The organism is Candidatus Caccoplasma merdavium (assembly GCA_018715595.1).
GTDB lineage: Bacteria > Bacteroidota > Bacteroidia > Bacteroidales > UBA11471 > Caccoplasma > Caccoplasma merdavium.
Genome location: DVLI01000020.1, coordinates 115,343 through 166,514, shown reverse-complemented (window position 1 = coordinate 166,514; position 51,172 = coordinate 115,343). Strand labels below are relative to the sequence as shown.

The 51,172-nt window shown below is 52.0% G+C and carries 46 protein-coding genes and 1 riboswitch (1 of these 47 only partly in view); of the genes, 15 read left to right on the top strand and 31 right to left on the bottom strand.

Going from position 1 to position 51,172, the window contains the following annotated elements:
* The coding region (locus IAD09_07440) for a sugar kinase (GenBank protein HIT82053.1) at positions 1-146 on the bottom strand (146 nt) is incomplete at its 3' end.
* A 21-nt stretch (positions 147-167) separates the two neighbouring features.
* Entirely contained in the window at positions 168-1,574 is a 1,407-nt protein-coding gene (uxaC, locus tag IAD09_07435) for a glucuronate isomerase (GenBank protein HIT82052.1), read from the bottom strand.
* Positions 1,575-1,851: 277 nt separating this feature from the next.
* On the opposite strand from uxaC, the gene IAD09_07430 reads away from it, so the two are divergent.
* Genes IAD09_07430 through IAD09_07415 form a run of 4 tightly spaced genes read left to right on the top strand, consistent with a single transcriptional unit; the run spans position 1,852 to position 6,431 of the window.
* Positions 1,852-2,925 carry a LacI family DNA-binding transcriptional regulator gene (locus IAD09_07430; GenBank protein ID HIT82051.1) on the top strand — a complete coding sequence of 358 codons (1,074 nt, stop codon included), beginning with the start codon at positions 1,852-1,854 and terminating at the stop codon, positions 2,923-2,925.
* Between the two features lie 29 nt (positions 2,926-2,954).
* Entirely contained in the window at positions 2,955-4,394 is a 1,440-nt protein-coding gene (locus IAD09_07425) for a tagaturonate reductase (GenBank protein HIT82050.1), read from the top strand.
* Between the two features lie 9 nt (positions 4,395-4,403).
* Positions 4,404-5,894 (top strand): altronate dehydratase, encoded by a 1,491-nt coding sequence (locus tag IAD09_07420; GenBank protein HIT82049.1) that lies wholly within the window; start codon positions 4,404-4,406, stop codon positions 5,892-5,894.
* Positions 5,895-5,942: 48 nt separating this feature from the next.
* Positions 5,943-6,431, top strand: coding sequence for an HD domain-containing protein (locus IAD09_07415; protein HIT82048.1), 489 nt, complete (start codon positions 5,943-5,945; stop codon positions 6,429-6,431).
* A gap of 92 nt (positions 6,432-6,523) precedes the next feature.
* Here the strand turns inward: IAD09_07415 and pelA are convergent, their stop codons facing one another.
* The 7 genes from pelA to IAD09_07380 all read right to left on the bottom strand — a co-directional run bounded on the left by pelA (position 6,524) and on the right by IAD09_07380 (position 15,326).
* Positions 6,524-7,657: a pectate lyase gene (gene pelA / locus IAD09_07410; GenBank protein HIT82047.1), complete on the bottom strand. Its 1,134-nt coding sequence runs from the start codon at positions 7,655-7,657 to the stop codon at positions 6,524-6,526.
* Between the two features lie 435 nt (positions 7,658-8,092).
* A complete protein-coding gene (locus IAD09_07405; protein HIT82046.1) occupies positions 8,093-8,869 on the bottom strand; it encodes a hypothetical protein in 777 nt (258 codons plus the stop codon).
* 22 nt (positions 8,870-8,891) lie between these two features.
* On the bottom strand, positions 8,892-10,457 hold the full coding sequence (locus IAD09_07400) for a hypothetical protein (GenBank protein HIT82045.1): 1,566 nt from the start codon (positions 10,455-10,457) through the stop codon (positions 8,892-8,894).
* A gap of 591 nt (positions 10,458-11,048) precedes the next feature.
* The gene (locus IAD09_07395) at positions 11,049-11,453 is read right to left on the bottom strand and encodes a hypothetical protein (GenBank protein ID HIT82044.1); all 405 of its coding nucleotides are present in this window, start codon (positions 11,451-11,453) and stop codon (positions 11,049-11,051) included.
* 125 nt (positions 11,454-11,578) lie between these two features.
* Positions 11,579-11,788, bottom strand: a complete 210-nt coding sequence (locus IAD09_07390) for a heavy metal transport/detoxification protein (GenBank protein HIT82043.1) — start codon at positions 11,786-11,788, stop codon at positions 11,579-11,581.
* Positions 11,789-11,826: 38 nt separating this feature from the next.
* A complete protein-coding gene (cadA, locus tag IAD09_07385; protein ID HIT82042.1) occupies positions 11,827-14,028 on the bottom strand; it encodes a cadmium-translocating P-type ATPase in 2,202 nt (733 codons plus the stop codon).
* A gap of 629 nt (positions 14,029-14,657) precedes the next feature.
* The gene (locus IAD09_07380; protein ID HIT82041.1) at positions 14,658-15,326 is read right to left on the bottom strand and encodes an MgtC/SapB family protein; all 669 of its coding nucleotides are present in this window, start codon (positions 15,324-15,326) and stop codon (positions 14,658-14,660) included.
* 435 nt (positions 15,327-15,761) lie between these two features.
* On the opposite strand from IAD09_07380, the gene IAD09_07375 reads away from it, so the two are divergent.
* The 4 genes from IAD09_07375 to hisB are packed head-to-tail and all read left to right on the top strand — an operon-like array spanning position 15,762 to position 20,102.
* Positions 15,762-16,613, top strand: coding sequence for an ATP phosphoribosyltransferase (locus IAD09_07375; GenBank protein HIT82040.1), 852 nt, complete (start codon positions 15,762-15,764; stop codon positions 16,611-16,613).
* Between the two features lie 13 nt (positions 16,614-16,626).
* The gene (hisD, locus tag IAD09_07370) at positions 16,627-17,916 is read left to right on the top strand and encodes a histidinol dehydrogenase (GenBank protein HIT82039.1); all 1,290 of its coding nucleotides are present in this window, start codon (positions 16,627-16,629) and stop codon (positions 17,914-17,916) included.
* Between the two features lie 15 nt (positions 17,917-17,931).
* Positions 17,932-18,969, top strand: a complete 1,038-nt coding sequence (gene hisC / locus IAD09_07365; GenBank protein ID HIT82038.1) for a histidinol-phosphate transaminase — start codon at positions 17,932-17,934, stop codon at positions 18,967-18,969.
* Positions 18,966-20,102, top strand: coding sequence for a bifunctional histidinol-phosphatase/imidazoleglycerol-phosphate dehydratase HisB (gene hisB, locus IAD09_07360; GenBank protein HIT82037.1), 1,137 nt, complete (start codon positions 18,966-18,968; stop codon positions 20,100-20,102). The genes hisC and hisB overlap by 4 nt, the downstream gene beginning before the upstream one ends.
* 290 nt (positions 20,103-20,392) lie before the next feature.
* On the opposite strand, the gene IAD09_07355 is transcribed toward hisB, so the two are convergent.
* Genes IAD09_07355 through IAD09_07325 form a run of 7 tightly spaced genes read right to left on the bottom strand, consistent with a single transcriptional unit; the run spans position 20,393 to position 25,945 of the window.
* A complete protein-coding gene (locus IAD09_07355) occupies positions 20,393-20,968 on the bottom strand; it encodes an RnfABCDGE type electron transport complex subunit A (protein HIT82036.1) in 576 nt (191 codons plus the stop codon).
* An 8-nt stretch (positions 20,969-20,976) separates the two neighbouring features.
* Complete coding sequence (locus IAD09_07350) at positions 20,977-21,561, bottom strand: electron transport complex subunit E (protein ID HIT82035.1); 585 nt, start codon at positions 21,559-21,561, stop codon at positions 20,977-20,979.
* A complete protein-coding gene (locus IAD09_07345) occupies positions 21,554-22,177 on the bottom strand; it encodes an RnfABCDGE type electron transport complex subunit G (GenBank protein HIT82034.1) in 624 nt (207 codons plus the stop codon). Before IAD09_07345 ends, IAD09_07350 begins: the two co-directional genes overlap by 8 nt.
* Positions 22,177-23,133: an RnfABCDGE type electron transport complex subunit D gene (locus IAD09_07340; GenBank protein HIT82033.1), complete on the bottom strand. Its 957-nt coding sequence runs from the start codon at positions 23,131-23,133 to the stop codon at positions 22,177-22,179. The genes IAD09_07345 and IAD09_07340 overlap by 1 nt, the downstream gene beginning before the upstream one ends.
* A 23-nt stretch (positions 23,134-23,156) precedes the next feature.
* Complete coding sequence (gene rsxC / locus IAD09_07335; GenBank protein HIT82032.1) at positions 23,157-24,491, bottom strand: electron transport complex subunit RsxC; 1,335 nt, start codon at positions 24,489-24,491, stop codon at positions 23,157-23,159.
* Between the two features lie 40 nt (positions 24,492-24,531).
* Positions 24,532-25,482 carry a Fe-S cluster domain-containing protein gene (locus tag IAD09_07330; GenBank protein HIT82031.1) on the bottom strand — a complete coding sequence of 317 codons (951 nt, stop codon included), beginning with the start codon at positions 25,480-25,482 and terminating at the stop codon, positions 24,532-24,534.
* 22 nt (positions 25,483-25,504) lie between these two features.
* On the bottom strand, positions 25,505-25,945 hold the full coding sequence (locus IAD09_07325) for a SoxR reducing system RseC family protein (protein ID HIT82030.1): 441 nt from the start codon (positions 25,943-25,945) through the stop codon (positions 25,505-25,507).
* A gap of 404 nt (positions 25,946-26,349) precedes the next feature.
* Here IAD09_07325 and IAD09_07320 point away from each other — a divergent pair, with 404 nt between their 5' ends.
* Genes IAD09_07320 through IAD09_07300 form a run of 5 tightly spaced genes read left to right on the top strand, consistent with a single transcriptional unit; the run spans position 26,350 to position 30,427 of the window.
* Positions 26,350-27,549 (top strand): dTDP-glucose 4,6-dehydratase, encoded by a 1,200-nt coding sequence (locus IAD09_07320; protein ID HIT82029.1) that lies wholly within the window; start codon positions 26,350-26,352, stop codon positions 27,547-27,549.
* A 12-nt stretch (positions 27,550-27,561) separates the two neighbouring features.
* Positions 27,562-28,446, top strand: a complete 885-nt coding sequence (rfbA, locus tag IAD09_07315; protein ID HIT82028.1) for a glucose-1-phosphate thymidylyltransferase RfbA — start codon at positions 27,562-27,564, stop codon at positions 28,444-28,446.
* A gap of 30 nt (positions 28,447-28,476) precedes the next feature.
* The gene (locus IAD09_07310; protein HIT82027.1) at positions 28,477-28,881 is read left to right on the top strand and encodes a WxcM-like domain-containing protein; all 405 of its coding nucleotides are present in this window, start codon (positions 28,477-28,479) and stop codon (positions 28,879-28,881) included.
* On the top strand, positions 28,878-29,297 hold the full coding sequence (locus IAD09_07305) for a WxcM-like domain-containing protein (GenBank protein HIT82026.1): 420 nt from the start codon (positions 28,878-28,880) through the stop codon (positions 29,295-29,297). The genes IAD09_07310 and IAD09_07305 overlap by 4 nt, the downstream gene beginning before the upstream one ends.
* The gene (locus tag IAD09_07300; GenBank protein ID HIT82025.1) at positions 29,294-30,427 is read left to right on the top strand and encodes a DegT/DnrJ/EryC1/StrS family aminotransferase; all 1,134 of its coding nucleotides are present in this window, start codon (positions 29,294-29,296) and stop codon (positions 30,425-30,427) included. The genes IAD09_07305 and IAD09_07300 overlap by 4 nt, the downstream gene beginning before the upstream one ends.
* Here the strand turns inward: IAD09_07300 and IAD09_07295 are convergent.
* From IAD09_07295 to IAD09_07285, 3 genes are all read right to left on the bottom strand, one after another.
* Entirely contained in the window at positions 30,424-31,629 is a 1,206-nt protein-coding gene (locus IAD09_07295; GenBank protein ID HIT82024.1) for a BamA/TamA family outer membrane protein, read from the bottom strand. The two genes, IAD09_07300 and IAD09_07295, sit on opposite strands and share 4 nt — an antisense overlap.
* Before the next feature lie 68 nt (positions 31,630-31,697).
* A complete protein-coding gene (locus tag IAD09_07290) occupies positions 31,698-33,434 on the bottom strand; it encodes a serine protease (GenBank protein HIT82023.1) in 1,737 nt (578 codons plus the stop codon).
* 18 nt (positions 33,435-33,452) lie between these two features.
* Positions 33,453-35,036 carry a DUF3078 domain-containing protein gene (locus IAD09_07285; GenBank protein HIT82022.1) on the bottom strand — a complete coding sequence of 528 codons (1,584 nt, stop codon included), beginning with the start codon at positions 35,034-35,036 and terminating at the stop codon, positions 33,453-33,455.
* 271 nt (positions 35,037-35,307) lie between these two features.
* Here IAD09_07285 and IAD09_07280 point away from each other — a divergent pair, with 271 nt between their 5' ends.
* Both IAD09_07280 and yidC read left to right on the top strand, forming a co-directional pair.
* Positions 35,308-36,912 (top strand): CTP synthase, encoded by a 1,605-nt coding sequence (locus IAD09_07280; protein ID HIT82021.1) that lies wholly within the window; start codon positions 35,308-35,310, stop codon positions 36,910-36,912.
* A 28-nt stretch (positions 36,913-36,940) separates the two neighbouring features.
* On the top strand, positions 36,941-38,839 hold the full coding sequence (yidC, locus tag IAD09_07275) for a membrane protein insertase YidC (GenBank protein ID HIT82020.1): 1,899 nt from the start codon (positions 36,941-36,943) through the stop codon (positions 38,837-38,839).
* A 413-nt stretch (positions 38,840-39,252) separates the two neighbouring features.
* Here yidC and IAD09_07270 read toward each other — a convergent pair whose 3' ends face one another.
* The 12 genes from IAD09_07270 to IAD09_07215 form a co-directional block, all read right to left on the bottom strand.
* The gene (locus tag IAD09_07270; GenBank protein ID HIT82019.1) at positions 39,253-41,421 is read right to left on the bottom strand and encodes a S46 family peptidase; all 2,169 of its coding nucleotides are present in this window, start codon (positions 41,419-41,421) and stop codon (positions 39,253-39,255) included.
* A gap of 83 nt (positions 41,422-41,504) precedes the next feature.
* The gene (locus IAD09_07265; protein ID HIT82018.1) at positions 41,505-42,206 is read right to left on the bottom strand and encodes a HesA/MoeB/ThiF family protein; all 702 of its coding nucleotides are present in this window, start codon (positions 42,204-42,206) and stop codon (positions 41,505-41,507) included.
* A gap of 12 nt (positions 42,207-42,218) precedes the next feature.
* Positions 42,219-43,328, bottom strand: coding sequence for a 2-iminoacetate synthase ThiH (gene thiH, locus IAD09_07260; protein ID HIT82017.1), 1,110 nt, complete (start codon positions 43,326-43,328; stop codon positions 42,219-42,221).
* A 320-nt stretch (positions 43,329-43,648) separates the two neighbouring features.
* Complete coding sequence (gene thiC, locus IAD09_07255) at positions 43,649-45,343, bottom strand: phosphomethylpyrimidine synthase ThiC (GenBank protein HIT82016.1); 1,695 nt, start codon at positions 45,341-45,343, stop codon at positions 43,649-43,651.
* Positions 45,344-45,355: 12 nt separating this feature from the next.
* Positions 45,356-46,126, bottom strand: coding sequence for a thiazole synthase (locus IAD09_07250; GenBank protein HIT82015.1), 771 nt, complete (start codon positions 46,124-46,126; stop codon positions 45,356-45,358).
* Positions 46,123-46,749, bottom strand: coding sequence for a thiamine phosphate synthase (locus tag IAD09_07245; protein ID HIT82014.1), 627 nt, complete (start codon positions 46,747-46,749; stop codon positions 46,123-46,125). The genes IAD09_07250 and IAD09_07245 overlap by 4 nt, the downstream gene beginning before the upstream one ends.
* Before the next feature lie 10 nt (positions 46,750-46,759).
* A complete protein-coding gene (locus IAD09_07240) occupies positions 46,760-47,350 on the bottom strand; it encodes a thiamine phosphate synthase (protein HIT82013.1) in 591 nt (196 codons plus the stop codon).
* Positions 47,351-47,431: 81 nt separating this feature from the next.
* A complete protein-coding gene (thiS, locus tag IAD09_07235; GenBank protein HIT82012.1) occupies positions 47,432-47,632 on the bottom strand; it encodes a sulfur carrier protein ThiS in 201 nt (66 codons plus the stop codon).
* 22 nt (positions 47,633-47,654) lie between these two features.
* Positions 47,655-48,491 (bottom strand): bifunctional hydroxymethylpyrimidine kinase/phosphomethylpyrimidine kinase, encoded by an 837-nt coding sequence (thiD, locus tag IAD09_07230; protein ID HIT82011.1) that lies wholly within the window; start codon positions 48,489-48,491, stop codon positions 47,655-47,657.
* A 66-nt stretch (positions 48,492-48,557) separates the two neighbouring features.
* A riboswitch (TPP riboswitch) is annotated at positions 48,558-48,650 on the bottom strand.
* A 162-nt stretch (positions 48,651-48,812) separates the two neighbouring features.
* On the bottom strand, positions 48,813-49,541 hold the full coding sequence (locus tag IAD09_07225) for a hypothetical protein (GenBank protein ID HIT82010.1): 729 nt from the start codon (positions 49,539-49,541) through the stop codon (positions 48,813-48,815).
* An 18-nt stretch (positions 49,542-49,559) separates the two neighbouring features.
* Complete coding sequence (locus IAD09_07220) at positions 49,560-50,846, bottom strand: PorT family protein (protein ID HIT82009.1); 1,287 nt, start codon at positions 50,844-50,846, stop codon at positions 49,560-49,562.
* 26 nt (positions 50,847-50,872) lie between these two features.
* Positions 50,873-51,172, bottom strand: the 3' portion of a protein-coding gene (locus IAD09_07215; protein HIT82008.1) for a sigma-70 family RNA polymerase sigma factor. 225 nt of this gene lie beyond the right edge of the window; only the last 300 of its 525 coding nucleotides appear in the window; its start codon lies off the right edge, out of view; it ends in the stop codon at positions 50,873-50,875.

Genomic DNA, 51,172 nt, shown 5'->3' with positions numbered 1-51,172 from the left:
AGGCCGTAGTTGGCGAGCGAAACGGCGACGTTGGCTTCACCACCGCCGAAAGTAGCGGTAAATTCTTTGGCTTGTGAAAAACGGAGATAGCCGGGAGTTGCCAGACGCAACATGATTTCCCCGAAGGTAACAACTTTTTTGCTCATAGCAGTTTGTCTTTATGTGTGTTAAAATTGAAAGAAATTTTTGGCATTGTAGTAGCTGATGTCTTCGATCATCTGACGCACGCGGTCGATTTCGGAGTAGGGAATTTCGCCGTTTTCGACGTCGCGACCTACCAGGTTGCAAAGGGTGCGGCGGAAGTATTCGTGACGCGGGTAGGAGAGGAAGCTGCGCGAGTCGGTGAGCATACCTACGAAGCGGCTCAGGAGTCCGAGTACCGAGAGGGCATTCATCTGTTTCTCCATACCGTCTTTTTGGTCGAGGAACCACCAGCCCGAACCGAATTGTATTTTGCCGGGAATCGTGCCGTCCTGGAAGTTGCCGAGCATGGTGGCAATCACTTCATTGGCGCAGGGGTTGAGGTTGTAGAGAATCGTTTTGGTGAGTTTCCCGTTGCTGTTGAGACGGTCGAGATATTTGGCCATGGCTTTGGCGGTGGTAAATTCGCCGATGGAGTCGAAGCCGGTGTCGGGACCCAGCAATTTGAACATCTTCGAGTTGTTGTTGCGGATTGCGCCGTAGTGGAATTGTTGTGTCCAGCCGGTTTCCCAATCCATTTCACCGAAGACAACCAGCATGGCCGATTTGAATTTCAGAATCTCTTCCTGGGTGAGTTGGGTGCCGCCATATACTTTGTTGAAGATGGCTTTGATTTCGGCATCGGTATAGTCTTCGGCGTAGAATTCCTCGATGCCGTGGTCGGAGAGTTTGCAGCCTTGCTCGGCGAAGAACTCGTGACGTTTTCTCAGGGCGGCAATCATGTCGTCGAAGGTCGAGATGGAGATACCGCTCACTTCGCCCAGTTTCTCAACATAAGCGCGGAAGTCGGCCGGAACCTCTACGGCCATGGCCTTGTCGGGACGCCAAGTGGGGAGCATCTTGATTTCGAAACCGCTTTCGCGAGTCTTGATGTGGTATTCGAGCGAATCGACGGGGTCGTCGGTGGTGCACACCACCTCTACATGATAACGGCGCATCATGCCCCGTGCCGAATATTCGGGAAGAGCCAATTTGGCATTACATTCTTCATAGATTTCGCGTGCGGTTTTCGGGCTGAGAATCTTGTCGATGCCGAAAGCCGTTTTCAATTCGAGGTGTGTCCAGTGATAGAGCGGGTTGCGCATGGTGTAGGGGACGGTCTCGGCCCATTTCTCAAATTTTTCCCAGTCGGTGGTGTCTTTGCCCGTGCAGTAGCGTTCATCGACACCGTTGGTGCGCATGGCGCGCCATTTGTAGTGGTCTCCGCCGAGCCATATCTCGGTCAGCGATTTGAACTTGTGGTCATCGGCCACCATTTGGGGAATCAAGTGGCAGTGATAGTCGATGATGGGCATTTTAGCCGCGTGGTTGTGATATAATTCCTGTGCCGTTTCGGTTTGCAGCAGGAAATTCTCATCCATAAAGTTTTTCATAATGATGGAAGTTTTAAATGGTATATTTATTGACATTATCCTCTTGTAAAAATCGGTTTTTCCCCTGCCGAGTCCTTTCGGCGATGCCATTATCGGGCAAGGGTACTGACCTCTTTTTTCGCAGTTGTTTCACACAGAGCCACGAAGCCGAAAAAGCCCATGGATTTGTACCGTGTTCGGGCACGAAATTACGATTTTTTTTTGAAGTACAAAATAAAAATCATATATTTGCGAGAACAAAAAGACCGTTTCTATCATAGAAAACCAAAACAGCGTCGTGGAAAAAAGTTCGGATAAAATCCGTATCAAGGATATTGCGCGCATGGCCGGTGTCTCGGCAGGCACTGTCGACCGGGTATTGCATGCCCGCGGCGAAGTGTCGGCACGGACGCGCGAAAAGGTAGAGGCCGTCTTGAAGGAACTCGACTATCGTCCCAATCCTTATGCTTCGGCATTGGCCTCGAAACGCCATTACAAAGTGGCAGCCCTCTTGCCCAAGGCCGGAGGATATGATTACTGGATAGAGGTCGTGCGCGGAGTCGATTTGGCTGCCAGGGAATATGCCAATCTCAACATCAACGTCGAGCAAATCCTCTTTGACCAGTACGATTGCCGTGACTTTGAAGCTTCGGCCGACAGGCTTTTGGCATCGACCCCCGATGCCGTGCTGCTGGCCCCGATATTCAAGGACTCGTCGGTCTATTTGGCTTCACGCCTCGACAGCAGGCAGATACCCTATGTCTTTATCGATTCCGACATCGCCGAAGCCGATGCGCTTTCTTATTTCGGCATGGATTCATTGCAGAGCGGCTATTTGGCCGCCAAACTTTTGTTGGCCGACATCGAGCCGCAGAACGACATCGCTGTTTTCAAAATCAACCGTTACGGAAATGTGGGCTCCAATCAGTCCGACCTCCGGTATCAAGGCTTTTTGAAATATGTGGAGGAGAATTTGCCCGACCATCATTTGCGGGTGGTGATGCTTCACCCCTCCGACGACCGTCTCAACCTGCAAACCATTCGCGATTTTTTCATACAATACCCTTGGATAAAAGAGGGGATTACCTTTAATTCGCGAGTGTTCCGCATAGCCTGTTACCTCGACGACTTGCAGCTTTCGCACATTCGCTTGCTGGGATATGAATTGTTGTTGCCCAATGTCAAAGCCTTGAAAGAAGGGAAGATACGATACTTGATTTCACAACGGCCCGAGTTACAGGGCTACCGGGGCATGAAAGCCCTTTGCGAGTACAAGGTATTCAAGAAGGCCGTGCCGCGTCGCAATTTCATGCCCATCGACATTCTCACGGCCGAAAATATTGACTATTATACCGATTTTCAACTTTTCTAAAATAACTCACATTAAAAAAGTAAAAACCTATGAAACCGCTTAACAGAACCACTGCTCGGGCCAACAAATATCCCGAACGCATCATTCAATTTGGAGAAGGTAACTTCCTGCGTGCATTTGTAGACTGGATTATCTACAACATGGACGAGAAAGCCGATTTCAATAGCAGTGTCGTTGTTGTGCAACCCATCGACAAAGGTATGGTCGATATGTTGAACGGACAAGACTGCCTCTATCATGTCAATCTGCAAGGTCTCGACAAAGGCCAGGTGGTAAACAGCCTCACGATGATCGATGTCATCAGCCGCGCTTTGAACCCCTACACGCAGAACGAAGAATTCATGAAACTGGCCGACCAACCCGAAATGCGTTTCGTGATTTCCAACACGACCGAGGCCGGTATCGCCTTTGATCCCACCTGCAAGCTCGAAGACGCTCCCGCTTCGTCCTATCCCGGAAAACTCACCCAGCTCCTCTATCGTCGTTACAAAACCTTCAACGGCGACAAGACCAAGGGTCTCATTATCTTCCCCTGCGAGCTTATCTTCCTCAACGGTCACAAGCTCAAAGAGACCATCTACCAATACATCGAATTGTGGAACCTCGGTGAAGATTTCAAAAAATGGTTCGAAGAGGCTTGCGGCGTGTATGCTACCCTCGTAGACCGCATCGTGCCGGGCTTCCCCCGCAAAGACATTGCCGCCATCAAGGAAAAACTGCAATACGACGACAATCTCGTGGTACAAGCCGAAATCTTCCACCTTTGGGTTATCGAGGCTCCCGAGAGCGTAGCCAAGGAATTCCCCGCCGACAAGGCCGGCCTCAATGTACTCTTCGTGCCCTCCGAAGCTCCTTACCACGAACGCAAAGTGACCCTGCTCAACGGCCCGCACACCGTATTGTCGCCCGTGGCCTACCTGTCGGGCATCAACATCGTTCGTGATGCTTGCCAACACGAAGTCGTAGGCAAGTATATCCACAAAGTGATGTTCGAAGAGTTGATGGAGACGCTGAACCTCCCGAAAGACGAATTGAAGAAATTTGCCGAAGATGTGCTCGAACGTTTCAACAACCCGTTTGTTGACCACCAAGTAACCTCCATCATGCTCAACTCGTTCCCGAAATATCAAACCCGCGACCTGCCCGGCTTGAAAGTATATCTCGAACGCAAAGGCGAGCTTCCCAAAGGTCTCGTGCTGGGTCTTGCCGCCATCATCACCTACTACAAGGGCGGTGTGCGTGCCGACGGTGCCGAAATCGTTCCCAACGATGCTCCCGAAATCATGCAGATGCTCAAAGACCTGTGGGCTACTGGTTGCACCAAGAAAGTGGCCGAAGGCGTATTGGCTGCCGAGTCGATTTGGGGCGAGAACCTCAACAACATTCCCGGCTTGACCGACGCCGTGAAAGGATACCTCGATTCGATTCAAGAAAAAGGCATGCTCGAAACCGTGAAAACCATTCTCTAATCCCGATTTATGAGTACACGTTATATAAAAATCAATCCTGCCGATAATGTGGTCGTAGCGATTGACCCCTTGAAGAAGGGCGACCGGCTTACGGTCGACGGCGTCGAAATCGTCCTCGTCGAAGACGTTCCCGCCGGACACAAGGTGGCTCTCCAAGACTTTGCTGCCGACGAGCACATCATCAAGTATGGCTATCCCATCGGACATGCCCGCGCGGCCATTGCCCGCGGTGCATGGGTGAATGAGAAAAACATCAAGACCAATCTCGAGGGGTTGCTCGAATATACCTACACCCCCAAGTTGGTCGATGTGTCACAACCCGATAGAGGGCTTACCTTCAAAGGCTATCGCCGTAAAAACGGCGAAGTGGGCGTGCGCAATGAGATTTGGATTATCCCCACGGTAGGTTGTGTCAACGGGGTAGTAAACCAGTTGGCCGAAGCGCTGCGCAAGGAGACGCAGGGAGCCGGTGTCGATGCCATTGTTTCGTTCCCGCACAACTACGGTTGTTCGCAGTTGGGCAACGACCATGAGAACACTCGCAAGGTGTTGCGCGACATGGTGAAGCACCCCAATGCCGGAGCCGTGTTGGTTGTCGGTCTCGGTTGCGAAAACAACCAGATGGACGCCTTCAAGGAACTGGTAGGTCCGGTCGATGAGGAGCGTGTGAAATTCATGGTATGCCAAAAGGTCGACGACGAGTTCGAGACCGGCATGGCCCTCCTGCGCGACCTCTATGCCAAAGCCTCGAAAGATGTGCGCGTCGATGTCCCCCTGAGCGAGTTGCGCGTGGGTCTCAAATGCGGTGGCTCCGACGGGTTCTCGGGCATCACGGCCAATCCCCTGCTGGGTGTCTTCTCCGATTTCCTCGTGTCGCAGGGCGGAACAACGGTGCTTACCGAAGTTCCCGAAATGTTCGGCGCCGAGACGATTCTCATGAACCGTTGCGCTACTCCCGAGCTCTTCGACAAGACGGTGCATCTCATCAACGACTTCAAGGCTTATTTCATGGCCAATAACCAACCGGTATATGAAAATCCCTCTCCCGGGAACAAGGCCGGCGGTATCTCCACCCTCGAAGACAAGTCGCTCGGTTGCACGCAGAAATGCGGCAAATCGATTGTGCGCGACGTGTTGATGTATGGTGAGCGCCTCAAAACCAAGGGGCTCAACCTGCTCAGCGCTCCCGGCAACGACTTGGTGGCTGCCACGGCACTCGCCTCGGCCGGTTGCCAGATGGTTCTCTTCACGACGGGACGTGGAACGCCGTTCGGAACCTATGTCCCCACGATGAAGATTTCGACCAACAGCAATTTGGCCGCCCACAAACCCGGCTGGATCGACTTCAACGCCGGAACGCTCGTCGATGGTGAGACGATGGATACCGTTGTTGAACGCTTTATCCAGTATGTGATAGCCGTTGCCAGCGGTGAACATGTCAACAACGAGAAGAAAGGTTACCGCGAGATAGCCATCTTCAAGACCGGTGTTACTTTGTAAAAAAACTTTTTCGATTTTGTTGCAGCCATGCAATGGAATTTAAAAGATATGATTGCTCGGAGGGTTGTCGATTATTACATCGACAACCCTCCTGTGTATGAACAAATCGTGCATACCCAGGCCGTTGCCTCCTATACCCGTCTTATTGCCGTGGGGGAAGAACCCGACGCTCATCGCGTCGACTTGCTCGAAGTGGCCGCTTGGTTGCACGACATCGGATGTCCCGAAGCCCGGAGGCTTTATGGCGACAGTCGCCCCATGCACCAGCAGGAGACCGGTTGCCGCATGGCGGCCGAGTGGCTCGAAACGGTCGACGGCCTCACCACCGAGGAGAAATCGTGGCTGGCCGCGGTTGTCGGTTCACATCATCAGTTGCCGGCCGCCCGCAAGTTGCATTTCGAGCCTCTCTTTGAAGCCGACCTCATCGTGAATCTCATCGAGGGGTATTACGACAAGGCCAAGGCGGGAGAATACCTCGACAAGATGGTGACCACCGCTACGGGCAAAGCTCTCTACCGCCGGCTTTTCGGCCTTTGACCCTTTCCGGCAGAAACTCTCCTATATGATAAAACAGGGCGGCTCCCCGCAATGGGAGCCGCCCTGTTTGTTGTAAAGAAGGTTGGTCGCTATTACCAGCGGGTGCGGTTGCGGGGAATCTCGCGACCCGCTTGTCCTTGATGTTCCCGTTTCCACATCTTGTAGCGAGCGAGTACACGGCTTCCGTCGCGGTTGTACCAGCTGTACCCCGTGCGGCGTTCGTGTCCGATTTGCGACACGTCATATTTCTTGATGCCGTCGCGGTCGCAGAAGAAGGGGCGGTTGGTCTCTAAGTCATAGAAGCGGGCCCACATGGGCGGACATTTCTCGCAAGCCACGACGCGGTAGTCGCGTTGCCCTTTGTCATTGCGGTAATATTCGAGGCGTATTCCTTCGATTTTTGATTTCTCAAACCACGCGACGGCATTTTCCACGGCGGCAATCACTTCGGGCGAAGGGTTGGGTATGTCCATGAGCAGCAGCACGATGTTGTCCGATTCCTGGCCGCTGAGCGAAGGCAGTTCATACGCGCGGGCCTTGGCCGGAGCCAGGGTCTCGAAGTCGTGTTGGGCACACCACACCGTGGGTTTGCCATCTTGCACCACTTGGGTGGCGAGGATACATTGCACACCTTTGTCAAAGGCGGTTTTGGCTCTTCCGCGCAGTTCCGCGGGCACATACCAGTAGAGCGGATCATACTCGAAGATGGCTTGCAGCACGCGCATCGCGTTTACCATGGCGTTGTCGTTGTAGGTGATATGGCGGGCATACCCTTTGGCGTTGGGGTAGAATTGGGGCCACCCGCCGTTTTCATATTGGGCGGCGAGCAGGTATTCGATGCCTTTCAAGGCGGCCTCTTTGTATTTTTCGTCGCGCACCACGTTATACATTTTCGAGAGGTAGGCGATTTCGGTCGTTGTCGAGCCGTTGTCGATGGTACCTCTTTCGACGTGTTTCTTGTCGGCTATGATTTTCTCCTTCTGTTCGGGGGTTATTTCGGCCGGGAAGTAAACATTTTTGGGCCAGGCGCCCGATTCCAGTTGGTAGATGACCAAGTTGTCGGCGATGCGTTTGGCTTCGTCGGTATAGAGGTAGAAGAAGCGGTCGTCGATGCGTGAAGCCGTGCGGGTCCAGCTCAACTCTTTTTGGCGGTAATCCGAGCGAATCTGTGCCGATGCGTGGGCGGCCAGCAGAAAGACAACGACGAAAAATGCGATTTTTCTCATGATAGGATAGGGGCGTTTAGTTTGTTTTTGTTGTTAGACTCGCAAAGGCGGAAAAGGTTTACGTCCGTTTTCAAATACCTGACAATTTTTACAGGGACCAGGGAACGGGACGATAAATATTTTCATATTAAATCCGATATATAAACAGGAATATATTAGAAATAAGTGATTTACGGGCTTCTGTCAAAGAACGGGTAATGACTTGGCAACGGTCACAAATTCTGCAACTTGCGGTGTATTTTCTGTCAAACAACTCTTTGTTGCGAAGGTACGTATTTGGTATATAAAAAATGCAGTAACATACCTTTATAAAAAGTAATGTTACTGCATTGTAAAATACCATTGCCTATTATTCGTTCGGTTTATATATTGTTCAAACTTCTATTTTCCTTAGTTCACCAACAATCTTATCATTCATTCAACATGTCGATACCTTTAAAGCCCTTGTATATGAGTTGCTATGACTTTATAAAGGTCTTCATGTTTCACATGAATTTTCGATTCGCGTGCACAAGGATGGTAAGTCCTGAAAGCATATAGGACTGGCGGTAGAGTCTCTTTATTTAAAGTCAACAAAGCCAATTGGTGCATGCTGCCATTCCAATCAGGCACTGGTTGATAACAAAAAGCATCAATACCTAAACATTGTTGCAACTTGCTTTCCCAAAAAGGATTCGGTCCAGTGAAAAACACCAACACTTGCGGATTTACAGCACTTATTTCGTCTTTCACTACATTGAAATACTCCCGTTCTGTCTCTGCCAAAAGGGAACTGTACTGATTCCCTTTTTTCACATTCCGTCCCAATTTGACTACATCATTCCATATATATCGGATTTTCTTGTCCGGGAAGCGGGCGTTGAGCGTATCGATAAACTTGTTCAGGCCACCGCCCATGCCTTTTCTCTGTCTGCCTCCATTCAATCCAATTGAGCCTGTCGCATTGTCGAATGTTCTGATTGCTCTCATGCACTCTTCCAGCGATTGGGTGTGGCGGTCGTACCGATACCAGTTTCCAGCAGACATGTCCTGGCCAAAGAGCATGACCTTGATGTCGGCTGTATCGAAGTCTTCGGGATTATCCACGCTTAACAGGAGCGGGCTATACTCGTAGCCACGCAGGTTATGCTCATCCAACTTTTGGCACAAAGTATTCCATTTGGATGCATATACATGATATAATCTGTCGTTTGTATTGATTTTGGATTCCACAATAATTCAAATATTAAGATTTTTAATAATTTCCTTTCATGAAAATATTTTCCACCATTGTAATCTTTCCATTAGTAACTGCGCATTTGTACATTTCAAATACCATAACACCTCCAATGGCGGAACCAACAATTATAGTTGAAGAGTTTAGCATTTGGTATGAAAGTCCCATTTCTTCAGTAATCATATCCACTGTCATTCCGGGTATTACTCTGCCATCGACAATCGCTTTTGCCATCTTTTCGCCATACTTTTGTGTGTACTTCTGCAAATTTTCCGCACGTTGTTTGGCGCGTATCGCTTCTTCTTTTTCCCACTTTGCCGCACGCTGTTTGGCGCGTATCGCTTCTTCTTTTTCCCACTTTGCCGCCTTTGCCGCACGCTGTTTGGCAGGAATCAGAACGGTTTCATTATAAATCTTATAGTCATACCAATCATCCCCATAGGTGGTGCCAGGCACTTCCAAATTCAAATCTTGAATTTCTTTGATTGACAAAGCATTTATGGTCACTTTGTCATCGTTCTCCATTTCTACGGCTAAATAAAATTTAATCGCATAGCTTTTCTGCTTTTCTGGTATTTTATCGGTCACTATGAATCTTTTGATTTTTGTAATAGTTTGCGGAGTTGGCTTTATAACCTCTCTGCCAACAAACTGATTGTTTAGGAAATCAATTTCTGCAGAAGGAATCCATTCTCTATTTATCCGATAAGCAGAACCGTTAGTCCGTGTGCTCGGAAAAACAACCGCACGGAATGCTGCATTTTTTGCGATTACATTTTCTCCTCCAATATTTTTACTTATATCCTCAAATTCTACTTGCAGCCCATCGACTGTTTCACCTGTCATTAAAGATATGAATTGCATCTCTTTAAGCTTGGGTCTTAGCGATTCATTATTATAAATGCTCATATACCACTCACCAAAATCCGATTTGCAATCCCATAATGTGTATTCTTCTGCCGGTTTGACTCCTTTTTTAAACTCTTCTTTCTGTTTTTCAGTCAGAGTAATATAGTCGATAGGAGTAAAGTCTGTTATATATCCCAAATCGAACTCATATTTTTTGCCGTATTCATCTGTAACAGTGAACGTTGATTCTTTTTTATTCAAATCAGATATTTTGAATGTACTATTTCTAAATGGGTTTGGATCTATGTAACGGCTTTCTACAGAATCAGGGTCAGCAACTTTACGTCCACCTATAACCACTGCTATTTTGTAGACAGAATCAATATATTCAGGTGTCTGGTCGAAGAATGTTCTCATTAAGAATTTAGCAACCTTTTTTTGAGGGTATCGGGGGTTTCTAATTTTTACCCTCATAGTCACACTGTCGTATTCTCCTGTCCATTTCAGTTCTAATTGCTTCAAGGCTGCATAGAGATTTTCACGAGACCAAAAGGCACTACTTTGGTCTATTTCATTATCCATATTGATAATATCTCTCATGCTAAGAGTCTTCATCGTGTCAACCAATTGCTGCACAGTATAAGATTCCTGTACATAGGCTTCTTCATCTACATACTGCGCACTTGCTGTTACCGCACTCAATAACAGAACAAACAAAAAAGAGAATCTTCTCATAATTATAAGATTTAATTGCCCTTTCAATCCCACAAGGAAATTATAAACACACGAAGCGTGGGACTGTATGCCACGTCCTTGTGTACAGGTGCTAGGAAAACCTTTATGAACAGATGTGGAAATAACAGCCCCACGCAGATGCGTGAAGACCATCATACCTTCTCCTGTTCATGTGATTGAAGTTTCCTAGGCTTTGTACACGCAGGAAGAAGACATAACGCTTCTTTAAAATCAATATGTATCGGACGGAGTTGCCTCCACCCGATTGCCAAAAATAGGGAATTTTTGCAAAAATCTCCTATCTTATAATGTTTTTATTTGCTTTGGAGTGTTTTTGAGTATATCCTGTATTTTCAGCCATTCATCCTGTTTTGTAGGTATAATCCCCAAACTGTTTTTCCATTTATTCGCTTTCTGTCTGAACCATTGCACAAGCGGAATGTCATTCACACATAATATGGTAATGTCCTTTCCTGTTCTTGTCCTCCTCAAACGAAAAAGTTGCATTCTCGTCACGGAACTTCCGGTTGAACTCGGAAGAATAAAAATCACCTTTCAACCTTACCTTCTTCAACATGCACAACTATTGGATTACCCTTTCTGAGAAATACAAGGTGTTCCGGCAGAAGTCAGGCAACGGCAACAGCTTTTCCACAAAAGAGAAGTACCGCTGTATCTTATCCATAACTCGTTGAACTTGGTGCGCTCTTCCCCATGTTCCCGTTCCATTGTTTCAATATGCCGTACCAATTCTTCGTTCTGACTTTCAAGTGCGGATATGCGTTGCTGCAATTCCTCCCTTTCCGCTTTCAACTTATTGCTGCCCGAAAGAGCGCTGACCTTTGCCGCGAGTGCCGTTTTCGCCTCGGTCTTGGCGGCTTCCGGTTTCTCCTGCTTGACCTCCTTCCGCACTTCTTCAAGCCGCCGTTCCGGGTGCTCTCTGTCATTCCCTCCGAAGAGCGGGAATCCAGCAAAAAGACGGCAAAAGGAAACCATCCCGTGCATTTCCCGTTAAGCGGGGAATGACAGTACTCGGGCGGACGCGGTGCAACCCGTCGGCATGTAAAAAACGCTTCACCCTTGCAGGTGAAGCGTTTTCGTGGGAGAAGCGTCGGGCGGCATTACCCTATTTTCTCGGCTTTGAATCCGGCCGCCACGACGAGGCGCACGATGTCGTCGTCGCTCAGGTCGCTGGTGATGGTGAGTACGCGGTCGGGTGTCGAAAGGTCGATGTCCCATTGGTTGCGGGCTACGGCCGTATTGAGGGAGGCTTCGATTTTGGCAACGCAGCCTCCGCATTTGGCATTGGTCTTGAATTTGCGAGTTTCCATACGGTTATATGATTGGAGGGTTATGTGATGGGAAATGTTCATTTCCATTTCAGTCTCAGGCTGTTGAGTACCACCGATACCGAGCTGAACGCCATGGCGGCACTGGCCCACATGGGATTGAGCAGCCAGCCGTTTATCGGGAACAGCACGCCGGCCGCCACCGGTATGCACACGACATTGTAGACGAATGCCCAGAAAAGATTCTCCCGTACGATGCGCATGGTGCGGCGCGAGAGAAGGACGGCGCGCGAGAGAAGGCGGAGGTCGGAGCTGATGAGCGTCACCATGGCCACCTGCATGGCGATGTCGGTGCCTTGCCCCATGGCGATGCTCACATCGGCTTGGGCCAGCGCCTGTGAGTCGTTGATGCCGTCGCCCACCATGGCAACGGTTTTCCCCCCGCTCTGCAACGACCTGACGAAGTCTTCCTTCTCCTGCGGCAGGGCGTTGGCTCTGAAACGGGTTATGCCCACGGCCTGTGCCACGGAGGTTGCCGTTGCGGTGTCGTCGCCCGTGAGCATATACACCTCGATGCCGAGTTTTCGTAACCGGGCGATGGCCTCGTGCGACGACTCTTTTATCTTGTCGGCAATGGCGATGATGGCGATGACGCCCTCCCGGTTGCCGTAAAAGACGATGCTTTTCCCCTCGGCCTGCCACGAGGCGATTTTTGTTTCGAGGTCGGGGCTGAGGGAAGAGGCCGTCATGAATGCCCGGTTGCCGATGCGCAATGTCTCGCCCTGCACTTCAAACTCGATGCCCTTGCCCGACAGCTGTTCATACCGCTCGATGGCAAAAGTCTTTTCCCTGGCATGGCTGCTCCAATGAGCGGCGATGGCTTGGGCCAACGGGTGCTGCGATTGTTCTTCGGCACGCGCGAGCGGGGCGGCATATCGCTCCTCGGGGCGGAGCCACACGGCATCGACGACTTCGGGGCGGCCCTGTGTGAGCGTGCCGGTCTTGTCGAGGACCATGCCGTCGATTTGCCCCATCTTTTCGAGTGCGACGGCGTCTTTGATGAGAATGTGTTCGCCGGCCGCTTTGCCGATGCCCACCATGAGGGCGGTCGGAGTGGCCAGTCCCAGCGCACAGGGGCAGGCGATGACCAGCACCGATATGGCGGTCAGCAGGCTGTGGGCGAGCCTGTTGTCGCCCGGGTAGAAACATTGCCACCCGACGAAGGTGAGGCAGGCGAGTATGATGATGGCCGGTACGAAACGCCGGCTCACACGGTCGGCCAGCCGTTGTGCCGGCGCCTTGCTCCCTTGTGCCTCCTGCACCCGCCGCACGATGTGGGCGAGAACGGTTTGCGCTCCCACCGCCTGCGCCTCTACGGTGAGGACTCCGTCGCGGTTGATGGTCCCGGCCATGACGGTGTCGCCCGTGGTCTTGTCGGCCGGTATGGGTTCGCCGTTGATCATGCTTTCGTCGACATACGATTCCCCCTCGACGACACGCCCGTCGACCGCCACCTTTTCACCGGGACGCACGAGTATGCGGTCGCCGGTTTTCAGCGTGGCGATGTTTACCTCGCACATTCCGTCGGCCGTAATTTTCATGGCGGTCTGCGGCTGCAAACCCATCAGGCTTTTCAAGGCTGCCGAGGTGTTGTGTTTGGCACGCTCTTCCATGAGCTTGCCGGTGAGCACGAAGGCGATGATCATGCCCGCGGCATCGTAGTAGACCTGGGGGGCGATGCCTTGGCTTTTCCAGTATTGGGGAAAGAGGGTCATGGCCAGGCTGAACAGGAAGGCCACGCCGGTGCTCAGGGCCACGAGCGTGTCCATGTTTGCCGTGCGTTGGCATAGCTGCTTCCAGGCATGGACGTAGAAATCACGCCCCGAGTAGAGAATGACGGGCAGGGTCAGCGCCAACAAGAGCCATTCGATGTGCGGGGTGTGCATGCAACCCATCGAGACCGCCATGAGCGGCAGGGCAAAAAGCCAGGCCACGACAACCCGGTTGCGCAGCGACTTGAAGTGCCGGGTGGCGGCGGCTTCGCGTTGTTTCTCTTTCTCTTCTTCACCGACGACAAGGCCGTAGCCGGCGGCTTCTACGGCGGCGGCAATCTCTTCGAGGGTGATGATGGCCGGGTCGTAGGTGAGCAGCAGGTCTTCGGTCGCAAAATTCACAACGGCCGATTGCACGCCCCGAAGATTCTTTACGGTTGTCTCGACGTTGTTGGCACACACGGCACAACTCATTTCGAGCACGGGAAGTACGCATTTTATCATACTCATGGTACCTGTTTATCATAAATAAGCGGGGTGGGGTTGTCCATTTCGGCAAATCCCGGTGGCGGGTATCACCCCTCTCTTCGCACGATGCAAAGATAGTGAAAGGCGAGGGCTGTGACAAGTGAAAAACGGAAGTTTTCAACGTGGCAGAGCCGAGCCGCCTCCTATCTTCTACAAAGATAGGAAGAAATCGCGGAAAAATCTCTTGCCTCACCCCCTATGTCATGCCATGAAAACGATTTTTCTCCCCCAAAAATAAAGTGTCATAATCTATCTCAGACAATGACACTTGACTTTTTTACAGGGGATAATCCTGCAAAAGATGCTCTAATAGAATGAAAAAGTCTATCCTCACGGACCGCACTCTCTTTGAACATCTGTTCTCGGAGAGTCTTTTGTTTGTTTTTAGGGTATAAACAATTTCTTGTTTAAGAATGGAATTCTGTGGCACAAAGATAAGAAATAAAAAATAAAAAGCAATATGATTTTTATTTTTTGTTCAAGTCGGGAACCCCGTTTTATGTTAATTATCTCTTTTTTCCCTATATCCGAGTAGTTTTGTTTCCCTATTTTGCGTGACTCTCTTACGGCCACTCCGCATACCGTGAGTTGCTTGCAGATATTTATGGTCTTTATTCGATTTTCTCCACAAAAAGGTCGGGTAGTGTTTGCAGGTATTGGTAGATGTCAAACTCCTCTTTGGGCGACGGATAGCGCAAGATGATGGAGACGTAATAGCGCTTTTGGCTGCCTAAGGTGCGTTCTTCGGCCTCATAGGAGGTGACGCGGCCGCCTTGCTGGCGTATCATGTCTATGATTTTGGTGATGTTGTCGTGAGTGCCTGTCGAGAATTTGATGAGGCAGCTGTGTATGCCGGTTTTCTTGAACAGGACGGTCAGCAGTTCCAACCCCAGGAGCGTGAATACCGTCGTGGCGATGCCCAGCCAGTAGAGGCCGCCTCCGATGGCCAGTCCGATGCCGGCCGTTGCCCAAAGCCCGGCCGCCGTGGTCAGTCCCCGCACGAACTGCCTGTGAATGATGATGGTACCGGCTCCGATGAAACCTATGCCGCTCACTACCTGTGCAGCCACGCGTGCCGGGTCGAAGCGGGTTATGCCCTCTTGCAGCACGTCGGAAAAACCATACTGCGAGACAAGCATGAACAAAGCGCTGCCCAACGATACCAGGAAGTGGGTGCGGAAGCCCGCTTCTTTGGCGCGATAGGCTCGGTCGAGGCCAATGATGGCTCCCAGCAGCCCGGCTACCAACGGACGGAATATCAATTCGAGGGTTGTGTCCATAATGTTCAGCTTTTGGAAACTTTCCAAAGATAAAAATTTTTTTGAATATTCGCGGGCACATGCCCCGATTTTTATGCCTTCATGCCTGTCTGTCCGTTTGCGGTTGCCGTGTTGCAAGTGGCTGTACGTCTCATTTTTCCCGGCTATTCTCTCTGTCGGCGAATGGCGATGGAAAGAATCAATAAATCTCCTCGAAGGGAGCAGCTTGGAAATTTTATCACAAAATCTTTTGGATTTGCAGAAATTTGTTTATCTTTGCCTCATAAAACAAGAGAAACGTCATGTATAATATGATTCACCACCATCATGCTCATCATAGCTCTTAGCTTTAAGAGGTGGGTCGTTGTGTGTGAATTTTAATAGAGTATCGCTGAAAACGCTTGCCTCGCAAAGGCAAGCGTTTTTGTTTCGTCATCATTAGAAAAACAAAATAACATGTTACGCATTGCAATTCAATCAAAAGGCCGTCTCAATGAAGACTCCATGGCCTTACTCTCAGAATCGGGCATAAAATTGTCACCGGGAAAGCGCACGCTGTTGGTGCAATCGCCCAATTTCCCCATCGAAGTGCTTTTCCTGCGCGATGATGATATACCCGACTCGGTAGCTTCGGGCGTTGCCGACGTGGGTATCGTGGGCATGAACGAGTTTCTCGAAAAAGAACGCAAAGCCGAGGTCGTAAAGGAGTTGGGTTTCAGTAAATGCCGCCTTTCGCTGGCCATACCCAAAGAGGTCGACTACCCGGGCCTCTCCTGGTTCAACGGCCGCAAGATAGCTACCTCATACCCGGTTATCCTGCGCCGCTTCTTGGAAGAAAACAATATCTCGGCCGATATACACATCATCACCGGTTCGGTCGAGATTGCCCCCGGCATCGGATTGGCCGACGCCATATTCGACATTGTAAGCTCGGGAAGTACCTTGGTGAGCAACAATCTGCGCGAAGTCGAGGTCGTCGTGAAATCCGAGGCGGTGCTCATTGCCACGCCCGGTCTCTCCGACGAGAAAAGGGAGATACTCGACGAGTTCCTCTTCCGTGTGGAAGCCGTCCAAAAAGCCGAAGACAAAAAATATGTGCTCATGAATGCACCAACTTCTGCCGTCGATGACATTCTTGCCGTGCTGCCCGGCATAAAGAGTCCCACGGTCATGCCGTTGGCACAAGAGGGGTGGTGCTCGATTCACACGGTTCTCGACGAAAAATGTTTTTGGCAGATTATCAACAAGCTCAAATCGGTAGGCGCCGAAGGAATCCTGGCGTTGAACATCGAAAAAATGGTCCTTTAATTCATAAAAGACAATGGAAATCATCAAATATCCCTCTCGCGATACCTGGTCGCATATCGTGGAACGGCCACACCTCGACGCCCGCACGCTGGGCGACACGGTTTCGGCCATGCTTGCTGACATACGACGCCGTGGCGATGAAGCCGTGAAAGAGTATGTGTCCCGCTTCCAAGGCGCCGCACTCGATACCCTCGAAGTCTCTCCCCAAGAGATGGCCGAGGCCGAAGCGGCTGTGTCGGACGACTTGAAAAAAGCCATAGCCGTAGCCCGGGACAACATCGCGCGGTTCCATGCCTCACAGGCGATGACGCCCCGCCGGGTCGAGACCGCCCCGGGGGTCGTATGCTGGCAGAAAGCCGTTCCCATCGAACGAGTGGGGCTCTATATCCCCGGCGGGACGGCCCCTCTCTTCTCGACCGTGTTGATGCTGGCCGTCCCGGCTCAGGTGGCCGGTTGTCGCGAAATAGTCCTGTGCTCCCCTTGTGCGGCCGATGGCAAGGTGCACCCGGCCGTGCTCTATGCGGCCCGGGTGGCAGGTGTGCACCGCATCTATAAACTCGGTGGCGTGCAGGCCATCGGTGCCATGGCCTATGGAACCCAATCGGTGCCTCGTGTATATAAGATTTTCGGTCCCGGCAACCAGTATGTGACCGAAGCCAAGCAACAGGTCACCCGTCATGGTGTTGCCATCGACATGCCGGCCGGCCCTTCCGAGGTGGCTGTCGTTGCCGACGCCTCGTCCGATATGGCTTTTGTCGCTTCCGACTTTCTCTCTCAGGCGGAGCATGGCGCCGACAGCCAGTCGGTGCTTTTCACGACCGATGAGCCGATTATCGAGCCCCTCTTGGCCGAGATAGACCGTCAACTGGCACTCCTCTCTCGTCGTGAATTGACCGAGAAATCGCTCGCACACAGCCGCATTGTCCTGCTGCGCGACAAAGATGAACTGGTCGACTTGGTCAACCTCTATGCGCCCGAGCATCTCATACTTCAATGTGCCGATTATGCCGAGGTTGCCGATAGGGTGGTCAATGCCGGTTCGGTGTTTCTGGGCCCCTATACGCCCGAGAGTGCCGGCGATTATGCATCGGGTACCAACCACACGTTGCCTACCAGCGGTTATGCACGGGCTTACAGCGGAGTAAACCTCGACAGCTTTATCCGCAAAATCACTTTCCAGGAAATTTCGCGCGACGGGTTGCAGCACCTCGGCCCCGTCATCGAAGTCATGGCTGCCAATGAAGGACTCGATGCCCATAAAAATGCCGTTTCGGTGCGACTCGGCAAGGCGATTCAATCTTAAAACCTCTAAGCGAATATGTTAGACCTTGAAAAATGGGTGAGACCCAATATCCTGAACTTGAAGCCCTATTCTTCGGCACGCGACGAATTTCAGGGAGAGGCATCGGTTTTTCTCGATGCCAATGAGAACCCTTACAATGCTCCCTACAATCGTTATCCCGACCCGATGCAATGGGCGCTGAAAAAGAAAATCGCGGCCATCAAGGGCGTTGAACCTCGACGCATCTTCCTCGGTGTGGGCAGCGACGAATGTATCGATGTCTTGTATCGGGCATTCTGCGAGCCCGGTCGCGACAATGTCGTGGCCATCGACCCGACCTATGGCATGTACAAGGTGTGTGCCGACATCAACGATGTCGAGTATCGTCCGGTGCGCATGACTCCCGATTTTGATTTCGATGTCGAGGCGATGTTGGCGGCTGCCGATGAACGCACGAAGTTGATGTTTTTCTGCTCTCCCAACAACCCCTCGGGCAACAGCCTGTCGAAGGAGAAAATAGAGCAGGTTCTAAGTCGGTTCGCGGGAATCGTGGTGGTCGATGAAGCCTATATCGACTTTGCGTCGCAGCCCGGCTTCCTGCCGCAGCTCCCGCAGCATGACAATCTGGTGGTGATGCACACTTTCTCCAAGGCATGGGGGGCGGCTTCGATACGCCTCGGCATGGCTTTTGCCCACCCCGAAATCATAGCCCTTTTCAATAAGATAAAATATCCCTACAACATCAATCTGCTCACCCAGCAACACGCCTCCGAGATGCTCGACAACCACGAACAGGTGCGGCGGTGGGTCGATGAGCTGATTCAGTCGCGCGACGCGTTGCAGAAGAGTCTGGCGGCGCTTCCACATGTCAGGGGGATATATCCCAGCGATGCCAATTTCCTTTTGGTACGTTTCGACGATGCGCAGGCCGTATATGACTATTTGGTTGGCCGGGGTATCATCGTGCGCAATCGCAACAAGATAAGACTTTGCGAAAATTGTCTGCGCATCACGGTCGGGACACCGCAGGAAGATCGCATATTGATAGAAACTCTGCAATCATATCCGTTATGAACAACAAAAGCAAACGCGTGCTCTTCATCGACCGTGACGGGACATTGGTGGTAGAACCCCCGGTCGATTATCAACTCGACAGCCTCGAAAAGTTGCAGTTCATACCCAAGGTGTTCCATAACATGGCCTATATCAGTGAGAAGCTCGATTTCGAGTTGGTCATGGTCACCAATCAGGACGGATTGGGTACTCCGTCGTTTCCCGAGGAGACTTTCTGGCCGGCTCACAATAAGATGTTGCAGGCTTTCGAAGGCGAAGGGGTGACTTTCGATGCCATACACATCGACCGTTCTTTCCCCGAAGAAAACCTGCCCACGCGCAAACCCGGTACGGCCATGCTCACGGCCTATCTCGACGGTAGTTACGATATGTCGGCTTCCTTTGTCATCGGAGACCGCATCACCGATATGCTCTTGGCGCGTAACCTCGGTTGCCGGGGTATCCTCTATGGTGACCCGACGATGCGACAAGCCGTCGAGGAGGCGCATCTCGAAAATGTCTGTGCCCTCATTACCGATGACTGGGACCGTATTTCGGAGTTCCTTTTTGCCGGGGAACGGCGTGCCGAGGTACGCCGCACCACGGCCGAAACCGATATACAGGTAAACCTGAATCTCGACGGGAACGGCCGTGGCGATATATCGACCGGCATAGGATTTTTCGACCACATGCTCGACCAGATTGCCCGGCACTCGGGCATGGATTTGATGGTACGCTGCAAAGGCGACCTCCACGTCGATGAGCATCATACCATCGAAGATACCGGCATCGCTCTCGGTGAGGCCATCGCCCGGGCTTTGGGCGACAAGCGAGGCATAGAACGTTACGGCTTCTGCCTGCCCATGGACGATTGTCTTTGTACGGTGGCTCTCGATTTTGGCGGCCGACCCTGGTTGGTGTGGAATGCCGTTTTCTATCGGGAGAAAATCGGCGACATGCCTACGGAAATGTTTTTACATTTCTTCAAATCGCTCAGCGACGCAGCCCGCATGAACCTGACGGTGAAAGCAGAAGGCGAAAACGAACATCACAAAATCGAGGGGATATTCAAAGCCTTTGCCCGCTCCTTGAAGATGGCTTTGCGCCGTGACATCTTCCACTATGAATTGCCTTCAACAAAAGGCGTTTTATAAGAGCTTTTATCAATTAATCGCAGCAGCCGGCTTCTCCTTCTCTTGCAAGCCGGCTGCATTTTTTTCTTTTGACATCTGTCTCGTACAACCCCCGGCTCATGTCCCTCCCGCATCGTGTCTTGAATTTTTGTGGCTCAGGGTTTTCTTTTCCGATTTCACGTTTTTCATTTTTTCCTTCGGAAAGAGTGGGGTATAGGCAGGTGCTTCTCCAAGGAATCGGCATCGAGATAAAAAACGAAAGAGGCTTCACACGAAGCCTCTTTCGTTGCTATTGGGGTTGAACGGGAAACTTATCCGATTTTGATGCCGGCAAATCCCATGAATGCAAGGGCCAACAAGCCGGCAACTACCAATGCGATGGGAATACCTTGCATGGCGGCGGGTACTTTTGTCGTGCTTAACTGCTCGCGGATTCCGGCAAAAAGGACCATGGCCAATGCGTAGCCCAAAGCCGTAGAGATGGCGTATACCACAGCTTCGAGCAGGTTGGCACAGTCGATGGCCAGAATGGCGATACCTAAAATGGTGCAGTTGGTCGTAATCAGCGGCAGGAACACTCCGAGTGCTTGATACAGGGGAGGAGATACCTTTTTGAGGATAATCTCGACCATTTGCACGAGAGCTGCGATGACGAGGATAAAGACAATCGTCTGCATGAAGCCGATGCCGAAAGCATCGAGCATGTATTTTTGCAACAAGTAGGTGCATATCGTGGCGATGGTCATCACAAATGCGACGGCTGCGCCCATGCCCGAAGCTGTGCTTACTTTCTTCGATACGCCCAAGAAAGGACAGATACCCAAGAATTGCGCCAATACGATGTTATTGACAAAGATGGCGGTTATGAATATGGAAATGTAGGTAATCATATCGCTTATTTGGTTTTAAGTTTATTGACGAGGGCGATGAGGTATCCCAAAACGATAAATGCCCCGGGAGCCAATACGAAGATGAGTGAGCCATATTGCTCGGGGTAGATGCCGATGTTGAAGATTTTACCCGTGCCGAGAAATTCGCGCACGCTTCCCAATATCGTAAGGGCGATGGTGAAGCCGATGCCAATTCCCACGCCATCGAGCATCGAGTCGAAAGCATTGTTCTTTGCTGCGAAAGCTTCGGCGCGACCCAATACGATGCAGTTTACCACGATAAGGGGAATGAAGAGCCCGAGGCTTTCGTAGAGGTCAGGCACATAAGCCTCCATGCACATTTGCAGTATGGTCACAAACGTGGCGATGACGACGATGTAACACGGAATGCGCACTTTGTCGGGTACAATGTCCTTGATTAAGGATATGACAATGTTGGAGCATATAAGCACGAACATGGTGGCCAAGCCCATGCTCATTCCATTCATGGCCGACGAAGTCGTGGCCAGCGTAGGGCACATACCCAGCAATAGTACGAATGTCGGGTTCTCTGTGATGATTCCGTTAAGAATGATTTTAAACTTATTCATGACTGGCCTCCTTTCCTGTTTGAGTCGTTGCGCTAGTAGTGGCGTCGTTGTTGGTATATGCGGCATAGGCGTTGGCTATGGCATCGAGGAATGCGCGAGAACTGATGGTGGCCGCCGTGATGGCATCGACCGACCCTCCGTCTTTTTTCACGGTGAGGTTGTCCGTGGCCGGGTTTTTACCCAATACGCTTTGGTCCCCTTTGTCGGTTCTGAACCATTCTTCCATTTTCGAGCCGAGCCCGGGAGTTTCGGCGTGGCTCAATACCCGGTAGTTGCGTATTGTACCGTCGGCATTGAATCCTACCATGACCGATATTTCCCCACCAAAGCCAATGGAAGTTTTGCTTTGCACGGCTGCACCGGCTTTCTTACCCTCCTTTTCTGCCGGGAAAACCGTCAGATCGAGACCATTTATCGTTACGGTATATGCCTCTTCGATGGGAGAGTTGTCAAAGTCGGGGGCAACCTCTTTTACCGCATTTTCCTGTTTCAGTTTCTTCGACAGTGCGATAGGCTCTTTGGTGATGTTGTAGACATATCCCAAAAGTGCGCCCGTAATGACGGAGATGACCGTCAGCACTACGAGCATGTTTCCGAAAGTTGATTGCTTTGCCATTATTTTTTTACCTCCCCAAATCGTTTAGGTTTCACATATTTGTTGATGAGCGGCGTTACGGCGTTCATAATCAGAATGGCAAATGACATACCCTCGGGATAGGCACCCCAGCGGCGAATGATGATGGTGAGCAATCCGATGCAGATACCATAGATGACCATGCCTTTGTGGGTCATGGGCGAAGTAACGTAGTCGGTGGCCATGAAGATGGCGCCGAGCAACATACCACCCAGCAGCAACTGTTGCAGGGCTTCGGTGGCTTCAAATCCGTTGGTGAGCCAGGAGAAGATGAAGGCCGTTGCCAATATCGACACGGGAATGTGCCAAGTGATGACTTTGGTGATGAGCATGTAGGCAAAACCTATGAGCAAGGCGATGGCTCCGATTTCACCGAGGCTGCCACCCACATTACCCAGCAACATGTCGGTCGTTGTGGCTTCGATGGGGAGACCTTGTTTGAGCAGGCCCAGCGGGGTGGCTGCGGTCTCGGCATCGAGGTATTGGGTGGTGAGCACGTCGGGTTTGGGCCAAGTGGTCATCTGCACGGGGAATGAGATGAGCAGGAATACACGACCCACGAGGGCGGGGTTGAAAATGTTGTTGCCCAGTCCGCCGAACGACATTTTACCGATACCGATGGCTACGAGCGCACCGATGAGGATAATCCATATCGGAAGGTTTGCCGGTACGTTGAAGGCCAGCAGTACGCCGGTGAGAATGGCCGAGCCGTCCGATACGGTGGGTTTTACTTTCAGAATGAATTTTTGAATGAGGTACTCAAAAAGTACGCACGCCACAACCGACGTGAGGGTCACTATCAAGGCTCCTACGCCAAAAAAGTATAGCGACACCAGAAAGGCCGGTATCAAGGCTATCAGCACATTGTACATGCATTTGGGAATAGAGTTCCCGCTGTGTACATGTGGTGAAGGTGATACAATAAAAGTCTGATTCATAATAGCTGTTTTTCTTGAATTACTTATTTGGCGTTGCGGCTGCGAATGATGGCGCCGACTTTGGCTTTTCCTTGACGTATGAAGTCGAGCAGCGGCCGGTGTGCCGGGCAGGTGAAGCTACATGAGCCGCATTCGATGCAGTCCATGACGTGTTCTTCCTCGGCGCATTCCCAGTTTTGATAGGTTGATGCTTTTGCCAGTACGTTGGGGGCCAGGCCCATGGGGCAGGCCGACACGCATTTGGCGCAACGGATACAGGGTTCCATCTCTTTGCGACGCGATTCGAGGTCGCGAATGAGAAGTACACCCGAGCAACCTTTTGTTGTGGCCATGTCGGTCGATACGACGGCTTTACCCATCATGGGACCACCCGAGATGACCTTTTCGGTGTCTTGGGGCAGGCCACCGCACATGTCGATGAGTTGGCTGATGGGGGTGCCGATGCGAACGCGCAGGTTCGACGGTTTGGCCAACGATTTGCCGGTTACCGTTACGATGCGTTCTACGAGCGGCTTGTTTTTCTGCACGGCTTCGTACACGGCAAATGCCGTTCCCACGTTTTGTACGACGGCGCCGGTGGCGATGGGCAGGCCTCCGCTGGGCACCTGACGACGGATAACGGCGTCGATGAGTTGTTTTTCACCGCCTTGCGGGTATTTCACTTTCAGCGGGCAGATTTCGATGGCCGGATAGTTGGCGGCCAGTGCCTGCATGTGTGCGATGGCGTCGGGTTTGTTGTTTTCGATGCCGATGACGGCACGGTCGACGTTGATGGCCTTGCGCAGGATTTCAGTACCGACCAGTATCTCTTCGCCTTTTTCCATCATGAGCTGGTGGTCGGAGGTGAGGTAAGGTTCACACTCTACGGCGTTGATGATGAGTATGGTGGCCGTCATTCCCGGGGGAGGGGTGAGCTTTACATGGGTGGGGAATGTGGCACCGCCCAAACCTACGATACCGCACTCTTTGATGCGGTCGATGATGGCTTTGGCGTCGAGTTTGCATTCTTTTACGAGGGTTTCGCTCCGGTCGATGCTTTCTTCCCATTCATCTCCTTCGACATCGATGATGATGGCCGGACGTTGGTATCCGGCGGCGTCGATGGCCGTATCTATCTTGGCAACGGTTCCCGAAACGGGAGAGTGAATATTGGCCGAAACAAATCCGCCGGCTTGTGCCAGAAGGGTGCCCACTTTCACTTTGTCGCCTTTGGCAACGACAGCTTGCGCCGGGGCTCCGATGTGCTGAGAGAGCATCACGACGGCTTGCTTGGGAAGAGCCGCTGTGATGATTGCTTCTCCGGCAGATAGTTTATTCTCGGGGGGGTGTACCCCGCCTATCCGAAATGTTTTTAACATATCTGTTTGTTTTATGCTGTTAATGGACTAATGTAGGTGTCTATGCTTTGTTCTCGGGCGTTTCGGCCTTCGGTTCCTCGGCTTTGGGAGCAGCCGGTTTCACTTCGGGTGTTTCGGCCTTCGGCATAACCGGTTTTACCTCAGAGGCTTCAACTTTCGGCTCGGCCGGTTTGCGGGGCGGGAAGTTGATGGCGTGTATGGCTCCTGTCGGGCATACGGCTTCGCATTTGCGGCACAAGCGACATTTCTGGTAGTCGATGTAAGCCACGTTGTTGGTAACGGTGATGGCATCGAAAGGACACTCCTTGGCGCATTTGCCGCAACCGATGCAGGCGGCCGTACAGGCTTTGCGGGCTACGGCACCTTTGTCTTTGTTGACGCAACTTACATACATGCGACGCGATTTAGGCCCTTTGTTGCGCAACTCGATGATGCCCTTGGGACAGGCTTTTACGCAAGCGCCGCAAGCCGTACACAACTCTTCGTCGACCTCGGGCAGGCGTGTCTCGGGGTTGATGTGAATGGCTCCGAACGAGCAGGCGTTTTCACAATCGCCGTTGCCCAGGCAACCATAGGAGCAACCTGTCTCTCCGCTGTATAAGGCGGCTTCGATAGCGCAGGTCGATGCTCCGTCATAGTGGCTGGTTTTTTTCCGGTTGGCGCAAGTGCCGTTGCAACGCACGACAGCGACTTTCGGAGTTACTTCACCGACCTCCATACCCAATATGGTGGCGATTTTTGCCATGACGGGCGCGCCACCCACGGGGCACAACATACCATCGAGAGAGTCGGCTTTCACGCAAGCGGCAGCAAATCCGCCACAACCCGGGTATCCACAGCCACCGCAGTTGGCTCCGGGGAGTACGGCTTCGACTTGTCCGTTGCGCGGGTCTTCATAGACTTTGAACTTTTGGGCGACAAAGTACAAGATAATTGCACTTATAGCTCCAATACCCCCCAATGAGAGGGTCGCAATCCATACTAAACTCATTTCTTCTTAATTTATAATAGGTTTATAGGTTTTCACTTTGATGTTGCGGCTCGACGGTAAATACCAGCGATTTTTTTATTTTTTTGCGCAACAGGTACAATGCCAGGTAGTAGGGCAGCAGCGACAGCAGCGCCGAAACGCCGGCAACGGCTTCGTCGTGGGAGATGAAGTATGCGCCCGCCAAAACGCAGCATATCATCACAAGCGGGTACAAAAATGCGAGCCGCAGAGCTTGGTTGCTCATGGCTTCGGTACCCACGACCCATACGGGTTGTCCCACATATAAATCGGGTGTGTAACAAGTCGTTTCGATGATTTTTTCACTCCGGTCCGCTGCCGTACATGCCGATTTCACATGGCAGCCCGCGCAGGCCGAGTGCTGTATGATTCGGACATAAACGGTCGTCCCATCTATCTGCGTGATGGTGCCTTCGTGTTTTACATGCGTATTTTTCTTGCCCATTTTGCTATCTCAACATGGCAATATTTAATGAGGCAAAAGTAGATATTATTTCGCTACCGACCAATAAAAAACACAAAAAAAATAGGAGCCCTTTAAATAATGTTTGAGAATAAATTCTCATCATGTGTGACATGCCCCATCATGGCAGCTATTGCTTCGTCCTGCGATTATGGGGGAAATCTAAAAAGATGTTATCTCTGCGACGATGAGTCGTGTGTGGCTGTGTGCCGTTGTCCATGCCGATTTCCTGTCTGATTTTCCCCCCCCCCCCCCGGAAAGCCGCCATACAGCCTTTTTGACGGCATGCTTCGGGTTTGCACCCTTCGGCCGTAAAGTTTGCTGGGGTAAAAGACGGAAGATTCCCGAAAAATATGTATCTTGCGGCCTCAATTCAAAACATAGCTATGAAAACCTATTTAGTAACCGGCGCGGCCGGTTTTATCGGAGCGAACTTTGTAAAATACATGTTGAAGAAATATGACGACATTGCCATCGTCATTCTCGACAAACTCACATATGCCGGAAATCTCGGAACCATCAAAGAGGAATTGAAAGACGCCCGCGTGGAATTCGTGCGCGGCGATATTATCAATGCCGAGTTGGTTTCGAACATTTTTACCCGTCGTTCGATCGATTATGTCGTCAATTTTGCGGCCGAGTCGCACGTCGATCGCAGCATTACCAATCCGCAACTCTTCTTGCAGACCAACATCTTGGGTACACAGAATATGCTCGAATGTGCCAAGAAGGCTTGGACCACCGGGAAAGACGCGCAAGGCTATCCCACCTATATGCCCGGAAAAAAATTCTTGCAGGTATCGACCGATGAAGTCTATGGGTCGCTTTCGAAAGACTATGACACGCCGCAGCCGCTCCACATCGAGGACGAAGGCGTGCGCCGCGTCGTGAAGGGCCGTTCGCACATACAGACCTACGGGAAGAAATTCTTTACCGAGGAAACGCCCCTCGACCCCCGTTCGCCCTATTCCTCGTCGAAGACCGGAGCCGACCTCATCGTGCGCGCTTATCACGAGACCTACAAAATGCCGGTCAATATCACCCGTTGTTCCAACAATTACGGCCCGTACCATTTCCCCGAGAAACTCATACCCCTTATCATAAAGAACATACTCGAAGGTCGCAAACTTCCCGTATATGGCAAGGGCGACAATGTGCGCGACTGGCTCTACGTCGAGGACCATGCCAAGGCCATCGACATGGTGCTCTCCGGAGGTCGTGTGGGGGAAGTCTATAACATCGGCGGTTTCAATGAGGAAACAAATATCAACATCGTGAAACTCACCATCGACACGATTGCCCGGTTGATGAAGGAAGAGCCCCGTTATCAAGCGGTCTTGAAGACTTCGCTCGAAAACATCAACTACGACCTCATTACCTATGTGGGTGACCGCTTGGGGCATGACATGCGCTATGCCATCGACCCCTCGAAGACGGCCCGCGAGCTGGGTTGGTATCCCGAGACCCCGTTCGAAACAGGCATCGAAAAGACCATACGCTGGTATCTCGAACATCAGGATTGGGTCGATGAGGTCGTCAGCGGCGACTATCAGAAATATTACGAACAGATGTATTCCAACCGATAACCTCGATAAACCATGAAAGGAATAGTTTTGGCCGGCGGGTCGGGCACGCGCCTTTACCCGATAACGATGGGTGTCAGCAAGCAGATGCTGCCCATATATGACAAACCCATGATTTACTATCCCATATCGGTCCTCATGTTGGCCGGTATCCGCGATATACTCATCATTTCCACTCCCTACGACCTGCCGGGATTCCGGCGCCTGTTGGGCGATGGTTCGCAGTTCGGCGTCCGTTTCGAGTATGCCGAGCAGCCTTCACCCGATGGCTTGGCACAAGCCTTTATCATTGGCGAAAAGTTCATCGGTGACGACACCGCCTGTCTGGTATTGGGGGATAATATTTTTTACGGACAGAGTTTCTCGTCGATGCTTTCTGTGGCCGTGAAGAATGCCGAGGAGGGGCTGGCCACCGTTTTCGGTTACCGGGTGAGCGACCCCGAGCGTTATGGCGTAGCCGCTTTCGATGCCGATGGCAATGTGACCTCCATCGAAGAAAAACCGGCTCACCCCAAAAGCAATTATGCCGTGGTGGGTCTCTATTTCTACCCCAACAAGGTCGTGGACATCGCCAAGACCATCAAACCCTCGCCGCGAGGAGAGTTGGAGATAACGTCGGTCAACCAGGAATTCCTGGCGGCCGGAGAGCTCAAAGTGCAGCTCATGGGCCGAGGTTTCGCGTGGCTCGATACCGGCACGCACGATTCCCTGTTCGAGGCTTCGGCATTCATCGAGACCATAGAGCATCGCCAGGGTTGGAAAGTGGCATGCCTCGAAGAGATTGCCTACAACCAAGGTTGGATTACCACCGAACAGCTCCTGAAACAGGCCGAGCCGATGAAGAAAAACCAGTATGGCCAATATCTGATTGCTCTTGCCCGCGAAAACGGGGAAAAGTAACCTCTCGCCGATACCCGTAAAAATGTCGACATGATTGAGGGCGTAAGAAAAATCGACTTGCCGAAAATCGAGGACCGGAGAGGAAACCTCTCTTTTATCGAGAGCGGACGACACCTCCCGTTCGACATCAGGCGCGCCTATTGGATATATGATGTCCCCGGCGGGCAATACCGCGGCGGACACGCCTACCGCACCCAGGAAGAGTTCATTGTCGCCCTTTCGGGAAGTTTCGAGCTTGTCGTGCGCGATGCTTCGGGGCGAAGCGAGCGTTTTTTCCTGAACCGTTCCTATTACGGCATATACCTGCCGGCTCTTACTTGGCGGCAGTTGACCGATTTCTCGACCAACTCCCTGGCACTGGTATTGTCGTCGGCGGCCTTTGACGAAGGCGATTACATATACGATTTCGACGAGTACAAAAGATTGAGTCTATGACACACCCCTCGGTCCACGATTGTGAGTTGATGACGTTGCCCCGCATCTATGACCCGGGGGGGAATATCACGCCGCTGCATGGGGGGCGAGACCTCCCGTTCGAGATACGGCGCATCTTTTACCTTTATGATATTCCCGGCGGTGAATCGCGCGGAGCCCACGCGCACAAGTTGTGTCATCAACTGATTGTCGCCGCGGCAGGGGCTTTTGAAGTCTTTCTCGATGATGGTCGCGAACAGCGTGTCGTGACGTTGAATCGCCCCTACTATGGCCTGCATATACCACCCGGAATATGGGCGGCGCAGCGCGAATTTTCTTCCAGTTCCATCTGTCTCGTGTTGGCGTCGGACTTTTACGAGGAGGCCGATTACATTCGCGACTATGACGAGTTCATTCGATATACCCGACAGCCATGAAGTTCCAGGATTTGCAGAAAATCAATGCACGTTATGCCGATGCCTTGAAGCAGGCCGCCGCCGCGGTCATCGATTCGGGGTGGTATCTGTCGGGGCAGCAGGTGGCCGGTTTCGAAAGCCGTTTGGCAACTTACCTCGGCGTGCCGCATGTCGTGGCTTGCGGGAACGGTCTCGATGCCTTGCGCCTTATCCTGCGGGCTTATGTCGAAATGGGAAAACTCTCGGCCGGTGATGAAGTCATCGTGCCGGCCAATACCTATGTGGCGACCGTCCTGGCCATCACCGACAACCATCTCACCCCCCGCTTTGTCGAACCTTCGGCATCGACCCACAATCTCGATTCCCAACGCATCGAGTCGGCCATGACGTCACGCACTCGGGCTGTGCTTCCGGTGCATCTCTATGGCCGTTGTTGTTGGGATACGACATTGGTCGAAGTCGCCCGTGCACACCATTTGCTGGTGGTCGAAGACGCCGCGCAGGCCATGGGTGCCGAAGCTCCCTGCGAGGGACTTTTCGGAGGTCGCAAAGCCGGTGCTTTGGGACACGCCGCAGGCATCAGTTTCTATCCGTCGAAAAATTTAGGCGCTTTGGGCGACGGGGGAGCCGTTGCCACGCACGATGCGGAGTTGGCACAAACCGTTCGCGCTTTGGCCAATTACGGTTCGGAGCGTCGCTATTACAATAAATATCGGGGGTATAACAGCCGGTTAGATGAATTGCAGGCCGCTTTCCTCACGGTGAAACTGGCCTATCTCGACGAGGACAACCGCAGCCGCCGCAGGCTGGCGGCCCTTTATGATCGTGCCATTACGGCCCCCGATGTCATAAAACCTCTCTTGGACGAGGGGGACATTTATCACCAATATGTCGTGCGGGTTCCTCACCGGCAAAAGTTGATAGAGGCTCTCCGACAACAGCAGATACCCACGCTCATACATTATCCCGTGCCTCCGCACAAGCAGGCTTGCTATGCCTGTTATCACGACTTGTCGTTGCCGCTTGCCGAGCAGTTGGCCGATGAGGTGCTCTCGTTGCCCATCTCGCCGGTGATGAGCGAGGAAGAGGTCTTGACGGTGGCACAGGCCATTAATGAATTCTATAAAAAAGAGGCGGAGGCGAGAGGCTAAAACGCTTCGTTGATGTTGAACATGAAGCCGGTTTTGAAATCCTTCCCGAACCCTAAATCCAGTCGCACGTTGACCCGGCTCTTGAATTCCCAGCGGTAACCGATACCGAAATTGGGCAGTGTCTTGGCGAAGTCGAACGAGTGAAAATTCTCGAACACATTTCCGGCTCCCACCCACACGGCAATGCCGTTGCGGCGCCAAATGCGTTGACGCAATTCGAGTTGGGCTTCCATGAGATTGTTATCACGGTATTGTCCCTCGTAGTAGCCGCGCATGCGGAACATGCCGCCAAGCCGGCTCTTCATGGTCCACGGCACGTCCCCGTAATTGAATCGCCCATGGAGGTCAAGCGCCAATATGCCCCCTTTCCACACCTTCTGATAGACATCGAAAATAAGGTCGGTCATCATGAAATCATATTTGTTGCCCAAGAATGCGGGATAGAAGCCTTGCTCTATTTTCAGGTAGATACCTTTGTGGGCATCGGTGATGACGTCCCGGCTGTCATATACGATTGAGGCTCCTGCACCGGGGGTTAATACACGGGGGCTTTCTCCGTCGATGATTTGTTCCAGGGTGCGGGGGTCGGCCTCGTCCTTCTTGGTGAAATTAGTGCCCCTTACAAAGTCGAAACTGGCCATTGGCCCGATAAACAAGTTGTCGGAGAGCCGGAAAAGGAAATCGACTTTTATTTGCGACTGCAATCGGAGATAACTCCAATAATAGGAGCTGCTGCCGGCATCATATCCTATGCCCCAGTAGTTGCTGGGCATGGAGTAAAAATATACCGTATACAGCAGCCGGTACTTGTCTTTGGGAAGAATATGCGTGCCCCGAATGCCGAGCATATAGAACCCCGATATGGAAACATTTCCAAACAGAGAAACGTTCGACGGCTGAATGCTCAGGTCGCTGCGGTCGCTGCGATACAGGCCGGCAGCCATGATGCCGATGCCGAGGTTGGTAGCGCTGGAATATTGGGGCCCGCCTATGAAGCTGATGTCGAATTTTTTCTCCGGTTTGGGCTTGTTGGCATTTCTGAAATAATCGCCTATTTTCCTGAAAAAGGTACTCTTTTTTGTCTCCGTCGAGTCCTGGGATAGAGCTTGCTGGTTTGATATTCCTGTGCTATCTTCCTGGACATAAGATGCCTGTGCGACGCTGTCGGTTGGTGTGGCGAGCAGGCCGCATAAGAATGCCATGACAAGAAACCATGTCCGGGCAGGAGGGAAAAGAGCCTTTTGATTGGGTAGGAGTGAAAGAGGTCGCATTAGGGTTGTGTGGTGGGTGATGACGAATAAAGGTTTAACCATTCGGCGGCGGATTTGTTCCCGCAGGCGGCGGCATTTTGCATATCTGACAGGGCTTTGGCCTGCTCGTTTATGGCGAGATGGGAGAGAGCCCGATAATAATAGACGGTCGATTGCAGTTGCGCGTTGTCGATGAGGTCCGAGAGAATTTTTAGGGCCACATCGTATTTCTCCAAGAAATAGCAGGCCAGTCCTTTTATCATGAGCGTGTAATCGTCCGATTGGATTTTCAACGCGGCTTCGATGCTGGCCATGGCTCCCTCATAATCTTGAAATGCCATTTGGCACAACGACAAGTTGCAATAGATCGAGGCTTGCAACTGTTTGCTGTCGGTTTTCGCATCAAAGCTGCGCAACGCCTGGTGGTAGTCGACAAGCGCATTTTCCCGGGCGTCGAGTTTCTCCCAGCAGCAACCCCGCAGATAATAGGCACCGGCATTGTGTGGATTTTCTGTCAGTATTTGTGTGAGTAGAGCCACCGCCTCATTATATCGACCGGTGTGGTAGAGTTTTTTCGCATCGAGAAACGGGGTCGGCTCCACATCTTGGTCATTTGTCTCATTGAGTATGTAACGGGGCCTGTCTTCGTCGGCGGGTTGGTAGTTGACCAGTACGAGGACGACGAATTTTTTGTTCGTCGCAACGATTTCTGTCAGCTGGCGTCCCGTCGGGGCCGGGGTGGCCGAGAACCCGTCCAATTCGTCGCATCGCTCGATAAGCTTCCACAGGAAGTTGGCCTTGATGGCAAGTTTGGGATAATAGTCGATATACATGGCCGAATTGACGGCAAGTACGTTCCCGTCTTTGTCGAACAGGGGGCTCCCGCTGCTGCCTTCTTCGATGGAAACGGTCGTCTGGCAGCGCGACGGATAGTAATTGTCGGTCGTGGCACTGATGATGCCGGTGGTCGTTTTGGGGTTGATGCCCAACCGGGTAATGGCCGGATAGCTTATGGAAAAACAATATTCCCCTTCAATGGGCTCGTCGCGACGAATGCCGTAGGGAATCTCTCCGAAGGTGGTAAAATCGGGGTCCTCTATTTTCAAGATGGCCAAGTCGTTGGGCTTGTCGGTGGCAACAATCCGGGCTTTGTAGGAATGTTCGAACGAGCCGTTTACTCCGCATATCGAAATGTGTTGCGAGGATTTTACCACATGATGGTTGGTAACGATGTAGCCGTCCGGTGTTATGGCAAATCCCGAGCCGAGCGAAATGTCGTCGGTGGGCTTTGGATAGTCGATTTGAGGGAAGAGGCGGGTGAATACGATTTCTTGGAGCTGTTGTTTGAAAACAAACGAATCGGGCGAAAATTCGATATATGTTTCTCTTCCTACCGGTTCGTTGGTTTGCGTGAACGGATTGTGCCCCCAGATGCGATAATATTCCTCGTAGTTGGTCATTTCGAGAAAATAGTCGACCATGCCGGGTTCGGCATTCTCACCTTCGAGCTGAATGACCCGGTACCGTAAATTTTCTGGAAATCGCTCATCTTCAAATCTTTCAATAACATAAATTTTTCCGTTGCTCGATTCCCATATGCCCTCGATGATTTCGAGCGTACCATTTGCGACACGCTCGCTGATGATTTCTTTGGCCTTGGCCATGTCATAGTTTGCCACCTTGAATCGGCTGTATGCGGGTGTGGCGAGCACGGCCAGAAGCAAGAAGATGAGTATATGAGTATATCGTCTTGTCATACCCCAAGGCATCATTTTTTAAATACGGAAGAAGAGTCCGAAACTCAACATCTCTTTGATTTGGAGGAATGACCCTCTCTCATTGGGTTCGGCACTGTCGTCGTAGCGCATCTTAAATTCGAGTTTGGTAGAAAAATAACGGTTCAGAATAAAATTGAACGTGTTTTCAAAATCTACCTGCACATGCTTGTAGGAGGTGAAGTAATAGATACGCGACGAGATATACATGTTGCGCATGAATTCCCATTTCACTGTGGCGTCGAATGACGAACCGAATTGGTGTAGGATTTTCTTTCCCTCTTCTATACCATATTTTGTGGGGTCCATCTTTTCGTCGATGCAAGTTTTCAGGTTGTAAGAAAATGGCGATACCGATGCCGATGAGGTGAACGCCTTGTTTTTGCTGGTGTAGTTGTGGCTCATACCGAGGTTGTAACTTAGTTCCCCGGGCGACAAGAATGAAGCTGTTCGTGTATCGGTGTTTTTCTTGTAGTTGTTGAAAAATTGAGTCTTGAAATATAGGCTGGTCGAGTAGTAGATGTTCCCGAATGCTTTGTAGCCGAATTTACTGTCGATGCGGAACAAGTCTTCGCTGATGCTGTAATTGCGCAGCGTGTCGTCGGGTGCACTGCTGATGTTGAGGTTCCATTGCACCTTGTTCTCAAAAATTATTTTGTCTTTATAATCTTTGTAGTTGAGCGAGTAGGTTTGTGAACCGATGAGGTTGAGGTTGCTTGTACCACCCTGATACCAGTTCTCCGATATATATATTTGGGAAATTTGCAACGAATTGTATAGGGTCGAAATCCAGTGTTTCAATTTTATGGGGCGGCCTTGAATGTCAAATTCCCGGGGTGCCGACGGCCCCTTCACCATGAGCATCTCTCTCCGTTTTTTCATGCGTTCGAGATGTATGGCTTTGGGCATCTTTTCGGGGGTGTAATGCACCTTCTCGGGGTGGGCGACAATGGCTACGGCTTGTGCGTAATCGCCCAATTCGGCCTGTTGTTTGTCTCGGTCGATGTTGTTTACCCGTCGGGTCAGGGAGTAGGGCGTGTCGCGATGTGAGCGATGAGGTGCATTTGGGTCATACAGCCCGGGCTTTTTGTCGGGACGTTGTCCGTCGAATATGATGGGGAGAAAAATCGGGTTGACCGGAATCTCGTTCGACGGAGCAATCGTGAAGCGGTTTTTCGACTCCCGCAAAATAGCTTGTGCCCGTGCACACATTTGCAGAGGACGGGGTTTGGGCGGAATTCTTCGCAGGGTGTCTTTGGGGGAAATTGCCGCAGCGAGGGTATCGCGCACGGGTGTTGCCGGGGTTTCGACAAGAATGTCTTTCCCCGCGATGCTGTCGAGCTTGTTTAGCAAATCCTCGCTGATGAGGGTGCTGTCTTCGATATATTGTGTCGTCACATATATGGTGTCTCTCACCAGCCGGGTGGTGTCGATGTGTATATCGACACGCGCGCTGTCTTTCACTTCGAGACTGTCGATGAGTGAAAATATGTTTTCGATGAGGCGGTTCAGGCTGTCGGGCATTGACGATGTGTCGACCGGAGGCTTTTGTGTGACGAGTTTCGGCGCCGATTGTGCTGCCATGGCAAATAACAGAATTATCAACAACGGAAAACAGTGCCTGGCAAAACGTCGAGAGAAGCGTGTGTATGCTGTGGTGATGCCCATACGTTGGTCATGTGAGTCGTCGGAAATAGTGGACAAATATAGTGAAAAAAAACTTCTTCCCGAAATATAAATTCCTTAATCTTGCGAAAACAATTCCCTTCGATAATTAATCGCTTTTTTCATGGCTTAATCCCAACTTTTTTCTAATTTTGCACTTTGAAAAGTTCGCATTAAAAATTCCTATACAGTGAATACAAAGTATATTTTCGTTACAGGCGGTGTCGTATCATCGTTGGGTAAAGGTATTATTTCGGCCTCGTTGGCCAAACTTTTGCAGGCGAGAGGTTATAAGGTGACGATTCAAAAGTTCGACCCTTATATCAACATCGACCCGGGTACATTGAATCCCTATGAGCATGGTGAGTGCTATGTTACCGTCGACGGCCACGAAGCCGACCTCGACTTGGGCCACTACGAGCGGTTTACCAACATACAGACTACGCGTGCCAATAACATCACGACCGGTCGCATCTACCAGAATGTCATCGAAAAAGAACGCCGGGGCGATTATCTCGGGAAAACCGTGCAGATAATCCCCCACATTACCGATGAAATCAAACGCAACGTCAAGTTGCTGGGCTCGAAAAACAATTACGATTTTGTCATCACCGAGATTGGCGGAACCGTGGGCGACATCGAGTCATTGCCGTTTATCGAGAGTGTGCGGCAGTTGCGTTGGGAAATGGGAAAGGATTGCTTGTGCATACACTTGACCTATGTGCCTTTCATCGCGGCCGCCAAGGAGTTGAAGACGAAACCCACCCAGCACTCGGTAAAACAGTTGCAGGAGGTCGGTATCCAGCCCGATATCCTCGTCTTGCGCACCGAGCATCAGTTGAGCGTTGAGTTGCGTCGTAAAGTCGCCCTTTTCTGCAACGTGGAACCCGATGCCGTCATTCAATCTATCGATGTTCCCTCGATTTATGAAGTGCCCTTGAAGATGCAGGAGCAAAAACTCGATGAGATTGTTTTGCGGAAGACCGGTATGGAGATAGGTCCCTGCCCTGAGTTGAAACCTTGGCGCGAATTCCTTTCGCACATGCAAAATGCCAAGGAGTCGGTACGCATCGGCCTTGTCGGCAAGTATGTGGAGTTGCAGGATGCTTACAAGTCGATAAATGAAGCTCTCTTCCAGGCAGCAACCTACAACAATCGCAAACTCGATTTGCAATATATCCATTCGGAGAAACTGAACGAAAGCAATGTCGAGGAAAAACTCGCGTCGATGGACGGTCTGATTATTGCCCCCGGTTTCGGCCAACGGGGTATCGAAGGCAAATTCGTGGCGTTGAAATATGCCCGCGAGCACGACGTTCCCACCTTTGGCATCTGTCTGGGCATGCAATGTATGGTCATCGAGTATGCTCGTGACGTGCTCGGCTATAAAGATGCCAACTCGACCGAGATGGACGTCAATACGCCTCACAATGTCATCGACCTGATGGAGAGTCAGAAGTGTATTTCCAATATGGGCGGAACCATGCGCCTGGGTGAATATGACTGTGTGTTGAAAGAAGGCTCCAAGGTAGCACAGGCGTATGGCAAGACCCACATCAAAGAGCGTCACCGTCACCGTTTCGAGTTTAATGGCGACTACCGTGCCGAGTTTGAAGCGGCCGGAATGCAGTGTGTGGGCGAGAACCCCGATACCCATCTCGTCGAAGTGGTCGAAGTTCCGTCGCTCACCTGGTATGTCGGTGTACAGTACCACCCCGAGTACAACAGTACCGTGTTGAATCCCAACCCGTTGTTCCTTAGCTTCATCAAAGCGGTCATAGCACACAAAAAATAATTATTTGCCTATTTCATAAGATTCCACAATGGACAAAAACACAATCATCGGCTTTCTACTTATGGCCGTCGTCCTTTTCGGCTACACATGGTATATGCAGCCGTCGCCCGAGCAGAAAGCCGCCATGCAGCGTTACCAAGACTCGTTGTTGCAGGTCGAAAATGCCCGTTTGGCACAACTCGATAACGAGGCACAGCTTCCCGTTGCTACCACTCCCGAGGAGGTAGCCGTCGATGAGCACACAGCCCGTTTGCGCAATGAATATGTCGATTTTGCTCCTTTTGCCGAAGGAGAAGAGGAGTTGATAACCCTCTCCAATCCCCAGTTGACCCTGACTTTCTCGACCCGGGGTGGCCGGCTTGCACAAGCGGTACTCAACGAATACAGCACCTACGACTCCCTGCCGTTGATGCTTTTCAACCAAGAGAACAATGCCTATGGTTTCATCTTCAAGACACGAGGGCGTACCATCGATACCGATGAGCTCTATTTCGTTCCCGAGCTTTCGGCCGACAACCGTACCCTCTCGATGAAACTTCCCTTCGAAAATGGCAGTTCCTTTGAGATTCGTTACACCCTTCCCGCCGAGGGATACATGCTCGATATGCAACTTTACCAGAACGGTATGGAGCAGATTTTGCCGCGCAATACGGTCGATCTCGACATGTATTGGAACCAGAAACTGCGCCGGCAGGAGCGGGGACGCATGTTTGAGGAGCGCAACAGTGCCCTTTATTACAAATTCCTAGGGTCAGACGTCGAACGTCTCAGCGAGACCAAAGACGAGCATGAGAGCCTCTCTACCGGTCTGCAATGGATTGGTTTCAAGAACCAGTTCTTCTCCTCGGTACTCATAGCCGATCATAAGTTCAACGGCGCCCGTTTGGAATCGACCGTTTTGCCCGAAGACAACCACTACCTCAAAAATTACAAGGCCGCGACGACAATCGATTATGACCCCATGACAGCCGAAGGTCCTTCGTTCCGCTTCTTCCTCGGCCCCAACCTTTATCCGCTTCTCAAAAGCTACGACAAGGGTCTTGACTCCGACGACAAGTTGCAACTGCCCAAACTCATACCTCTGGGTTACAAGTTCTTCCGTTGGATCAATACCGGAATCATTATTCCCATCTTTACCTTCTTGGGCAAATACTTTACCAATTATGGTGTCATCATACTCCTCATGACGCTTATCATCAAAGCCGTGCTGATGCCTCTGACCTTCAAGTCTTATATGTCGAGCGCACGCATGAGGGTGTTGAAACCCCAGGTCGAAGAAATCAACGCCAAATATCCCGGTCAGGACAAGGCTCTCGAACGCCAGCAGGCAACGATGGAGCTCTACCGCAATGCCGGGGTGAATCCCATGAGCGGCTGTCTGCCGTTGCTTTTGCAGATGCCTATCCTCTTGGCCATGTTTGCGTTCTTCCCCTCATCGATAGAGTTGCGTCAGCAACCGTTCCTCTGGGCCGACGACCTCTCTTCTTACGATGCCATTTTCTCTTGGAATGCTTACATTCCCATCATTACGCCCTATTTTGGTAACCACATCAGCCTCTTCTGCCTATTGATGACCATCACCAATATTCTCTACACCAAAATCAATATGGACAGTACGGGCGGCGGTCAGCAGATGCCGGGTATGAAACTCATGATGTATCTCATGCCGTTGATGTTCCTTTTCATCTTCAACAATTATGCATCGGGATTGAGCTACTACTATTTCGTGTCGCTCCTCATCACGATTATTCAGACCTATATTTTCCGCAAATGCATCAATGAGGAAAAGGTATTGGCCAAATTGAAAGAAAATCAAAAGAAACCGCGCAAGAAATCGGGTTTCTTGGCTCGTCTCGAAGAGGCTCAACGCCAGCAACAGGCTGCTCTCAAACGCCAACAGCAGCAACAACAACGCCGTCGTCGTTAGGAAAAGAGACGAAGACGATATAAGCCTTAGGGGAACTCGGCATGTGCCGCGTTTCCCCTTTTCTTTTCCCGGCGGGACGTTCCAGGGTTATGGATTATGGCGTTGTTGTGGCGTGTTGTGGAGTAGAGTAGAGTAGAGTAGATGTCCCCCCCTACGAGTTAGAACGGTCGGCTGTTTCCCCGTTGATGGGGTGATGGAGAACGCCCGAAGCCTTGTCCCTCCCCGTGTGAAATGGCCCATTGGACGAAACGTCTTGTCGTATAGAGAAGGGGACAGGGGGGAATAAACGGTGGAAGCGCGTTTTTATGACGAAAGGAAAAATACCCTTGCCATTTTCAACCCCGTCCAAATACAAGGGGTCGTATCAAAATTCTTGATACAACCCCTTGGGTATGATGGGAGGATAGTCGTAATTAAGGATTGATAATCAGTTCGTCGAGCAGGTAGTCGGCATTGGCATATTTGTCGATGATAAAGAGAATGTAACGTATGTCGGTGATAATGGAGCGTTGGTAGCGGCTCTGGTATTGTATGTCACCCGTGATGCCTTCCCAGTTGCGGTCGAAGTTGATACCTACCAGTTCGCCCCGGCTGTTGAGCACGGGACTGCCCGAGTTCCCACCTGTCGTGTGGGTATTGGCAATGAAATTGACGGGCATTCGTCCTTGCTCGTTTGCATAGAAACCGAAATCTTTTTTTCGGTAGAGTTCTTTCAGTTTCTTATCTACCACAAATTCCCAGTTTGTCGGGTCTTCTTTTTCCATGACTCCATCGAGGGTCGTTGCGAAATTATAGGTAATGGCATTTGCGGGGGAATATGATTTTACCTGACCGTAGGTGAGTCGCAGCGTGAAGTTGGCGTCGGGATAGTTGGCTTTGTCGGCGTGCAGGAGCAACTGGCCGGCGATATACGATTTTTGGGCGTTGGCAATCTCCTTGTCAATGGGTTGCAGTTCCTCGTTGATGCGACGTGCTTCTTCCTTGATGGCACGGGCATACTTCACCATGCCGTCGTTTTCAAGAAGTTTGAGGTTGGGACGTTTTTTCCATTTTTCGTATTTGTCGGGATTGACAAACAAGGAGTTTTCGAACAGGTTATCGACATATTTCCCGATGTCGCCCTTGTGTTTGCGGTTGATGGTTTTGAAGAACGACGGGTAATATTCGGGTGCAATGCTGTCGGCATACATTTTCAGCATGGCCTTGGCGATGCGGCGGTCGACGTCGGGGGCATAATCTTTGTCATAGAACGTGTAGTAGAGCTTGTCAAATGCTTCGAGGGCAGCCCGTCGGGTCGAGTCGTTGCCGTTCAAACCTTCTTTGAGTGTGTCGAAGTTGGTCGGTACACGGCTGCATTCGGTGCCTATCCACAAGGCTTCGAGCAGGTATTGCATGCGTTTTTTCAGTCCGGCGCGTTTTTGCACTTCGTGGGCAATTATATCCACGGCTTCGCGGTATTCGGCGATGTCATTGTCCCACCCCCAGTTGAGGAGCTCGTTCATTTGACGCTCTTTGAGATAGGCCGTCGATTGCAGGTCGATCATGATGTTCATGCCTTTGCTGCTCTTGTAGCTGTTGGTCGAGGAGGCATATTTCCCGGCGTATTGTATGCGCACTTTGGGGTCGGCAAGCATGGCATTGAGCATGAGCCTTTGGCGCAGGTCTCTCACGTTGATGCGTATTTGGTTGTCGATTTCTTTCCGTTCCTTGACTTCGGCCGGGGTGTAATAGTGGTTGGTGCGTCCGGGGAAGCCCATGATCATGACAAAGTCGTTCTCCTTGACGCCTCTGATACTGAGGTCGAAATATTTTTTCGGTCGCAGGGGCACGTTGCAGGTGTCGTAGGGGGCAGGGTTGCCCAAAGAGTCGGCATAGACGCGGAATATGGAGAAATCGCCTGTGTGTCGCGGCCATTCCCAGTTGTCGGTATCGGCACCGAATTTCCCGATGGAAGAGGGGGGCGCGGCGACCATGCGCACATCGGGATAGACCTTTTGGGTGAACATGTAGTAGCGGTTGCCTCCGTAGAAGGGCTTGATGATGACCGTCGTACCGGGATTGTTTTCCAGGAAATCTTTCCCTACGCGTTTCTCGGCCAGCGAGTTGAGAAATTGGGTATTGAGATATTTCATCTCGATGTGGCTGGTGTCCTTCTCCAACTCTTCTTCGACATAGTCGGTCACCTCCTCGATTTTGTCGATGAATGTCACCGTGAGTCCCGGATTGGGCAACTCTTCTTTGCGGTTTTTGGCCCAAAATCCATTGGTGAGCAGGTCGTTGTCGACGCTGCTGTGAGCCTGTATGTAGTCATAACCGCAGTGGTGGTTGGTCAGGACGAGACCTTGCGGCGAAATGACTTCGCCGGTGCAACCGTTGCCGAAAATGACCACGGCATCTTTCAGCGACACCGAGTCGGGGTGGTAAATGTCTTCGGCGCAGATTTCGAGGCCGAGACCTTTCATCTGTTCGATGTTTTGCCCTTTGAGTAGCGGGAGGAGCCACATGCCTTCATCGGCATGAGTCGGGAAAAGGGGTAGCGCGGCCAAGACCAACGCACAAAGAAGGTGCACTTTGTTTTTCATAGAGGTTCGATTTTGGGTGGAAACGCAAAGCGAATATGTGAAAAAAATTTGGTTCCCGCAAGGTTTTCACCCATTTTGCATGGCTAAATGTCGAGCGTGTAGCTTTCCATCGTGAGCAAGTCGATGGTGAAAAGCCGATTGTAGAGCGGTTCTCCGCAGCCGGTGATGAGTTTGATGACCTCGGCGGCCTCGATGCTGCCGATGACACCGGGTGTGGGGCCGATGACACCCGCCGGCACGGCGTGTCGCGACGAGAGGGTGGCTCGGTCGGGAAACAGTTGTGCATATCGTTTCCCTTTGTCGCCGTCGAATACCGACACTTGCCCCCGGAAACCTTCGATGCTTCCGTAGACATAGGGCTTTTGCAAACGGTGGCACCAGTCGTCGAGAAGGTATCGGGTGGCGTAGTTGTCGCACCCGTCGACAATGATGTCATAGGGCGTGATGATGTCGGCGGCATTTTTTTCGGTGAGGAAGTGCGGATAGGTGTCGATGCGGCATTTCCCGTTCTGTCCTGCCAAGGTGGCTCGGGCACATTCGACCTTGCTCTTCCCGGTTTCATCTTCGGTGTAGAGAATCTGTCGTTGCAGGTTGCTTTCCGATACGGTGTCACCGTCGATAAGACCTATGCGGCCTATTCCGGCGGCACAGAGGTAGAGGGCGATGGGCGAACCCAGCCCGCCGGCTCCGACGATGAGTACCGAAGCCCGCTCCAAAGCCTGCTGGCCCGAGATGCCTATCTCGGGCAGCATGACTTGGCGGGCGTAACGTTCCGATGGCGTCATGAGTATTCTCGTTTAGTCGAAAATGCGGTCCCAGTCTTTCCACACCACTTCATATCCGGCTTTCTTGACGGCTTGTTCCACTTCGGCGGGGGTGCGGTCGTCACTGACGACAAATTGTTCGAGTGCCTGCGGGTGGGTGAAGTATCCGCCCGGTTCGGTTTTTGAGCCGGCGCTCAACGATGTGGCGCCCAGGGTGGCGATGTGGTCGCGGAATTGCGGATTCTCACGGGTCGATACCGAAATGTCGACGTCGTGGTCGAAGAGGCGGAAGGCGAAAATCGTCTGCGCCAGTTGCCGGTCGCTCATCACGACGTTGGGTTGGAAGTGGCCTTCCGATGGCCGCAACCGCGGGAAATTGACGCTGTAACGGGTCTTCCAGTATTTTTTGCGCAGATATTGCAGGTGTATGGCCATGAAGGTGATGTCGGTGCGCCACTCTTCGAGACCGATGAGCACGCCCATGCCTATCTTGTGCACACCGGCCTGTCCCATGCGGTCGAAGCCGTTGACACGCCACTCGAAGTTCGATTTCATGCCTTTGGGGTGGTAAACCTTGTAGCGCTCGCGGTGGTAGGTTTCCTGGAAGCAGACTACGCCGTTCAGTCCCGACTGGGTGAGCCGGTAGTAATCTTCGCTTTTGAGCGGCATGACTTCGATGGTGAGGTTGGAGAAGTAGGGGCGTGCCAGCCGCAATGCGTTTTCGAGATAGTCGACACCGGCCAAGTGCGGGTTTTCTCCCGTGACGATGAGCAGGTTTTCGAACGGCCCCAGGCGGCGTATCGCTTTGCATTCCTCCACGATTTCTTCGTCGGTGAGGATAATGCGGTTGATGGGATTGTTGTGGTTGAACCCGCAGTAGACGCAGAAATTGGTGCAGGAGTTGGTGATATACATCGGGATATACATGCTGATGGTTTTCCCGAAGCGTTGCTGGGTATACATGCGGCTGCGGACGGCCATCTCTTCGAGGTAGTGCTCGGCGGCCGGTGAGATGAGAGCCATGAAGTCCTCTATTTGCAGGTGTTCCTGAGTGAGGGCGCGGGCGACATCGGCTTCTGTTTTTGCATATATCTGTTTCGTGATTTCGTCCCACGAATATTTCTCTAATTCTTCTGAAAACAACATTTCTTTGATACCTTGTTTTTTTGTTGAGATTCTATGTGGCGCAACACATTCCTTCGGGCTGAGAGGAAGGCGGGCGAGTAGAATTGTGTTGAACAGTTTTCTAAATATAATTTCAATTCGGACAGTAGTTCGGGTTCTTCTTTGCCAAGTTCGAAAGCCAACTTCATGCTGAGAGCCTGCACGGCCGGTTTTTCACGGGGCGACAACATCTGTCACTCGGATATTCTGCCACCGATGCGGCTACCTGGCCGATGGCTTGGCGTGACAACGGTTGCCCGAGAACGGTGCGTAGGTCGGTGATGCGGTCCATCTTCCTCTTATTTGATGCAGTCGTTGAGGCTTTGCGTGATGCGCATGGCACAGAAGTTGGGCCCGCACATGGTGCAATACTCGCCATCGTTTTTCGAGCCCTCCTTGTAGTAGGCCAATGCCCTTTCGGGGTCGAGCGAGAGGTTGAACTGGTCTTTCCAGCGGAACTCAAAGCGAGCCTTGCTCAGTGCGTCGTCTCTCACCGTGGCGCCGGGGTGCCCCTTGGCAATGTCGGCGGCGTGGGCGGCAATCTTGTAGGCGATGACGCCGTTGCGCACATCTTCGCGGTTGGGGAGACCCAAGTGTTCTTTGGGCGTGACGTAGCATATCATGGCCGTTCCCAACCAGGCGATTTGAGCCGCGCCGATGGCCGATGTGATGTGGTCATAGCCGGGGGCGATGTCGGTGGTCAACGGGCCGAGGGTGTAGAACGGGGCTTCGTGGCACGAGGTGAGCTGGCGTTCCATGTTTTCCCGTATCTTCTGCATGGGAACGTGCCCGGGGCCTTCGATGATGACCTGCACGTTGTGGGCCCATGCCTTTTGGGTGAGCTCGCCCAACACGTCGAGTTCGAGGAATTGCGAACGGTCGTTGGCGTCGTGTATCGAGCCCGGGCGCATGCCGTCGCCCAGCGAGAGGGCCACATCGTATTGCTTGACAATCTCGCATATCTCGTCGAAGTGGGTGTAGAGGAAATTCTCTTCGTTGTGGCTCACGCACCATTTGGTCATGATGGAACCTCCGCGCGACACGATACCCGTGAGACGCTCGCCCACCAGTTCGGCATGAGCTTTCAGCACGCCGGCGTGAATGGTGAAGTAGTCGACGCCCTGTTCACATTGTTCGATGAGGGTGTCGCGGTAGATTTTCCAAGTAAGGTCTTCGGCCACGCCGTTCACTTTTTCGAGGGCCTGGTAGATGGGTACCGTACCCATGGGCACGGGGCAGTTGCGGATAATCCACTCGCGGGTTTCGTGTATGTGGTCGCCCGTCGAGAGGTCCATGAGCGTGTCGCCTCCCCAATAGCAGCTCCACATGGCTTTCTCCACCTCTTCTTCGATGCCCGACGAGAGGGCCGAGTTTCCGATGTTGGTGTTGAGTTTCACCAGGAAGTTGCGGCCGATAATCATCGGTTCGGCTTCGGGGTGGTTGATGTTGGCCGGAATGATGGCGCGGCCGCAAGCCACTTCGTCACGCACGAACTCGGGGGTGATGTGGGTATCGATGCCCAGCATCTCGTTTTGGAGGTTTTCGCGTATCGCCACATATTCCATCTCGGGCGTGATGATGCCCTGTTTGGCATAGTACATTTGGGTGATTTCCCGTCCGGCCTTGGCGCGGTAGGGCAGGTGCAGGTGTTTGAAGCGGATTTCATCGAGGCTCTTGTCGGCCTGTCTCATGCGGCCGTATTCCGATGTGATCGACGGGAGCCGTTCCACATCGCCGCGTTGAGTCACCCACGGTTCCCTCAGGCGGGGAAGTCCCTTGTCGAGGTCGATTTCCACGGCCGGGTCGGTATAGACGCCGCTGGTGTCGTAGACATACACCGGGTCGTTGTGGCGCACGATGCGTTCTCCGTCGACGATGTTCACCGTGTCGGTGAGGTTGACCTTGCGCATGGCCACTTTTATGTCGTGCAGTTTGCCGGGTACATACACTTTTTCAGAACCCGGGTAGTTGTGTCGCGTGATTTCTTTTTTCATGGGAAAACGTGTTTAGTCGAGAAATGAGGTAAGGGGGCTGCTGGCGATGGCGTGGGCACATTGTGCGCCGAGGCCGGCTTCGTAGGCCCGTCGGCCGGCGATAACCGCCTCTTTGAATGCGATGGCCATTTCGACGGGATTCCCTGCTACGGCGATGGCGGTGTTGACCAGCACGGCGTCGGCTCCCAATTCCATGGCTTCGGCGGCATGTGAAGGCGCACCGATACCGGCATCGACGACAACGGGCACGCGGCTCTCGGCGATGATGATTTCGAGCAGGTCGCGGGTGCGCAATCCCTTGTTGGTGCCGATGGGGGCGCCCAGGGGCATGACTGTGGCGGCGCCCACCTCTTCGAGCCGTTTGCACAAAACGGGGTCGGCCTGTATGTAGGGCAGCACGACAAATCCCATCTTTACCAGTTCTTCGGTTGCTTTCAGGGTCTCTATCGGGTCGGGAAGCAGGTATTTGGGGTCGGGGTGTATTTCGAGTTTGATAAAGTTCGTCCCGAATGCTTCCCGGGCCAGTTGGGCGGCGAGGACGGCTTCTTCGGCATTGCGCACACCCGAGGTGTTGGGAAGCAGTTGTATGCTCTCTTTGCGAATGTGGGTGAGAATGTCGTCTTGTTGCGGTGCGTCCATGTCGACGCGTTTCATGGCGACGGTTACCATTTCCGACTCCGATGCGAGAATGGCTTGTTGCATCAAATCGTTTGAACTGAATTTGCCGGTTCCGACAAACAGGCGGGAGTTGAACTCCCGTCCTCCGATAATCAATTTGTTCATAATTTGTTGTTATTAATAGATTCGATAATTTTTCGAGTTTCTTCTGCGGGCTTTTCGGCGTTCAGGATTGTCCCCGATAAAGCGATGCCGGCGATGCCCGTTGTCATGAGTCGGGGTATATCGTCGAGCGTGATGCCGCCGATGGCGACGATGGGGAGGGGGTATCCTTTGTCTCGGCAGGCTTGTAAGATGTGCCGATAGCCTTCGATGCCCAGAATGGGACTCAGCTTCTTCTTGGTCTCTGTGAAGCGGAAAGGTCCCAGTCCTATGTAATTCACCCCGCTTGCAACCAGGTAGTCGATGTCGTCGATGCTGTTGGCCGTCCCGCCGATAATGGCTTTCTCTCCGAGAATGCGACGTGCCTCGCGCGGCGGCATGTCGTTTTTCCCGAGGTGCACGCCGTCGGCTTTGCATTTGGAGACAAGTTCCACTTTGTCGTCGAGAATGAGGGTGGCACCGTAGCGGTTGCAGAGCGCGCGCAAAGGGTGGGCGACAGCGAGAATTTCGTCGTCGCCGGCCTCCTTCATGCGTAGTTGTATCCATCGGCAGCCCCCTTCGAGAGCGGCTTGTGCCGATGTGTAGTAATCATATCGTTCGTTGGTGTGCGTGATAAATTGTAGCATGGCGTGCAGGTTAGTGTCTCAGATAGGCTTTCAGGGTTTCCATGCGGACGGCGGTTTCTTCGGGCGACGCTGCTTCCCACAGGTAGCCGAGCATCGCGGCTCCGCCAAATCCCCAGCCTTCGATTTGTGGAAATTGTTGCGGTGTGATGCCGCCGAGGGCGTAGACGCGTTGGGAGATGATGCCTTCTTGTCGGGCTCGGTCGAGGGTCCCGGCCGGGAAGTGTGAGGTGTATCCTTTTTTTGAAATGCTGTCGTAGATGGGACTGAGGAAACAATAGGTCGTGTCGCAGCATGTCTTTACTTCGTCGAGGCTGTGGCACGAACGTCCCGTGGTGCCTTGATAGCCGGCCGGACACACCGGGTTGCGGCGGTTGAGGTGCAATCCGCCTACGGGGTACTCGTGGGCCAGCTCGAAGTGGTCATGGAGAATCAGCCGGGTATGGTACTCGGCCGGAATGTGTTCCAGCAAGGTGGCGATTTCGTCGGACAAATATCCCGGTTTGCGTATGTGCATTTGGTCAAGGCCGCATTCGAGCCAACGCACGATTTGGGCCGCCTCCCCCTCGAATATCGTTTCGCTTGTAATTCCTATCAGTTTCATGTAAAATCAAAAAAAGAAAAGCCCGATTCCCGATGTCATGGGAATCGGGCTTTTACATGGTTTTGTCATCGAAGAGAATCATTATCCGCCGCAGGCAGCGTGAATGACGGTCACCTTGTCGTTGTTCGACAAGAATGTGGTTGCCCAATCGTCTTTGCTGATGATGCGGTTGTTGACGGCGACGGCAATACCCTCGGACGAGATGCTTTGTCCTAAAAGCAATTCTTTGAGAGTTGCCCGGCTGCCAACACATATTTCTTGACGGTTCAAAAAGACTTTCATACCTTATACGCAGAGTTTATCGTTATTTTGTGTTGTTTTTCGCGAGAAGAGGGAGTGGGGCGAAGAGATGGTTCAGAGGACCGTGGCCGTGGCCTACCGTCACATGGGCGCCCGCTGTCAGACCTTCGTGGACATATTGTTTCGCGAGAGCGATAGCGGTTTTCAACTCTTTGCCCAAAGCCAAATAAGAAGCGATAGCCGAAGAGAGTGTGCACCCTGTGCCGTGAGTGTTGGGCGTGTCGACCTTTTCGGCCGAGAACAGGAGCGGGGCGTTGCCCGATGTGAAAAGTATGTCGTTCATCGCCTGTTGCATAAGATGTCCGCCCTTGATGAGGACGGCTCGACAACCCATTCCCAGGAGGACTTCTCCTGCGCGATACATGTCGGGCTCGCTGTGAATGGCGATTCCCGACAGGAGGGCGGCCTCTTCGGTGTTGGGCGTGATGAGGGTCGCCCGCGGGAAGAGCCCCGCTTTCAGGGCATCTACAAGGCGGTCGTCGCCGTAGAGACGGTGGCCGCTGGTCGATACCAATACCGGGTCGAGCACAATGTGCAGGGGTGCATATTTGTCCAACATGTCAATGGTCGCAGCGATGGTCTCGACAGAGAAAAGCATACCTATTTTCACGGCATCGCAGGCAATATCGGAAAATACGGCTTCGAGTTGTGCTTTTACGATATCCGGGGTTATGGCTTGAATGCCGGTCACGCCGCAGGTGTTTTGTGCGGTCACTGCTGTAATGACAGACATACCATACACGCCCAGTGCTGACATCGTTTTGAGGTCGGCTTGTATGCCGGCGCCTCCGCTACTGTCCGAGCCTGCAATAGTAAGGCAAGTGGGATAATGACATTCCATATTCTCAGTCGTTTTGAGAAAGTACCGGAATATGGGTCAGGCTGTTTGTGAGATATTTTGGTTTGGTTTTCTCTATGAACAAATTCCTTCCCGGCATTACCCGGGCAGGTTCATAGGGTGTAATCTCAGCCGTTTGTTCCGGCACCCCTTTTGTTTCTGTGACAAAAATAGGAAATAATTATTTATTCCGAGGAATATTTGATAAAAAAAAGACATTCCCCGACACCCGCTTTTGTGCAAAAAAGCGAGACACCAATCTCTCGATTGATGTCTCGCGGCACTTTTACTGGAAAAAAGTCTGTATATGTTCTGAAATTGTTTTTAATCGCTGAATTTGGTCGACATCGTGTAGATGTATCCTCCGAGGTCCTGTTTCCATACCGAGGTGAATCCCGAGTTAGAGGCGCTCCGGTACAATAAGGTGAGGGAGGTGATGTTCGACGGATAGTCGGGCAGTTCGAATGTGTACCATACATCGCGCGTCTCTTTCGACCATTCTGCCATTTCATAGGCGACAATGAGGGTGTCGGTGGTCATTCCCATGTAATTGGGGTCGGCCGGCGTGTTTTTCTGAATCAGGCTCACATTGCCTTCTCCGGCGTAGAGTCTGACGTTCATCGTCAACATGTTGGGGGTGATTTCGGTTCCGTAAGTAATATACGGTTGGGCGATGGCGCGCAGCGTATCGGTTGCCTTGAAGTCAAAATCTCCGGGCATTTCGGTAAAGTCGTCTATGCCCCAGGTGTCGATATTTGAGAAGGTGGCATCGTATATGCCTTTGGCTTCGGCATTGGCGGTCTGGTTGTCCCAGTCGATGGTATAATATACGATGGCGCGGGCAATGCTGTCTTCGAGAGTGGGAATGCCGGCTCCCGTGATATTGAGGTTTATATCATCGAGTCGTATGCAGGGCGTGTTGTTCAGGTTGAGAATGGTGCCTGTCCCATACGAGGTGGTCATGTTGCCTTTATCGCCGAGGCAGCTGCTCAGGCCGCAAAGCGAGAGCAGAATGAGTGAGGAGAAAATGAGTCCTTGTTTTGTCCGTTTCATATTTAATGTTTTTGTGTGTTAGAATTTGGTCCTGATTCCCAAGTGGAAAGCAAAGTTCAACGGCTTGTCCTTCCACAGGTTTTCGATGGATTTGTTCCCGTTGTCGAAGAAATAGGCGAGAGCCGGCTCGGCATAGATGTCGAAGTGCCGTGAAATGATGTAACTGACGCCGACTTTTAGGTGGGCCGACCATTGCACTTTCCGGTCTCTGATATTCTCGGTATAGGTACTGTATGCCAGTTGCGTGTAAGTGTCATCGGTTCGACGGCCGTAGATGTTGAAGTCCATTCGTGGCCCGGCCGCTGCATACAGGCCGATGAAGCGTGTATTGAAAAATTTGAATCGCACCATGAGCGGGATTCCCAGGTAATGCAATTCTTGTTTTCCTTCGCGTTGCAGGTTCTCGGTTTTATAGTCCGAACGCAGCAGGGTATATACCAGCCCGCTTTCGAGTCCCCACCGTTTTCCGAATTGCTTTTCGACCGTGATGCCTACCGAAATGGGTACTTTATGTTGATATTTCAGTATCTGGCTCTCATTGGCATAATAGAGGTTGCTTCTCGTGATGCGGGTGTCCTGGGCATACTGGGTGGCCGAGATGGCATTGGCCGAGACGATGCCCAAGGAACAGCCCGGGTCGTTTTGTCGGTCGCTTCTCTTCCGGCCGGTGGGAGAGGCGTGGGCATATTGCGCGGTTGTCGTGTGGCCTGACGTTGTCTCTTTTGCCCGATGCGACGGCTCTGTTCCGCTATTGTCGACCGAGGTGCCTTCTCCCCGGATTTCCCGCCCGGCCTTGTTGTCGTGGCGGTGATTCTCTTCCGAGGGTTGCCCTTGAAGAGTCTCTTGGGAAGTGGTGACTGCGTCGGAGCCGTGTACTTGGGCAGGAAGTTGTTGCTCTTGCCCGATTTCTTGTGCCACCATGTCGGGTCGTGTGGCGGCCGGCTTGGAGCCGGTTCCGATTGACGCCCTTTCGGCCATTGCCGGTTGTCCCTGATTTTGGTTGTCGGGGCTTTGTGCCTGTGTCTCCGTCAGGGTCGGCGAGAGTGATTCTGTGGCGAGACTTGCCTCTTCAATCGTTTGCTGCACCCATCTCGTCCCGGACGTGTGGGGTTGCAGGAGCAAGTAACCCGACAGCCCGCAGGCCAACAGCAACGATGCGGCAGCGGCATACCGCACATACTTTTTCCAGACAGGGACCTTCCGCTTCGACGGCAGTCGGCGCTCTATCTCCGCCCAAAGACCGTCGGGAACGTCCACTTCATGGTCTTTCAGTTTCGATTGTATCACTCTGTCTGATGGTTTCATTCTATTTTATCTTCCTTTGCAGAACCTTATAGTTCGTTCAAACGTTTTTGTAACCATTTCTTGGCCCGGGTCAGTTGAGAACGCGAGGTGCTCTCGGTAATTCCCAGCATCGTGCCGATTTCTTTGTGGTTGTATCCTTCCACGACGAAGAGGTTGAATACGGTTCTGAAACCGGCCGGTAACTCGGCAATCAACTCCATCAATTCGTCGGCCGACATCTGTTCGACCGTTGAGTCGTCGATTTCTTGCAGGGGCTCGTTATCATCGATGTCGACGGTTTCGCGCAAGATGTCGTTGCGACGGAGGTACTCCAAGGCGGTGTTGAT

What these genes read in the sequence shown, in the direction of transcription:
- thiS (HIT82012.1), bottom strand. Translation starts at nt 47,632, where the DNA reads ATGAAAGTCTTTTTGAACCGTCAAGAAATATGTGTTGGCAGCCGGGCA.
- hisD (HIT82039.1), top strand. Translation starts at nt 16,627, where the DNA reads ATGGAAATCATCAAATATCCCTCTCGCGATACCTGGTCGCATATCGTG.
- IAD09_07285 (HIT82022.1), bottom strand. Translation starts at nt 35,036, where the DNA reads ATGGCAGCACAATCGGCGCCGAAACTCGTCACACAAAAGCCTCCGGTC.
- IAD09_07415 (HIT82048.1), top strand. Translation starts at nt 5,943, where the DNA reads ATGATTGCTCGGAGGGTTGTCGATTATTACATCGACAACCCTCCTGTG.
- thiD (HIT82011.1), bottom strand. Translation starts at nt 48,491, where the DNA reads ATGGAATGTCATTATCCCACTTGCCTTACTATTGCAGGCTCGGACAGT.
- IAD09_07400 (HIT82045.1), bottom strand. Translation starts at nt 10,457, where the DNA reads ATGAGAAGATTCTCTTTTTTGTTTGTTCTGTTATTGAGTGCGGTAACA.
- IAD09_07420 (HIT82049.1), top strand. Translation starts at nt 4,404, where the DNA reads ATGAGTACACGTTATATAAAAATCAATCCTGCCGATAATGTGGTCGTA.
- IAD09_07310 (HIT82027.1), top strand. Translation starts at nt 28,477, where the DNA reads ATGATTGAGGGCGTAAGAAAAATCGACTTGCCGAAAATCGAGGACCGG.
- thiC (HIT82016.1), bottom strand. Translation starts at nt 45,343, where the DNA reads ATGAAAAAAGAAATCACGCGACACAACTACCCGGGTTCTGAAAAAGTG.
- IAD09_07325 (HIT82030.1), bottom strand. Translation starts at nt 25,945, where the DNA reads ATGGGCAAGAAAAATACGCATGTAAAACACGAAGGCACCATCACGCAG.
- IAD09_07345 (HIT82034.1), bottom strand. Translation starts at nt 22,177, where the DNA reads ATGGCAAAGCAATCAACTTTCGGAAACATGCTCGTAGTGCTGACGGTC.
- uxaC (HIT82052.1), bottom strand. Translation starts at nt 1,574, where the DNA reads ATGAAAAACTTTATGGATGAGAATTTCCTGCTGCAAACCGAAACGGCA.
- IAD09_07250 (HIT82015.1), bottom strand. Translation starts at nt 46,126, where the DNA reads ATGAACAAATTGATTATCGGAGGACGGGAGTTCAACTCCCGCCTGTTT.
- IAD09_07425 (HIT82050.1), top strand. Translation starts at nt 2,955, where the DNA reads ATGAAACCGCTTAACAGAACCACTGCTCGGGCCAACAAATATCCCGAA.
- IAD09_07295 (HIT82024.1), bottom strand. Translation starts at nt 31,629, where the DNA reads ATGGCATTCTTATGCGGCCTGCTCGCCACACCAACCGACAGCGTCGCA.
- hisC (HIT82038.1), top strand. Translation starts at nt 17,932, where the DNA reads ATGTTAGACCTTGAAAAATGGGTGAGACCCAATATCCTGAACTTGAAG.
- IAD09_07240 (HIT82013.1), bottom strand. Translation starts at nt 47,350, where the DNA reads ATGAAACTGATAGGAATTACAAGCGAAACGATATTCGAGGGGGAGGCG.
- IAD09_07350 (HIT82035.1), bottom strand. Translation starts at nt 21,561, where the DNA reads ATGAATAAGTTTAAAATCATTCTTAACGGAATCATCACAGAGAACCCG.
- IAD09_07220 (HIT82009.1), bottom strand. Translation starts at nt 50,846, where the DNA reads ATGAAACCATCAGACAGAGTGATACAATCGAAACTGAAAGACCATGAA.
- IAD09_07300 (HIT82025.1), top strand. Translation starts at nt 29,294, where the DNA reads ATGAAGTTCCAGGATTTGCAGAAAATCAATGCACGTTATGCCGATGCC.
- IAD09_07390 (HIT82043.1), bottom strand. Translation starts at nt 11,788, where the DNA reads ATGGAAACTCGCAAATTCAAGACCAATGCCAAATGCGGAGGCTGCGTT.
- rsxC (HIT82032.1), bottom strand. Translation starts at nt 24,491, where the DNA reads ATGTTAAAAACATTTCGGATAGGCGGGGTACACCCCCCCGAGAATAAA.
- hisB (HIT82037.1), top strand. Translation starts at nt 18,966, where the DNA reads ATGAACAACAAAAGCAAACGCGTGCTCTTCATCGACCGTGACGGGACA.
- IAD09_07290 (HIT82023.1), bottom strand. Translation starts at nt 33,434, where the DNA reads ATGACAAGACGATATACTCATATACTCATCTTCTTGCTTCTGGCCGTG.
- IAD09_07245 (HIT82014.1), bottom strand. Translation starts at nt 46,749, where the DNA reads ATGCTACAATTTATCACGCACACCAACGAACGATATGATTACTACACA.
- yidC (HIT82020.1), top strand. Translation starts at nt 36,941, where the DNA reads ATGGACAAAAACACAATCATCGGCTTTCTACTTATGGCCGTCGTCCTT.
- IAD09_07380 (HIT82041.1), bottom strand. Translation starts at nt 15,326, where the DNA reads ATGGACACAACCCTCGAATTGATATTCCGTCCGTTGGTAGCCGGGCTG.
- IAD09_07305 (HIT82026.1), top strand. Translation starts at nt 28,878, where the DNA reads ATGACACACCCCTCGGTCCACGATTGTGAGTTGATGACGTTGCCCCGC.
- IAD09_07270 (HIT82019.1), bottom strand. Translation starts at nt 41,421, where the DNA reads ATGAAAAACAAAGTGCACCTTCTTTGTGCGTTGGTCTTGGCCGCGCTA.
- IAD09_07265 (HIT82018.1), bottom strand. Translation starts at nt 42,206, where the DNA reads ATGACGCCATCGGAACGTTACGCCCGCCAAGTCATGCTGCCCGAGATA.
- cadA (HIT82042.1), bottom strand. Translation starts at nt 14,028, where the DNA reads ATGAGTATGATAAAATGCGTACTTCCCGTGCTCGAAATGAGTTGTGCC.
- IAD09_07225 (HIT82010.1), bottom strand. Translation starts at nt 49,541, where the DNA reads ATGAAACGGACAAAACAAGGACTCATTTTCTCCTCACTCATTCTGCTC.
- IAD09_07330 (HIT82031.1), bottom strand. Translation starts at nt 25,482, where the DNA reads ATGAGTTTAGTATGGATTGCGACCCTCTCATTGGGGGGTATTGGAGCT.
- rfbA (HIT82028.1), top strand. Translation starts at nt 27,562, where the DNA reads ATGAAAGGAATAGTTTTGGCCGGCGGGTCGGGCACGCGCCTTTACCCG.
- IAD09_07340 (HIT82033.1), bottom strand. Translation starts at nt 23,133, where the DNA reads ATGAATCAGACTTTTATTGTATCACCTTCACCACATGTACACAGCGGG.
- IAD09_07320 (HIT82029.1), top strand. Translation starts at nt 26,350, where the DNA reads ATGAAAACCTATTTAGTAACCGGCGCGGCCGGTTTTATCGGAGCGAAC.
- IAD09_07395 (HIT82044.1), bottom strand. Translation starts at nt 11,453, where the DNA reads ATGGTTTCCTTTTGCCGTCTTTTTGCTGGATTCCCGCTCTTCGGAGGG.
- pelA (HIT82047.1), bottom strand. Translation starts at nt 7,657, where the DNA reads ATGAGAAAAATCGCATTTTTCGTCGTTGTCTTTCTGCTGGCCGCCCAC.
- IAD09_07375 (HIT82040.1), top strand. Translation starts at nt 15,762, where the DNA reads ATGTTACGCATTGCAATTCAATCAAAAGGCCGTCTCAATGAAGACTCC.